Raw genomic sequence first — 57671 nt, forward strand, 5'->3', positions numbered from 1 at the left:
CTATTTTTAGCTGCTTTTGTTTTATTTGTTTTCACCTTTATTTTTAACACGTTTGCTGAGCTGATACGTCAGCGCTTACGTGAAAAATACAGCTCGTTATAGTTAAGGAACTGAGTTTATGAATAGTTGGTTTAAATCTGGTTCTCCGTGGGTGTGGTTGTCTGCTGGCGGAGTAAGTATCAGTTTAATTTCAGTTCTAGGTTTATTGTGGTTAATTGCTTCACGTGGTTTATCTTACTTTTGGCCTGCAGACATTTATCAATTTGAGACGGTTAATGAAAAAGGCCAAGCAGTTACCGTTATTGGTGAGATATACGATCGTGAAAGCCTGCCAAGCAAGCAGTTATCGCATTTAAATTTAGGTTTAGATCCTACTAAAGAAACCATTGAGCGAATTTTAGTGAAAACGGGTAACCGTGAATTAGTTAATCTAGATTTTCGCTGGTTGTTAATGCCGCTTATTAACAAAACCACCATGCCTGAAGATGTTGTGGTGATTGAACGTCGTACCAATGGTAATTTTTATGGCTTCATTGAAGGGATTATCTTAGATGGTCAGCCTGAAGGCCTAGACAAAATGGCTGAGTTGCTGGAACGTGTTGATAATTTTCAAGACGAAATGGACGAATTACAAAAAGTTGATATCGGTGCCATCAATTATCAAATAGAACGCTTACGGCTTAAAAAGCGTAAACATAAACTTGATGAGACCTTAACCGTTGAGCGCGAACAAGAAATTGATGCAGAAGTTGCTCGTTATAACGCTGATTACCAAGTACTAGAAAAACAGTTAATGGCTATCCGTGACAAAGTATCTCGTGATCAACTTGTGGTACGCGCTATGGGCGGTGAGGTTATTGAGATAAATTTTGAAGAAATACTCAAAGTTACTTATAACAATAAACTGTCTGTTTTTGGCCGAGCTGCGGTATTTATTCAGCAAATAGGCAGTTTCTTAATTGATGACCCACGAGAAGCAAATACCGAAGGGGGCGTTTTTCCTGCAATATTTGGTACTGTTTTAATGGTTTTACTGATGACAGTCATTGTTTCTCCTATGGGCGTTATAGCGGCTATTTACTTACATGAATATGCGGGTAAAAATGCCCTGACTAAACTACTTCGTATCGCTGTTATTAACTTAGCAGGTGTACCGTCAATCGTTTATGGGGTGTTCGGCTTAGGTTTCTTTGTTTACATGGTGGGTGGTAGTTTAGATCAACTGTTTTATGCCGAGACACTGCCTAGTCCAACTTTTGGTACGCCAGGTGTTATGTGGTCTGCGATTACTCTCGCGATACTAACATTACCGGTTGTTATTGTTTCAACCGAAGAAGGCCTATCACGCATTCCTTCAGCTATGCGTCACGGCTCTTTAGCGCTAGGTGCAACCAAAGCAGAAACGTTATGGCGTATTATTCTACCGATTGCTAGTCCAGCAATTATGACGGGTATCATTTTAGCGATTGCTCGTGCGGCCGGTGAAGTTGCACCACTGATGCTAGTTGGTGTTGTAAAAATGGCGCCAAATTTACCGCTCGATGGTAACTTCCCATATTTACATTTAGACCGTAAGTTTATGCATTTAGGTTTTCATATTTATGATGTAGGCTTCCAAAGCCCTAATGTTGAAGCGGCAAGACCATTAGTTTTTGCAACCGCATTTTTATTGGTGACAATTATTGTCTCACTGAATATGACAGCAGTTACCATACGTAACCGTTTAAGAGAAAAATATCGCATGTTAGAGCATTAATTTTATTGAAGAATACCATTCTTATTTTAGTTAAATATACTGACATAAGAATGGCTCAAAATATAAAGTAAAAAAGTTTTAACAGTCACGAACAAAATTTAAGCATTGAAAGAGAAAACTATGATTTCAGTCAGCCCAAGAACATTAGATCCAAAAGTTAAACTTGATCTTAACAACTTATCGCCGGAACAAGTGGCGTTAGAAATTAAAAATTTAAACCTATACTATGGTGACAAACAAGCACTACAAAATATCAGCATGTCTATTCCTAAAGGACAAGTTACCGCGTTTATTGGTCCTAGTGGTTGTGGTAAATCTACGTTGTTACGTTGTATTAACCGTATGAACGACTTGGTTGATATATGTAAGATTGAAGGTGAAATTAATCTTCATGGCGAAAATATTTATGGAAAACATGTTGATGTTGCAGCGCTGCGTCGTCAAGTAGGTATGGTTTTTCAACGACCTAATCCATTCCCTAAAAGCATTTATGAAAATGTTGTCTATGGTTTACGTATTATGGGCGAAAATAATCGCCGTGTATTGGATGAAGCCGCAGAAGTTGCGCTGCGAAGTGCGGCATTATGGAATGAAGTAAAAGACCGTTTGCACGATAGTGCACTGGGACTTTCTGGTGGCCAACAGCAACGTTTAGTGATTGCTCGCGCCATTGCGATTAAGCCAGAAGTTTTATTGCTTGATGAACCTACTTCGGCACTTGACCCTATTTCAACATTGACGATTGAAGAATTGATTAATGACTTAAAAAAGCAGTTCACTGTGGTCATTGTTACCCATAATATGCAACAAGCCGCACGTGTTTCAGATCAAACGGCATTTATGTACATGGGTGACTTAATTGAATACAGCGATACTAATACGCTGTTTACCACGCCGGCAAAAAAGAAAACTGAAGATTATATTACTGGCCGTTACGGTTAATAGAGACGATTAATATTCTACTTTTAATATAGAATAACAAGGAAAAACAATGGATAACATCAATCTTGGTCGTCATATATCAGGCCAATTTAACGAAGATTTAGAAAATGTCATCAACCATGTCATGCATATGGGTGGTCTGGTTGAAAAACAATTAAGCGATTCACTCACGGCTGTTTATGATGCGGATGAAGTCTTGGCAAAAAATGTCTTAGCGAACGATTATAAAATTAATGCCTTAGAAGTCAGTATTGACGATGAATGTACACGCATCATAGCTAAGCGTCAGCCAGCTGCTGGCGATTTACGTTTAATTATGGCTATTGTAAAAACAATTGCTGATTTAGAGCGTATCGGCGACGAAGCACAGAAAATTGCTCGGGTAGCACTCGAAAACTTCTCTGGAGAGCAAAAAGCGCTATTACTTAATTTAGATAATTTAGGTCGTAAGGTTTTAGAATTTTTACAAGCAACTCTTGATGCTTTTACACGTATGGATGTCGACTCAGCTGTTTTAACTCATGGCAATGACGAGAAGATTGATCGTGAATACGAGGCGCTAATGCGTCAATTAATGACTTACATGATGGAAGATCCGCGTTCTATCCCACAAATAATGAGTGTTATCTGGTCAGCTCGTGCTTTAGAACGTATTGGTGACCGTTGTCAAAATATTTGCGAATACATTATCTATTTTGTCAAAGGAAAAGATGTTCGCCACACAACAGCTGAAGATATTAAATCTTTGTAAATTTTGAAAAAGCCGCTACGTTTAAATAACTTTCTATATACCTGTTATGTTTCGACAAATCATAGCTATATCTAGTTAAAAGCACAGGAATTGTCAGGTGATCGTGATAAAACGCTTGAAGATCGTGTTAAATGGGTTAATATCCGCGACGAATAATAACAAAGAGCAATTTGGCTCTGGGAATAAATTATGGCTAGAAATTCAATACTAGGTGTCTTTGCAAAATCACCTATTAAACCATTAGAAAAACACATTCGATTGGTCACTAAGTGTTGTAATCAACTAACTCCTTTCTTTGCTGCTTGTGCTGAACAAGATTGGTCAAAAGCAGGGAAACTTCGCAGTAAAATCTCAAAATATGAACGCGACGCAGACAAATTAAAACGCGAAATACGCCTTGAACTTCCAGGTGGCTTATTTATGCCTGTAGATCGTGCTGATTTGTTAGAGTTACTTTCACAACAAGATAAAATTGCTAATAAAGCAAAAGATATTGCCGGACGTATTTTAGGACGCAAACTGGTTATACCAGAAACACTACAAGATTCTTTTGTGGCGTATGTTGCTCGAAATATTGAAGCCGCAGAAAAAGCAGCTGACGCGATTAATGAATTAGACGACTTATTAGAAACAGGTTTTCGTGGTCGAGAAGTAGCATTGGTTGAGAAGATGATTAACCAATTAGATGAAATAGAAGATGATACAGACGGCATGCAAATTAAATTGCGTAGCGACTTATTGGCGATTGAGAATGACTTAAATCCTATTGATGTAATGTTTTTATATCAAATTATTGAATGGATAGGTGATTTAGCCGATTTAGCCGAACGTGTTGGTGCTCGTTTAGAAATTTTACTGGCTAGAAAATAAGGCTTATTCATGGATATATTATTAACACATGGCCCTATGTTGGTCATTATTGCCGGCGTTGTTGGTTTCTTTATGGCGTGGGGCATTGGTGCAAACGATGTGGCTAACGCAATGGGTACATCAGTTGGCTCTAAAGCGCTAACGATTAAACAAGCGATTCTCATCGCGATGGTTTTTGAATTTGCTGGTGCTTATTTAGCGGGTGGTGAAGTTACTTCAACTATTCGTAAGGGTATTATTGACGCTTCTTACTTTGTAGATAGTCCGGAATTACTTGTTTTTGGTATGATTTCAGCATTATTTGCTGCTGCTACTTGGTTACTTATTGCTTCTATTTTAGGTTGGCCAGTATCTACAACACACTCAATTGTTGGCGCCATTGTTGGTTTTGCTGCCGTTGGTGTTAGTGTTGATGCTGTTGAATGGGGTAAGGTTATCGGTATCGTAGGTAGCTGGATAATTACGCCACTTATCTCAGGTATTATTGCGTTTATTATTTTTAACAGTGCACAAAAATTAATTTTTGATACGGATAACCCATTAACTCAAGCTAAACGTTGGGTACCTTTTTACATGTTTTTAGCGGGCTTCGTACTTGCTTTAGTCACTATTAAGAAAGGTTTGAAGCATTTAGGCTTAAACATCGGCTCTGTTGAAGGTTATGTATATGCGATTATTGCCGCAGTTATTGTCGCTGTTATAGGTAAAATATTCATAAACCGTTTAGAATTTGATGAAAGTGCTGCGAAGAAAACACATTATGCCAACGTAGAAAAAGTATTTGCGGTATTAATGATCGTTACTGCCTGTGCAATGGCATTTGCTCATGGTTCAAACGATGTTGCTAATGCGATTGGTCCACTAGCTGCGGTAGTAAGTATTGTTGGTAATGACGGTCAAATTGCAGCTAAGTCAGCTATCGCATGGTGGATTTTACCACTAGGTGGTTTTGGTATTGTTGCTGGTCTTGCATTATTTGGTCACAGAGTTATTGCAACCATAGGTAATGGCATTACACATTTAACGCCAAGCCGTGGTTTTGCAGCTGAATTAGCAGCAGCATGTACAGTTGTTATCGCTTCAGGTACAGGTTTACCTATCTCAACCACACAAACGTTAGTAGGCGCTGTGTTAGGTGTAGGTATGGCTCGTGGTATTGCTGCAATTAACTTAACGGTTGTGCGTAATATTGTTGTTTCTTGGGTTGTTACCTTACCGGTTGGTGCAGGTTTATCTATCATTTTCTTCTGGGGAATGGTGGCAATTTTCACCTAGGCACACTTAGAAAATTTACTTTTAAAAAACCAACATTGATGTTGGTTTTTTTTATTTAAACTCCTGAATTTATAAACTTTCAGTGGTAACCACTATATAATTAAAAAGTGATTAGGTAATGCTTGCCTGAACCACTATTACCCTATATTATAACGCCTCTTTGATGTTCTTTAGAATTTCAAACTGCCTTGATAGCTCAGTCGGTAGAGCAGAGGATTGAAAATCCTCGTGTCCCTGGTTCGATTCCGGGTCAAGGCACCATATTTCTCTTTATTGAGACGAAAAAGCCCACAAGCAATTGTGGGCTTTTTTTTGTTTTAACAGAAAAATTAATTTTCAATTAAATGAGTATCACTTCACTAAATTCCCGTTTTATATCAAACTTTCTTAGTAGACATTATGTTATAAATATTGCCCTTGATATCTCTAGAACTTAATGATGATAAGTACAAAACAAGCGGATGAATCATTAGGCATTTTTTTCGCTTCATGGAGTGAAAAAAGAGCAGGGCGAATACCTGGTAATATTCCTATTTGGGTGGGAATATTATCTGAGTTAACTGAGTTTGGTATTTTTTTTGTCGCCTATTTTATCGCTAAATTATATTATCCTGAAATATTTTCTCGTGGCCCACAAAGCTTAAATACAACTATTGGTGTATTGAACACTATTGTTTTGTTGTCTAGCAGTTACTTTATGGCTAAGGCCATGGCTAGTGTCCGAGTTAATAATTTAGTGAAATGCGAACGGTTTTTATGGCTTGCTCTACTTTGTGGCTGTAGTTATTTATGCTTAAAAACCTGGGAATTTCACTGGAATGACTTACAAGGATATAGCACTAACACCAACGAATTTTTCACTGTCTATTACTACATGACGTTTAATCATTTTTTACATGTTGGCTGGGCCTCATGTGCCATATTATGGGTGATCTTCAGGCTAAGAAAAGGGGCATATTCAGCAAAAAGTCACACAGGTTTAGAGGCACTAGCTGTGTATTGGCATATGATTGACTTAATGTGGATCCTGATTTTTCCATTATTATATGTATTAAGGTAGCGTTGAAATATGAAAGGTATTGGAAAATTAGAATACTACTTAGTGGTATTAATTTTAATTACTTTGTTGAACACTTTTTTAGGTGAAAACTTTCAGTCAACGACAGTTGTTAGTGTTTTAGTTGCAATAACAATAATGTGCAAAGGTATTGTCGTTATTGATCACTTCATGGAACTTAAGGGGGCACATAGGTATTTGAGACTAATGATGAAAACTTACTTTGTAATATTCCCTTCGTTAATCATATTAACTGTTTTTTACTGAGCCAAGCGTCTTATTGACGTTTACTTAGTTATCGGTTTAATCATCCAAATTGAAAACTAATACCACTCACCGTTTTATTCAGGTTATTCATCGCAATAAATTTTTTGAAAGTAAACTTTTGTAAAGTCATTACAGCTTTTGATTAATACTGATTACAATTAAAGCATTAAAAATACTATAAGTGGTTTCATCTTTTATGGAAAACCGTTTTCGAATACAGATCAAACACAGTGTTATGACTGTCCTAGCAACAACCCTGTTGTTGGCTTGCTCGAGTACATCTGAGCTTGATAAAAATATTAGAAATATTAACTTACCTGCGACTTGGCAACAAAGTGAACAGAATTTGCAGGTTGAAAATAACTGGCTAGAACAGCTTGATAGTCCTCAAGTTCAACAATTAGTGAGAACAGCACTAGCATCAAATCACCAATTAAAAATTCAAGCGTATAATGTTGAAATTCAAAAGCAACAACTGATCATTTCTGGCAGTACACTTTGGCCATCGCTTGATTTGTCTTTGCGTTCGGGTCGAAATAAATACAATGACTCTGATACTTACACTAATTCAAGCTCAGTTAATTTGAATTTAACTTACGAACTTGATTTATGGGGGAAACTATCTTCAGCTGACCAACAAGCTAACTTAACGTTTATGGCTGAACAGTCGAATTTTGAGCAAAGTAAACAGCAATTAGTGGTTGATGTTGTCACTACGTGGTTCGCGGTTGTTGAGGCAGAAAAGCTACTGTCACTTTATCAAGGTCGTGTAAAAAACTCCCAACAAAATTTAGACATTATTGAATCAGGCTATAACAGTGGCTTAAGTGAAGCACTTGATGTTTACCTAACACGTAATGAGCTAAACAATGAATTAACTCGTGTTTGGGAACAAAAAACAGTAAAAACTCAATTAATTAGACAGTTGGAACGTTTAGTTGGTGAGTATCCCACAGGAACATTGTTAGTTGATGCTGATTTACCGCTACTAACCTCTGATATTCCCTTAGGATTGCCATCGGAGCTTATTAGCAGAAAACCTCAGTTAAAGTCTAGTTGGTATTTATTACTTGCTAAAGATGCTGGCCTCGCTTATGCACACAAACAACGTTTTCCAAGCCTAAGTTTAACAGCGTCGGTAGGAGACAGCGGCATTGATATAGATGACTTGCTATCAGGATCATCGTTAGCATGGTCATTGTTTGGAAATATTTCTGCACCACTATTTAATGCTGGTCGTTTGGCTGCTAATGAAGAGCAAGCACGGTTAGCGTTGAAACAAAACGAACAGCAATATCTTGAGCACTTATATAATGCATTTACTGAGGTTGAGAATGCGGTGACCCAAGAAAAAAGTTTAAAAAATAGCTATAAAAGTATGTTAGCTGCACAAGAAAATGCCAAAGTTGCCGCGACACTTTCTTTTGAACAATATCAAAGTGGTTTGGTTAATTATACTACGGTGCTTGATGCTCAATCACGATCGTTTGATGCACAAAGTACCTTGATAAAGCTTAAAAATCGCTTGATTGCCAATCGCATACAACTACATTTAGCACTCGGTGGCGACTTTACTGTGCCTGAGAAAACTGCCACAACTATTAATCCAAAGGCTGAATAATAATGTCTTCACAACCAAGTTTACATACAGAAATAACACAAAAACCAAGCACGCTAAAAAAATTGATCATCCTAGCTGTTATTATTGGCGTTACATTATCATTAGTCGCTTTGATTTATAGTAACCCGCCACAATCGAAAAGGGCTAAACCCTCAAAAGCGCCCCAGATGACAGTAGCAACAAAGATATTAGCGCCGCAACGTTATCAAGTTATGGTGGAAAGTTTTGGTACGGTAAAACCTCGTACACAAAGCATACTTTTTGCGCAGGTTGCTGGCCAAATCACTCAAGTTAGTGGTCAATTTCGTGACGGTGGGTTTTTTGAAAAAGGTGATGTTTTAGTACAACTTGATGATCGAGATTACCGGTCAGAAGTCAAAGTATCACAAGCAAATCTTTTATCTGCCAACCAAGTATTACTTGAAGAACAAGCAAGAGTTCAACAAGCAGAAGCTGACTGGCAGCGGTTGGGAAATGGTAAAGTAGCCGGTGTTTTAGTATTACGTCAGCCGCAACTTGAGTCAGCAAAAGCAAAAGTACTTTCTGCACAAGCGCAATTAGATAAAGCTAAGTTATCATTAGAACGCACCCAAATAGTGGCACCTTATGCGGGACGCATTTTGAAAAAACAAGTTGATATTGGTCAAGTTGTTACCAGTAACAGTCAACTTGCCACCATTTTTGCAGTTGATTATGTAGAAATTCGCTTACCGATTAATAATAAAGATCTTTCCTTGATTAACTTACCTGAAGTATATCGAGATATTGGTGAACAGGGTAATAAGGACGATGTAAAAATAAGCTCTGATTTAATTGGCCATCAATCATGGAATGGAAAAATAATTCGCACCGAAAGTGCTATCGATGAACAGTCTCAGCAGCTCTATGTTGTAGCACAAATTAATCGCCCCTATGATGCAACAACCTCTTTGGGATCACCGATAAAAATAGGTCAATATGTTACTGCCCAGATAACAGGGAAAGAACTAAGCAATGTTTTGGTTATTCCCAGCAATGTTATTTATCAGGGAAGCTATGTCTACACAGTCGAAAATGGCTTGTTAATTCGTAAAGAGGTTTTACTAGGGTGGCAAAACGGTAAAGAGTCAATTGTTGAGTCTGGGCTCGTTGCCGGTGATGAACTTGTGCTAACTTCTTTAGGACAAGTGAGCTCTGGAACTCCCGTAGCCATTGAAGGAAATATCCCGAGTAAAGCAAGACAAAATAACCCAGAAGCTCGTCAGAATAAGGCAAAACTAAAAGGCACTAAAAGATCAAAGGGTGAAGCACAATGATCGCCTGGTTTGCTAGAAATCACGTAGCAGCGAATCTGTTATTAATTACTATTTTAATTTTAGGTTTATTTAGTCTATCTGTACGGATACCTGTTGAGGTTTTCCCCTCATTTGCCTCTGATCGTATCAATGTGAATGTCTCGTTACGTGGTGCTACGCCAGAAGATGTTGAAAAAAGTATTTCTATTCGCATAGAAGAGGCGATACAAGACCTAGAAGGTATTAAGCAAATTGCTAGTCGTTCATCTGAAGGCTCTTCAGCGGTTAATATCGAAGTTGAAAGTGGCTACGATGCACGAGAAGTTTTGGCTGATATTAAAAGTCGTGTCGACTCTATCAATACTTTTCCATCAGATGCTGAAAAACCTGTAGTGTCGTTAGCGACTCGAAAAAGAGAAGTTATCTCGGTTAGTGTCGCCAGTATTTATGGTGAAAAAGAAACGCGCGAGTATGCAGAGAAAGTACGCGATGAGTTATTAAAAATATCTGAAATTACTCAGGCAGAGCTTAGTGGTGTTCGTAACTACGAAGTTTCTATTGAAATACCTCAAGATAAATTACAACAATATAACTTAACTATCTCCCAAGTGTCAGCCGCGATAAATAATTCTAGTACCGATGTTTCTGCGGGCAATCTAAGAACCGAAGGAGGGGATGTTTTATTATTGTCAAAGGGGCAAGCTTATCGTAAAAATGAGTTTTCTGACATCGCGATAAAGACTCACACTGATGGTTCTATTTTACGTTTGTCTGATATTGCGTTGATCACCGATGCTTTTGAAGAAACACCGGTAAGAACCCGCTTTAACGGTAAGCAAGCCGCCTTTATCGACATCTATCGTATTGGTCCACAAAGTGCCATTGACGTTGCCGATGCAGTAAAAAACTATATTGATGAACAACAAGGAAATGTGCCGGTAGGTGTTGAGTTAAGTTATTGGGATGACGACTCTCAAATTGTAAAAAATCGTATTGCAACGTTAACAACAAGTGCGTTGCAAGGTGGTATTTTAGTCTTAGCACTACTGAGCTTATTTTTACGCCCGTCGATCGCCTTCTGGGTTTTTATTGGCATTCCTATTTCATTTATGGGAGCTTTTATAGCAATGCCTTTTTTTGGCATAACCCTTAACGTTATGAGCCTATTTGGCTTTATTTTAGTACTCGGTATTGTCGTGGATGACGCCATTGTCACCGGAGAAAATATTTATACCCATTTAAAAACAGCTAAGTCAGGGGAAGAGGCAGCCATAAGAGGTACTGAAGAAGTGGCTACACCAGTTACTTTTGGTGTATTAACCACTATTGCCGCTTTTTTACCTCTGGCATTTATTGAAGGTGCGCGAGGGGCATTGTTCGCACAAATTCCGGTTATTGTTATTCCTGTTTTATTGTTTTCTCTAATCGAGTCAAAGTTTGTTTTACCGTCACATTTAAAGCATTTAAAACTCCGTAGTCAAAAAACAAAAACATCTAAATTTAGCCAATTACAACAACGCTTTGCGGATGGCTTTGAAAACACAATTTTACGTTATTATCAGCCTTTATTAAAAAAAGCCATTAATTTTAAAACAGCGACATTTTTTGGTTTTGTTGGTGTTTTCTTAATTATCATTACCTTGGTCATGAGTGGCTGGACTAAATTTATCTTCTTTCCAAGAATACCCAGTGAGACGGTAAGAGCTTCATTAACCTTACCAGCAGGCTCACCATTTGAGGTAACGAATAAACATATCTTAAAAATGACAGAGAAAGCAGAAGAGTTACGTGAGAAATATATTGATGAGGCGACGAATGAAAGTATCATTATTAATATTTTGGCGACAACGGGTGGCAGAGGTGGCACAACCAATCAAGGCAGTGTTCGTTTTGAAATAACGCCGCCAGAGTCTAGAAGCTTATCAATTGGTTCAACACAGTTAGTTCGCGAATGGCGGGAGCTTATTGGGCCAATTCCTGGCGCTGAAAGTATGACCTTTAGAGCCGAAATAGGTCGGTCATCAGACCCTATTCAAGTACAGCTAAAAGCAAGCTCTTTGGACTCGCTTAAAGAAATTACCGATAAGGTAAAGATACGCTTAGCTACTTACCCAACCGTTTTTGACATAGAAGATAGTTTGTCTGACGGAAAAGAAGAGCTACAAATCGAATTAACTGAGCAAGGCAAAGCGCTAGGGTTAACCAGAGTAAGTATATCTAATGAAGTACGCCGCTCGTTCTTTGGCTCACAAGTTCAGCGTATTCAAAGGGGTAGAGACGATGTTCGGGTAATGGTTCGTTTACCTTTGAGTGAGCGTCGCACGACTGCTGATTTAGAAAATATTATTATTGGAACTCCCAATGGTGGTTCAGTGCCTTTGGCGCATGTTGCTCGCTTAATTCCAGGGAAAAGTCCATCAACCATCTCTAGAATCGATCGTTATAGAACGGCAAATGTCAGCGCTGATGTCGATAAAGAAAACACCAATATGACAATATTACAGGCCGATTTAAAAACTTACTTGGATGAGCTTCTTTTACAATATCCTGGTGTCAGTCATTCGCTCGAAGGTGAAGCTAAAGAGCAACGTGAATCATTTGGATCGTTAGCTTGGGCATTAGTTTTTGTTTTCTTTATTATTTATGCTTTGCTGGCCATTCCATTTAAGTCTTATCTACAACCTATTATTGTAATGAGCGTTATTCCTTTTGGTATGATAGGTGCCGTTATAGGTCACTGGATCATGGGCATGGAATTAACGATTATGAGCTTATTGGGCATGCTGGCATTAATTGGTGTGGTGGTGAATGACTCCTTGGTATTAGTTGATTTTATCAATAAAAAACGAGCCGAAGGTATTAAGCTTATGGAAGCAGTACTTACCGCGGGCGCTTCACGTTTTCGTCCTGTGATGTTAACTAGCTTAACCACCTTTATTGGTTTAATGCCGTTACTTTTTGAGCAATCAACTCAAGCACAATTCCTTATTCCAATGGCTGTTTCTCTTGGTTTTGGTATATTGTTCGCGACATTTATTACCTTGATTTTAGTGCCGGTTAACTACTTGCTTGTTGAACAGATAAAGGCGTTTTTTGGTGTTAAGCCTACGGGGTATGTTCTAGAGCAAGTTTAGCTTTTACATTTATGGTATTTCAAGCAATAAAAAACCCAGTTAAAAACTGGGTTTTTTCATTTGAAATAAAACTAGAAATCTTCCAGCATAAATTCTAACGAGTCTTCATATGCTTTTAGCTCTTTTTCTAATTGGAATCTTTCTTTTATAAGTTCTATTTCACGCCATTTTCTTTTCTTATTAGTGCTTTCTGAGGACTTAGGTCTTTTACCAAACGAGCCCATTACTTGTTCAAGTTTATCCATAGAACACTCCTTTTTATTTAACAGCACCTTTTTAATAACACATTCAAGATGATAAGCAAATAATTAAAGCAATAAACTCCGATAATACTTGGTGATAAAGTAACTCTTTTTAGGCTTTATTTTAAACTAACCGTATGAAAAATAGCTATTAAAGTAACTCAGCAAGCTGTTTTTCTAATTTAATCTGGTCAAGGGTAAAATTTCTGATCCCTTCAGCCAGTTTTTCTGTGGCCATAGCATCTTCATTCATTGCCCAACGATAGCTACTTTCTGATAATTTTTCTTGAGCGGCTAATTTGGGTTGCTCACTAAATAATTTTTGCTCAAGCGGGTCATTACACTTTGATAGTTCGTCTAATAGGTTTGGACTTATCGTTAAACGATCACATCCGGCAAGTTGACGTATCTCATCTATGTTTCTAAAACTTGCTCCCATCACCACCGTTTTATAACCTTTACCTTTGTAATAGTTATAAATGCTAGTTACCGAGATCACACCAGGGTCTTCATCCGCTGCGTATTCACTTTTGCCGCTATCCTTTTTGTACCAATCTAAGATCCGGCCAACAAAAGGCGAGATTAAGTAAACCCCTGACTCGGCACAAGCTTGTGCTTGAGCAAAACTAAACAATAAAGTTAGGTTACAGTTAATACCAACCTTTTCTAGTTGCTCTGCCGCTTTAATACCTTCCCAAGTTGATGCCAGTTTAATAAGGATACGATCGTTATTAATACCTGCTTCTTTATACATCGCCATAAGCTTATGTGCTTTGGCAATTGAAGCTTGAGTATCAAAAGATAAACGTGAATCTACTTCTGTTGAAATACGACCTGGTACAGTTTTTAAAATTTCTAAGCCAATTAATACTGATAGTTTATCAGCGGCATCAATAACTTGTTGTTCTGTATTTGATGACTGTGCTTTTGCCCATGTTACCGCTTCGGTAAGTAAATGTTGATAACCTTCAAGTGATGCTGCTTTTAATAATAGCGATGGGTTTGTGGTTGCATCTTGTGGTTGAAAATTTGCGATTGCTTCAATATCGCCGGTGTCAGCAACTACAGTAGTCATTTTTTTTAATTGAGAAAGCTGGTTAGTCATGTCCTTTACCTTTTTACGAAAAACTTAAAATTGGAGAATTATTACAACATAAATGGCTGAAAAAGTGATAAACCTTTGATGTAATGCCTAATATGACTATATTTGTAACAAATTTTCAATATATAGCAAGTATGTTCGACATTTTTTTAACTATGACGGTAATTGGCTTATCATTTATCTTCATGTTTAGCGGATTTATTGTATTATATGGGTTATATATTTTGATATTGTATTAAACGGGACCGTTATGCTACTTGTTGTTTCTCCAGCTAAAAACTTAGACTTTGAGTCACCATTACCCACTAATAAATTTTCTCAACCTGAGCTTTTAGCGCACAGTAAAGATTTAATTGACCATTGCCAAAAATTAACACCTGCAGAGATATCAACCTTAATGGGCATTAGTGATAAACTTGCTGGGTTAAACGCTGCTCGATTTGGTGAATGGTCAATGCCTTTTACTGTTGATAATGCTCGCCCAGCGGTATTAGCGTTTAATGGTGATGTTTATACCGGATTAGACGCCAAAACATTTAATGAAGATGATTTTGATTTCGCACAAAAACACATGAGAATTTTGTCAGGATTATACGGTTTACTCAAACCTCTTGATTTAATGCAAGCCTACCGCTTAGAAATGGGTTCAAGGTTAGCGAATGATCGTGGCAGCAACTTGTATCAGTTTTGGGGAGACATTATTACTGACCATGTCAATGAAGCATTGGCCCAGCAGGGTGATAAAGTGTTAATTAACCTAGCCTCTAATGAATATTTTAAATCAGTAAATAAAAAAAAGCTTCAAGGTGAAATAATTACTCCAGCATTTAAAGATTGGAAAAATGGTCAATTTAAAATGATCAGTTTCTTTGCCAAAAAAGCACGAGGTTTAATGGCACGTTATATCATTGAACATCGCTTAACAGAGGTTGAACAACTTAAATCCTTTGATGTTGCTGGCTATCAATATAGTGAAGAAATGAGTCAAGGTAATGATTTTGTTTATACCCGTAAAGAAACGCAATAGTAGCGCTAATGCATAAGCCTGCTTTAGTTTATTTACTTAGTTATACTTAACCCACTAAGCTTTAAGTGGTAAATACATAGCAAGAGAACACAAAAAAGGAAAAGGAATGCTTACATTACTCGCTAAACTGTTCAATGCACTGAACTCAGAAAGCTCTACTCGGCAAATATCATTGGCCATAGCGTTAGGTTTTATCGTTGGACTATCGCCACTGCTTACCTTGCATAATATTGCTTTTATATTCGTGGTTTTATTTTTAAGAGTCAATATCGGCGGTTTTATAGTCGCTTGGGGATTCTTTAAAGGGTTAAGTTATTTGTTGTCATCATTGATCGTTACTGTTGGTGAGTCATTACTAACAGCAAAGTCATTACACCCTTTATTTGATGCTTTATATCAGTCTTCGTTATTTAAACTAGGCCATCTTCACCATACTTATACGTTGGGTGCTTTGGTGCTTGGCTGTTTATTAGCGGTGCCGTTATATTATCTAAGTAATTTTTTAATTGAAAAGTATCGACTACATATTAAAGCCTTCTTTGAGAAGTTCCGTATTGTTAAGGCATTAAAAGCATCAAAGTTCTACCGTATTTATAGCCACGTTTCTGGCCAAGGAGAGTTGTAATGAGTCGTTTTATTCGTTGGAAAGGGCTAGTTGGTTTTTTTGTGGTCATGGGATTAATGATCGCTTTTATTTATTTATTTGCAGACGCTTTAGTTAAGAAAGGTATAGAAAAATCAGGCGAATGGTATCTAGGTGCAGAGGTTAATGTTAGTGAAGTTGAAATTAACTATTTACCCTTAACACTGAGTATTGAAGGTTTTCAAGCAACCAATCCTGAAAAACCTAGCCATAATTTGGTGAGTTTTTCACAAGCCTCAGCCGGTGTCGATGTTTGGCAATATTTATTTGGTAAGTTATATATTAGCGAGTTAAACGTTGCTGAGTTAAGAATCGATCAGCCTAGGCAGTCTGTAGGTGAAGTCTATAGGCTTGGTGATGATACTGAAAATGGCAGTGACGGTGTAGGTGATTCAATGTTACCTAAACTTGATGTTAGCCTACCTAAAGCTGAAGATTTACTCAATAATAGTGATTTGCTAACGGTCAAACGTGGCAAAGCTTTAGAGCAAAGTTATCAAATCGAAAAGAAAAAGCTGCAAGCTGCTTATGAAACACTCCCGACTAAAGACGCGTTAGCAGACTATAAAAAGCAAGTAGAGCAACTCGCTAATATTAAGATAGAAAGTTTAGCCGATCTTGAAAAGCTTAATAAAGATTTTACTGCGCTAAAAACGAAGTTCAAAGCTGATCAAGTGGTCATGAACAAAGCAAAGCAGCAAGTTAGCGCTTCAAAAACATTATTAAGCGAACAGACTAAAGCTTTAAAAGATGCGCCAAGCGCCGATTGGAAAAACATTGAGAGCAAGTACCAACTTGACAGTGTCGATGGTGCTGATTTTGCTCACTTGTTGTTTGGTGAGCAAGCAAGAGAATACTTTGGTTATGCTGATACTGTTTATCGAAATATAGCACCGCTAATTAAATCTTCAAAAGTCGACAAAGAAGCACCAGTAGCAAGTGATCAAGGTCGTTATGTGCAGTTTAATGATGAAACACCTTTGCCCGACGTACTTATCGAACAAGCAAACTTTTCTTTAATATTGCCACAAGGTGAATTTGCAATTAGCGGCAAAGAATTGACACATCAGCACTGGGTACGAGGTAATAACAGTGTTATTAACGTTAAAAGTGACAATGTACAGGGCTCGGGGAAATTAACCTTAGGGTTAGCTTTCTCACTAGATAAGCAAGATGTTTTAACAGGTAAGGGGCAGTGGCAACTTGCCGATGTCACCTTAAAAGATGTTTCACTACAAAAATCAAGTGCTTTTACTTTAGATCTTAACAGTGGTTTATTATCAGGTAAGGGGGCTTTTTCATTCATTGATGACCAAATTGACAGTGAAAATAAACTTAACCTAGCTAATACTCAATATAGTGGTGCTGGCACTTCGAAGTTAAGTACACTCTTTATTGACACAGTTCAGTCTCTTAAGTCGTTGGCGTTAACCATAGCTGCAAAAGGTAAAATAACGGCACCAACGTTATCTATCTCATCACCACTTGATAACCAATTAAAAGATTCAATGGTGCAGCAGGTATCAACTAAATTAACAAGCTTCAAATCTGACATTAAAGCAGGGTTAAACACTAAGCTTACTCAAGCTTTAGGGGGAAGTAATAAGGAAGCCGAGTCTCTAATGGATGTTGAAGCACTCATTGGAGATAGCGATAAAGCATTAGATGAGCTGATTAACTCAGATATCGTCGCAGCGAAAAAGAAAGAGTTTGAAGATAAACAAAAAGATAAGCTCAAAGACAAAGCAAAAGAAAAGCTAGGGAAACTATTTGGTTAGGCTTGCTTAGCTTACTCATCATTAAATGACAAATTTACGCTCAGCTATCGTAGTTGCCAAGGGGAGCTGAGCGGCCAAGCTAAACTCGTTTAATAAAGTCGTTTTAGTTTTTTCTGTAAAAAAAGCCTCAGCTTATTGTTAAGTTGAGGCTTTTTGTTGTTAATTAGCATGTTGTTTTTACTAAGCTTTAATACCTAAACTGCTAAGGCCACCACTTTTCTTGCCCTTACTATTGTAGGTCATTGATGAGCGGTTATGATTCTCAAGCAAGGAGTTTTTCATGCGTTCAGCGGCAAGTGAAGATTGCTGTATGATTTGACCGTTAACCTGATTTTTGTCTTTACAACGCAGTAAAATAGCTTCAATTTCAGCAATCTCTTGCTGATGAATACCTGATTTAACTTCGTTTTTCAAAATAATATTTTGAGCGTTTTGTTCATCAAGTTGCTGTATGGCTTTTAGCAAAGCCTCTTTTTGCTCGGTCACGGCAGTTAATGCTTGTGGGCTTTGTTTTTGTAAGACTTCTTTTTCAACGCTGAGCAGCTCTTCAAGCTGCTGTAGGTTATGTAACTGTTGAGCAATTAATTGCTCTGCTGCTAACGCTGTCATCAGGTGTAACTCCTGTGATTAGGTTAACAGTAAACTGTTAGCCTAGTTTAAATTCGAAATTTGCTATACTGGCAGCAAGCTTTTCAGGATCAACTTTATACTCACCATTTGCAATGGCTTTTTTGAGTTGATCGATTTTTTTCTGATCAACGGCTGGTGCGTCATTCGCTTTCTTTTGTAACTCATTTAACTGTTGAGCTTGTGGTGTTAAAGAGACTGAATCTTTACCTACAGATCTTCCTTGTTCACTACTTGCTGCATTTTGTGTGGCTTGCTGTTTGACTTGTACTTGTTGATCAAGCTTTTGCTTTACCTGACTGTTGTTTGACAAGTTATTGATATTTATAGCCATAATACTATCCTATAGATAACGGGTTGATATTCACTATCTTGTTATCGGCAAGCAGCCTAATAACTTAACCATTATTATAAATTAATTATCACTTCGTTGATAGCCGATACTCGCCCTGTTACCGTTCTACCACTGCCTTCATTTTCAACCGCTATTTGCTCGCCAAGCCCCCCGTCTTCAAGGGCTATGCCGGAGGTTTTTATTGTCAAGGTATTCGATTGCGCAATAAGCGTGACATGGCTGCCTTTGCAAACAAAACAAATATTTTTTTTAGTTAGAATCACACCCGCCCTCAACTTTCTTTTAGCTCGGGTACCAATAACGATTCTGGTATCATCTAAGCTCTCACCACGAATTCTATATTTATCGCGATATTCAATGGTGACATTTGAACTATCAACTCTACTGCCCTTACTAATGATACTTTTTGCAACAACTACCGGTATGACCACTTGAATTTTTGCAGGAATATAAAGATACCAAGACGATGGGTCGTCGCAATTTATTTTAACATTTACGTTTCTACCATTATGATTTTCAGGTATATTTGCGATTAAAGGTGTTAAACAAGGTTGAATAATAATTCTGGGATCTAAAGTAGAGACTGAAACGTTTATCTTTCCTTGCTTTGGCAATGGCGTGTTATTTTTTATAAATTGGGTAACAAAATCTTGAAGTTGCTGTCTGTCCATCGTTTGGGCAAAGGCTAGATTTGAAAAAAGCGCTGAGATTAGCGAAAGAATGATAAATATCTTGAATATGCTCATAAATTTGTCAACTATTTGCTAGGGAAATTAAAATACTCGTCTATGCTTAATTTATGTATAGTTTAACAATAATTAAAAACAGACGAATACGCACTAAACGTCAAAAAATTGAACGTTCAATATGTATCTGTAAGCACAATCAAGAAGTGTGCCTTTTTGTGAATTAAGTAAAATGAGGTTTGTATGGCAGGAATTTTAGACTCAGTAAATCAACGCACTCAGTTGGTTGGGCAGAATAGGCTTGAATTATTACTTTTTCGTTTAATCGGACCACAACGTTTTGGTATTAATGTTTTTAAAGTACGTGAAGTTATGCCTTGTCCGCGCTTAACCTTACTGCCAGGACAAGACCCTTTTATTAAAGGTGTTGCCCATATTCGTGGCCAAACCATTTCAGTGATCGATTTGAGCAAATCGACAGGTGGCCCAGAAATAGTGCCAGATGAAAATTCCTTTGTCATTATTGCAGAATATAATCGCAGTGTGCAGGGCTTTTTAGTTGGCGGTGTTGAGAGAATCGTCACGTTAAGCTGGAAAGATATCATGCCCCCTCCAGAAGGTGCTGGCAAATCAAGCTATTTAACGGCGGTTACAGAAATAGACAAAAAAATGGTCTCTATTTTAGATGTAGAGAAAATTTTAAATGAAATTAGTCCTATTTCAACAGAACTAAGTGAAGGTGTTGTTGATGCGAGTGTCGGAGTTAGTCTTGGCGAACGGGTAATTATGATCGCGGATGATTCAACCGTAGCTCGAAATCAGGTGAGAAGAGCTCTAGAGCCATTAGGCTTAACAATGTTGTTAGCTAAAAATGGCCAAGACGCTTTAGATCAATTACTTGCTATAGAAGCCGAGTGTCATACATCAATTACCGAAAAAGTGGCTTTACTTATCTCAGATATAGAAATGCCTGAAATGGACGGTTACACCTTAACCGCTGAGATTAAAAATAATGATCGATTGAAAGCCATGCCGGTTATTTTACATACTTCGCTAAGTGGTGTTTTTAATAATGCCATGGTTGCTAAAGTTGGTGCAGAAGATTTTATTCCAAAGTTTCATCCTGATGAGTTAGCCACAGCAGTAAAAAAATGGTTAAAGAAAGATGAACTAGCAAATAATGCTAATTAACCCATTATTTTTAGCGTATTCTATCGTTAATAAATGATAATAATAATTTAAGGCGGAATATCGAAGTGTCAATCCGACAGCTTGATGATAGCAGTTATCATCAGTTTAGAGTCTTCCTAGAGAAACAATGTGGCATCGTCTTAGGTGAAAATAAACAATACCTAGTAAAAAGCCGTTTAGCCCCTTTAATGGCTAAATTTGATGTTACCACATTAGGTGATTTAGTCACTCGTACTCTCAGTCCAATTGAAAGGCAATTACGCGCCGCAGTTATCGACGCCATGACGACCAACGAAACCTTGTGGTTTCGCGATGAGTACCCCTTTGAACTATTGAAAAAACGCTTACTTCCTGAGTTTAAAAATCAAAGAACGCCTTTGAAAATTTGGTCAGCGGCAAGTTCTTCAGGTCAAGAACCTTATTCTATTGCGATGGCAGTTCAAGAATTTAAGCAAAGTAATCCTGCTGCGTTTTCGGGGGGTGTTCAAATTATTGGCACTGATATCTCCAATACTATGCTTGAGCATTGTAAGTATGGCCATTATGACAATTTAGCTTTGTCACGAGGTTTATCAGCCGAACGCAAAAGAATGTTTTTTGAAAATGGCGATAAAGGTATGTCAAAAGTCAAAGACTCGGTTAAGAAAATGGTTAGCTTTAGACAACTAAATCTCCTAAATAGTTATAGTTTAATGGGTAAGTTTGATATTGTATTTTGCCGTAACGTATTGATTTACTTCGCACCAGAAATTAAAAAGCAAATAATATCTCAAATTGAAGGCGTGCTAAATCCTAACGGCTATCTCTTTCTTGGCGCCTCGGAATCCTTAACGGGTTTAAACCAAAACTTTGATATGGTTCGCTGTAATCCTGGTATCATTTACCAGAAAAAGACTTAATATCCCCCCACTAAACTCCCCGTTGGCATAGAAATTGTATAGTTATCTTCATTGATTTGGAGGTAACACTATGGCTATCACTTTTGAAAAAGCACTTGGCATTCACCCACAAACACTTGCTGTTCGTTCTAAACGTGCAGAAGTTATTGCTAGTAATATTGCTAATGCAGATACACCTGGCTATAAAGCCAAGGGCATGGACTTTAAGTCTGCCTTAGCGCAAGCCTCTCAAAAGCAACAATCAGGTATGTCACGAACCCACGAAAAGCATTTTGATGTTCGCATTGCAACCAATAATGGTGTGCAATTTAGAACACCAGATCAACCAGATACTGGCGATGGTAATACCGTAGATGCACAAGTGGAACGAAACTTGTATCTAGAAAACTCAATGCAGTATCAAGCCAGCATTCAATTTCTTACTGGCAGGATTAAAGGCTTGAAAAAAGCCATCACCGGAGCAGGGCAATAATTATGAGCCTATTTAACGTATTTACTATATCTGGCACGGGTATGAGCGCTCAATCTGTTCGCTTAAATACCACCGCAAGTAACATTGCTAATGCTGATAGTGTTAGCAGTAGTGTTGATGCAACCTATCGAGCACGGCATCCGGTTTTTGCCGCAGAGATGCAAAAAGCTGCCGCAGGACAAGATGACTCAGGCGTAGGTGTCAAAGTTTTAGGCATTGTGGAAAGCGATCAGCCTTTAAACATTCAGCACTCTCCGGGACACCCAATGGCAGATAAAGATGGTTTCATTTATAAACCCAATGTAAACGTGATTGAAGAAATGACCAATATGATTTCAGCATCACGCTCATATCAAACAAATGTTCAATTGGCTGAATCAGCAAAAAATATGCTGAATAAAACCTTACAGCTTGGCAAGTAACAATTAAAGGTGGGATAAAATATGGAAACAGTAAGCGGAAGTAAACCTTTAGATGGCATGCGCTGGCAAAAGGAAGATGTTACAACGACGGATAATGGCAATGGTATGTTAACGCAAGAAGATTTCTTTGCGTTACTGACCAAAGAGCTTTCTCATCAAGATCCGACTAAGCCCGTTGAAAATAATGAAATGATTTCGCAAATGACTGCGTTTTCAACGACTGACGGTGTGGCAACGCTAAATGAACAATTTACATCATTTGCTGCATCCATGTCATCGAGTCAAGCATTGCAAGCCTCCTCGTTAGTGGGTCGTAGCGTTCTAGTTGATGATAATGTTTTTGGTATGGCTGAAGGTGAAGCCGTTAAAGGCAAAATGATCACTGATAAAGCGGCAAGTAATGTGAATATTTATGTTGAAAACACCGCTGGAGAACTTATTCAAACAGTTCCTGTTGGCAGTGTGGCTGCAGGTGAGTTTACCTTTAATTGGGACGGCAAGATGACAAATGGCGAGCCCGCTCCACAAGGTGCTTATCGTTTTAGAATTGCAGGATTAGTGGAAGGTGAAGCATCAGAATTACAAGCGATGACCTATCGTAAAGTAGATAGTGTGACGTTAGCCGGTGCAGGTGGAAATATTTTATTAAATCTTAATGGTGGCAGTTCCATGGCACTAGCAGATGTGGTGGAAGTATCAGAAGGTTAAATTAATAGTTCTTCGAACTAAATAAATTTAAGCCACTGTTATTTCAATGAAGAGTGAATACTCGAAAATTAGAAATAATTAAGATAAACAGTTTTTTATATGAGGTGCAATTATGTCATTTAATATAGCGTTGAGCGGATTAAACGCTGCTCAAAAAGATTTGGATGTTACATCAAATAACATCGCTAACGTTAATACCACCGGCTTTAAAGAGTCGCGTGCGGAATTTGTTGATGTGTATGCAGCATCATTACTTGCTTCTGGTAAAACAAAAGTGGGTGACGGTGTTTTGACGGCAGATGTCGCTCAGCAGTTTCAGCAAGGTAGTATTCAGTTTACTAATAACGCGTTAGATTTAGCCGTTACGGGTAATGGTTTTTATGCAACAGTACCTGAACTTGACTCCTTAGAAACGTCATATACCCGAGCAGGTCAGTTTAAATTAAACGATAGTAACTTTGTTGTTAACTCTGCGGGTGAGCATTTATTAGGTTTCCCCGTTAACCCTGACGGCACCTCTGCGTCGGTAAGTTTAAGTACGGCAGAGCCTATTCGTATTCCTACGGCCTCTGGTGCTCCTCAAAAAACCAGTGAAGTAGATGTACGAATGAACTTACCTGCGGGTGATTCTTTCATTAGTAGTGCGCCAGGTAACTTTGATCCCGATGATCCTTTGACTTTTAACCATTCAACTTCAGTGACTATTTTTGATTCATTAGGTGATAGTCATATAATGACTTATTACTTTATTAAAGATAATCCTTCGTCTGATGCTAACGAGTGGATGATGTTTGCTGGCGTTGATGGCATACCGGTAGATTTAGCTGATCCAGGTGGACAGACAGATCCAGATCCAACGGCAGCTCCAGGAACGCCAATAACAAATCCACAAGGTGGCGGTAGTTCAGGTCCGTTATCAGCAAGTGGCGGTGTTACTGGCATGCGTATGTACTTTGATTCTTCAGGTGATTTTGTTGCACAATTACCTATGCCAGGTGACGGTGGTGCTATTACCGTGGCACTTGGAGCGACAATATTAGCCAATGGTGCTGATCCAACTCAAACCGTGAAAATTAATTTTAATCTAGACCCTCTTGGCCCTAATCCAAATGAACCTACGCAGTTTGCTTCAAACTTTGAAGTGACTTCGCTTGAGCAAGATGGCTTAGCGGTTGGTCGATTAACCGGTATAGATATTGGTAGTGATGGTTTAATTCGAGCGACTTACAGTAATGGTACCTCAGAACCATTATCACGCATTGCTTTAGTAAACTTTGCCAATGAACAGGGCTTAACGCAAATTGGTAATACTTCATGGAAAGAAAGTATTAGTTCCGGTGAAGCATTGGCTGGTGAGGCGGGTTCAGGTACTTTTGGTACTATTAATTCATCGGCATTAGAGCAATCAAACGTTAACTTAACCACAGAATTAATCGACTTAATTTCAGCACAACGAAATTTTCAGGCTAACTCTCGTGCACTAGAAGTTGATAACCAGCTAAACCAAACTATTCTACAGATTCGATAAATAAATCTTTAAAATAATCTAGTCTATGATAAATAAAAGAGATAAAACGTAAAATGTTTTATCTCTTTTTATGTTCAGGATGAACGGTATAGATGTAGAGCGAAACATAGCTATTCTTAGGCATCCATGTCTTCATCGCATTAATACTTCTTTATGTGTCAATGCCCGAGCAGCGGATGGTCTTTATCAAACCACCTTTCTTTCAAAACCTCAGTCGGTTCCTTTTCGTTGACGATAAAACGATTATTTTTCCATCTTCCTTTTCCTGTTCTATTTCTTCTGGCACTGTTATTGCATTTCTCATTGTAAGATACAATTTTAGAGATCTGTTATGGACAAAATGCTTTATATCGCAATGAGCGGTGCGAAACAAAATATGCATTCGCTTGCCGTTAATGCTAACAACCTTGCTAACGCTAAGACTACGGGTTTTAAAGCCGATTTAGCACAGGCGCGTTCAATGCAAGCTTTTGGCGAAGGCTTGCCTTCTCGTGTGTTTGCCATGACAGAAAATGCCAGCCAAAACTTTGACAGTGGTTCTTTGATGCAAACTTCTAGAGATTTAGATCTTGCCATTCAAGGGCCGGGTTGGTTTGCTGTTCAAGCTGAAAATGGTACTGAAGGTTATACACGTGATGGCCAATTTAGACTCAACGAAGAAGGTGCTTTAGAAACCTCTAAAGGTGAGCTTGTCTTAGGAGATACTGGCCCGATATTTATACCTCTACCAGTCAATAATATTCATATCAGTAAAGATGGCACCATCATGGTTCAGCCTGAAGGAGCACCGAGTTCTCTTCAAGAAGAAGTGGGTCGTCTAAAAATGGTTAACCCGAGGGTGCAAGAGTTAGCAAAAGGTGCTGATGGCTTGTTTCGTCGAAAAGATGGACTAAATGAGAATGCTGACGTCAATGTCAAAGTCGAAAATGGCATGCTTGAAGCAAGTAACGTAAACCCTATTGGGGAGATGACCGCGATGATTTCTTTGCAACGTCAGTTTGAAATGCAATTAAAACTCATGAAAACAGCGGAAGAAGTTGATGCAAGTTCAGCATCTTTATTACGTGCTTTCTAATTTAAATAAATAATTTTTGAGGTGATTTATGAACCCAGCATTATGGATAAGTAAAACAGGGTTAGATGCGCAAACAAAAGATATTGCGGTAATTTCTAATAATTTAGCTAACGCCAGTACCATAGGTTTTAAGAAAAGTCGTGCCGTATTTGAAGATTTACTCTATCAAACGATTAATCAGCCAGGTGGTCGCTCTGCACAAGATACAGAGATGCCTTCAGGCTTAATGCTTGGCGCGGGTACAAAAGTGGTGGCTACGCAAAAAATTCATACCCAAGGTGATATGCAAACTACCGATAACGCTTTAGATCTAATGATCCAAGGTGAAGGTTTTTTTGAAGTGCAACTCCCTGACGGTACATCGTCATATTCAAGAAATGGTCAATTTACCATGGATGAAGAGGGCAATATGGTTACACCGGGCGCGGGTTATTTAATTCAACCACAAATAACTATTCCGCCTGATGCGTTAAGTATTATTGTTTCTCAAGATGGTGAAGTCTCTGTAACTCTTCAGGGGCAACCTGATCCTGCTGTTATCGGTCAAATTAATACAGTTAACTTTGTTAACCCGACTGGTTTGCAGCCAATAGGACAAAATTTATACATTCAAACAGCGGTTAGTGGTGCTCCACAAGAAGGGGTTCCAGGTTTAGAAGGTTTTGGCATGATAGTGCAAGGCGCGCTAGAAACCTCGAATGTAAATACCACCGAAGAACTTGTTAACTTGATTGAAAGTCAACGGGTATATGAAATGAACTCAAAAGTAATTTCAGCAGTTGATGAAATGCTTAGTTATATTAATCAGCAGTTATAGCGTTAAGGAATCTCTTATGAAAATTCACTTAGTCTTAGTTATCTTTTTTTTATCAATAACGGGTTGTGCCAGTGTTGAACAGGCAAAAACGTTACCTGACGATCCTGACTTTGCGCCGATTTTACCCGAAATGGAAGAAGCCTCTATTATCCCGACGGGTTCACTGTTTAGAGCTAACTACGTTAATAATATTTATTCTGACTCAAAAGCTCATCGTGTTGGTGACATTATTTCAGTGACGTTAAGTGAAAGTACACAAGCACAGAAAAATGCTAAAACAGAGTTGAGTAAAGAAAATAGTGCCAGTTTAGATCCTATTATTGGTTTAGGCGGCGCTGCAGTAAACTTTAAAAATAATGCCATTCAATTTGGCTATAACCAAGGCTCTGACTTTAGTGGTGATTCAAAGTCTAACCAAGGTAATAGCTTAAACGGTCATATTTCTGTACATGTTTTGCGTGTTTTGCCCAATGGCAATTTGATGATCCGTGGTGAAAAATGGATGACTTTAAATAATGGTGACGAATTTATTCGCTTAACCGGTGTTATTCGCGCACAAGATATTAGCTCTAGTAATACCATTGTTTCTGGAAAAATCGCTAATGCGCGCATTGAATATGCAGGTACTGGGACTTTTGCTGACGTACAAGAACAAGGTTGGTTATCGAGTTTCTTTACTAGCTCTTGGTGGCCCCTGTAGGGTTAATTGAACATAAACTTTCAATAGGTATTATTATGAACACTTTTTTCACAAGTATGAAAGTTACTGTCTTGGTGCTAACATTTTTGTTTAGTTCGATGAGCTCTGCACAGCGAATTAAAGATTTAGCCGATGTTGCTGGTGTCCGAAGTAATCAATTGATAGGTTATGGTTTAGTGGTGGGTTTACCTGGCACAGGCGAACAAAGTCCATTTACCGAACAAAGTTTCAAAACCATGCTAAGTAATTTTGGTATTACTATGCCGGCTAATTTAAAACCAAAAATTAAAAATGTTGCTGCGGTTGCTGTTCATGCTGAGTTACCCGCATTTACTAAACCCGGACAAAGAATTGATATTACAGTTTCTTCAATGGGCAGTGCGCAAAGCTTACGTGGTGGAACATTAATACAAACTATTCTCATGGGTATTGATGGTAATGCTTATGCCGTTGCTCAAGGCAGTTTAGTCGTTAGCGGTTTAGGTGCTGAAGGTTTAGATGGCTCAAAAGTTATTGTTAATACACCAACCGTAGGCCGTATTGCTAATGGTGCTATGGTTGAACGTGAAGTTATTTCACCATTTACTTCTGGCGATTATATTACCTTTAATCTTAGAGATTCTGATTTCAGTAGTGCGAGAAGTCTAGAGCGAGTCATTAATAGCGAGTTTGCTAACATTAACGACCCCGCCACTTTTATTGCTCGCGCTATTGATGCAACCTCTATTCAAGTCAATGCACCAAGAGATGCGAGCCAACGAGTCAGTTTTTTGGCTGCCTTAGAAAATTTAGAATTCGAACCTTCACGTCCGGCGGCGAAAGTTATTGTTAACTCCCGTACTGGTACCATCGTGATCGGCTCTGATGTGCGCTTATTGCCTGCCGCTATTACTCATGGTGGTATTACGGTAACGATTAATGAAACACGAGATGTCTCTCAGCCTAATGCTTTTGCTGATGGTAATACGGCGGTGACGAATCAATCTATTGTTAACGTTAATAAAGATGATAACCGGATGTTTGTTTTTGATCCGGGGGTAAGCTTAGACACACTCGTTCGAGCGATTAATGAAATTGGTGCGGGCCCTGGTGATGTTATGGCAATTCTTGAAGCACTATCACAAGCGGGTGCATTACGAGGAGAATTGATCATTATTTAATGATCAATAAAGCTTATGATTACACCGAATCAATCATCACTAACTTCATTGGCACCGCAGGCATCTGTGACCGCTAATTCTCAGAATTTTTTAGACATCAATGGCTTGAATTCTATTCGCCAACAGTCTAAAGAAACTGATAAAGGCTCAAAAGATGCGGCTTTACAAACAGCGGCCAAGCAGTTTGAAGCGATTTTTATGCAAATGCTGATGAAAAGTATGCGTAAAGCACAAGACGTTTTAGAGTCAGATAGTCCCTTTAATTCAGAAAGTACAAAATTTTATCGTGATATGCATGACCAACAAATGTCATTAGAATTATCAAATAACGGCTCTTTAGGTTTATCGGACTTAATCGTTCGCCAGCTAGGTGGTGACACTGAAAGTTTTACCCCACAGTCATTTTTACAAAGTGATAATCGCTTCAGTAAAAGTAACGGCTTACTCAGTGAAGATAATAATAAAGGCAAGTCAATTGTCGACACAGGGATCCTTATTTCGGCCGATGATCGTCAAACTAATGACTCGGGTGATCGTTCAACTAATAATCGACAAGCATTATTTGATATGCCACAACGAGCGCCTTCTTCGACTAACACGGTAAATTCGTTAGATAACAAACCGTCTGTTTATGAAATGCTTGCCATGCAAGAGCCTCAGTATCAGCAACCAAAAGACTTTGTTATGGCATTAACCGAAGATGCTAAACGTGTTGAAGAAAAGTTAAATATTCCCTTTGAAGTTGTTATAGCTCAAGCCGCATTAGAAACTGGCTGGGGACAAAAAATCATCAAAACAGAAAGTGGTCAAAGCTCTAATAACTTGTTTAACATTAAAGCCGATAAACGCTGGGATGGCGAGAAAATTAATAAGGAAACCCTTGAATTTGAGCAAGGTGCTATGGTTAAAAAACGTGAACCCTTTCGCGTTTATGAAACCATTAGTGACAGCGTTAATGATTACATGCAGTTTCTCTCAAACAGCGAACGCTATAAAAATGCATTAGACAAAGCTGGCGATGTGGAACACTTCCTGCATAATCTACAGAGTGCTGGTTATGCGACGGATCCCAAATACGCAGAAAAAATTAAGGGAACACTACGAACCGTAACCAGTTTACTAAATAAGTAAATAAGCGCTCAGCATATAAATGCATTGAGTTTTGGTTAGGTTAGGAGTGAAGTCATGTCGGTTAACTTATATAACACAGGTGTTAGTGGTTTACTTGCCGCACAGCAGCAGCTGGCGACAACGGGTCATAATATTGCCAATGTTAATACAGAAGGTTATAGCCGACAACGCGCAGAACAAAATTCATCGGTGGGTTTATTCAGTGGTGGCAACTATGTTGGCTCTGGTACCTATGTTAACGATATCACTCGCCTATACGAACAATTCTCCCATAAAGAACAATTACTCAATCAAAGTAAACTCGGTAATGCTGACTTATTACAAGGGCGTTTAACACAACTAGACCAAGTAATGAGTACCTCAGGTAACGCCGTAGTAGGTTCACTTGACAGTTTTTACCAATCACTCAATGGCGTTGCTGACAATCCTAATGATTTAGGTTTACGCAGTATTGTGCTTAATCAAGCGAATATTTTAAGCAAAGACTTTAATGAGCTGACTAATAATTTTGACAATATGACCAAAGCGGTTAACGGTGAAATTGAACAAATTGCTACTAAGATTTCTGAAATATCCAATGAATTAGCAAAAATTAATGAAACCATTATGCAAACTCAAGGATTAAATCAAACAGGGCAACCTAATGATTTACTTGATAAACGAGATCAACTAATTGGTGAGCTAAGTAAGTTTACCAAAGTGACTACCGTAGAAGATGCTAACGGTGTACTCACTGTAATGATAGGACAAGGTACGACATTGGTTGCCGGTATTACGCCAATGACAGTACAAGTTAAGGCTGGCGATCCCGATCCAAATAAAACCCAGCTAAGTTTAGTCAGTGGCAATAGTCGTGTGGCATTAAATGGCTCTACGTTAGGTGGCTCTTTAGCGGCAAATTTTGAATTTAGAGACCAGCATTTAAATCAAACGCGTAAAGAAATTGATCGCTTAGCTATGTCTATATCGTCAATATTAAACGACAGTCAAGCCAGTGGTTTAGATCTAAATGGTGTTCAAGGGGCAAATTTTTTCACCGATATTAATGCGACACAATTACAACAAGGTCGTGTGCTAGCTCCTTCATCAAACACCGGAACCACACAACCTCAAGTGGTTATCAACGACGTTTCTTTATTATCTACTGATGACTTTGAAGTGCGTTTCGATGGTACTGATTTTACGTTATATAATTTGACTACCGGTGGAAGCGAAAACCTAGGGATGCCTGGTACAGGTACTCCTGCAGGAACGCATACTGCCACTACACCCGATTACGGTTTCTCATTTATTGAAACAGCGGGTGGCACGCTTCAGGCAGGTGACAAGTTTACTATTGTACCGACTAAAAATAGTGCAGCATTAATGCAAGCAACATTAACTGACGCTAATGCCATCGCAGCAAGTACAGCGATTGCGGTGACACCGTCGAGTAACAATATTAGCAATGGTAAAATAGAAATTACTAATGTGACTAACCCTGTTGCGGCGAGTGCATATGATATTACTGTTGATGTATATGAAACACCACCACCACCACTGCCAGCACCCCAAATACCTACCGGAATATTTGAGTATCGAGTCTATAACACATCAACGCCACCACCTGGAACGCCGGCCATAGCATCAGGCAGTTATGCAACAGGGGCGAGTGCTATTATTGATATTCCTGCTGGCTCACCTGATTTTCAAATTGAAATTAAAGGTGATCTTGCTGGTTCAGGCGCTAATGCGCGTGAAACGTTTACCTTAGGCAATGCTTTTGGCGTTGGTAATGGTAACCATGCAGTTGCTATGGCAAAGACCCAAGAAATAGGTGTGGTCAATGCGGGAAAACAAACCTTTAGCGAAAGCTTAGCCGTTTCAACCTCAATAGTAGGTTCAAAAGCGAGTAATGCTGATTTATCAGCAGATACCGCACAGGCCTTATTTACTCAAGCTTATAACCGCAATCAAGCGACATCAGGTGTAAATCTTGATGAAGAAGCTGCCAACCTTTTGAGATATCAACAAGCTTATCAAGCGGCATCACAAATAATCTCTACAGCAAATACTATTTTTGACACCATTTTATCGGCAGTCAGGTAAGGAATTTTTATGCGCGTTTCTACAGCTCAGTTTTACTTACAAAGTTCACAGCAAATGAGCCAAAAAAGCTCTGATGTTAATGATCAAATGGCTTACTTATCAAGTGGTAAACGAGTATTAACCGCAAAAGACGATGCTATTTCTTATAGTACCTTAGCTGGCTATAACAATGACTTAGCCAACATAGAAAAATATAAACGCAATATTACTATGGCTGAAAGTCATAATAATATGCAAGAAATTGTTTTTGCTGATGCAGATCTTATTCTAGATAAAATAAAGTCTGATATGTTGCTTGCCAATAATGGTCGCATGTCAAGTGAAGACCTACAATCGCTCGCTGAACAAGTAAAAAGTAACTTCAGTCAGTTACTTGATCTTGCTAATAGTCAAAATGAAAATGGTGACTATATTTTTTCTGGCTATCAAACCGAACAAAAACCCTTCAGCCAAAATGTTGACGGTAGCGTTACTTACAATGGCGACTCGGGTGTTCGAGAGTTGCAAGTCGCTAAGAATATTAATATAGCCACTAATCAAGCGGGCGACGCAGCTTTTTTAAAGGTTGAAAACGCCATCGGTGATTTTACTGCTAATTACACCGCTAACACCTCAGGTGTTGCAGTTGAAAGTGCCAAAATAGCTAACCGTGATAGCTACAACTCTAGTGCGCTGCCACACGACTACACCTTTACTTTTGACGCGGTCACGAATGATTTAACCGTAACAGGCAGTGCCGGCATAGTTTTTCCTGCTGCGCCCTATACCGCAGGTCAAACCATTTCCTTTGACGGCATTGACGTTACCCTAAACGGCAATCCTTTGCCGGGTGATAGCTTTACCATCAGTGAACAAGATGAAGTGAGTGTTTTTGACACCATTAATGAGACAATATCTTGGATGGAACGAGGAAGTTCTACGATTGATCAAGAACAGCATCAAGTAGATTACAACACCTTACTTAACCAACTCAATTCAGCGATGAACCATATGACGTCAAGGCGTGTTGACTCAGGTATTCGCTTACAAACACTTGAAAGCCAAGAGAGCCGTCATCTTGATTCAGCCCTAAACCTAGCTAAAGGAAAATCTAATATCGAAGATTTAGATTTTGCCAAAGCTATTTCTGAGTTTGAACAATCAAAGTTAGCCTTACAAGCATCACAGCAAGCGTTTAGCAAGGTACAAGGGTTAAGCCTGTTTAATTATATCTAAATATTAAATACTGTCATTTATTAAGTGGCACAGTTCATGCTTTATTATTAGTACGAATAAAAGACAAATAAACAACAAAAGTCGATATTAAATAACGCAGTTGTTTTTCAATAAGAGTAAAGAGGCTTTTTAAAAAAGCTTCTAATAAATAACATTAATACATTAGGAGTTTTATCATGGCTTTATCAGTAATGACTAACGTTTCATCATTAAATGCACAACGTAATTTAACCAAATCAGGTGAAAGCCTTGCTACCTCAATGCAACGTTTGTCATCAGGTATGCGTATTAACAGCGCAAAAGATGATGCTGCCGGTTTACAAATAGCTAATCGCATGACTTCGCAAATAAATGGTTTAGCGGTAGCACAACGAAATGCTAACGATGGTATTTCAATGGCGCAAACAGCAGAGGGTGCAATGCAAGCCTCTACCGATATTTTACAACGTATGCGTGAATTAGCCTTGCAATCAGCTAACGGATCAAACTCTGACGATGACCGCGCGGCACTACAAAAAGAAGTGTCAGCACTGCAAAGCGAATTAACAAGAATTTCCGAAACTACGTCATTTGGTGGTCAAAAATTGCTTGATGGGACTTTTGGAAGTAAATCTTTTCAAGTTGGCTCTGAGGCTAATGAGACCATTGGTATGTCATTATCATCTATTGGTAGCCGAGATATTGGTTTGCTGGGTAAACAATTATCAGGCGATGCAGCTGCTGAATTAGTTGGTTTAGCTGGGGCAAGGGGATTAGAAGCTAAAACATATGGCTCTGATACTCTAGATGTGACTATTGATGGCGGTGTTAGTACTGTTCGCCTCTCTGACAATATGTCTGCGAAAGATGTGGCAAATGAAATCAATAAGGTTGATGGTATTCAAGGTGTTGGTGCTAACTCACAAGCTGAAGTAACACTTACCGCTTTCGACACAACTGATACCGTGCAATTAACGCTTGGTGGCGTTCAATTATCTGCCCAAGGATTGGCTACAGATATTACTGGTACAACAACTGCAATGGTTACCGCTATAAATGCTAATACTGAGTTGCAGGCACTGGGTATTACGGCAACAGATGAAACAGGCTCATTAATTATTACACGAGCTGATGGTGAAGATTTAGCTATTGGTACTGGTTTAACATCGGATGCAGGATCTGCCGCAACCTTAACTATCGAAGGGTTAGAGAGTGATGGCGCTACAGCGGTTGGCGGTACAATAACGCATACAGGGGTAGCTGGAGATTCGAATTCTCTTAATACATACGTTACCGGAAATCTCGATTACACTAAAGCGGTTCTTGACGAAAAACATACTAGCTTGACTATAGGTCAGAGTACCGGTAATTTGAATATTACTGGTACTGAGGGCACAATAGGTATTGGTGCTAGTACGCTTTTTTCAATGGACTCTGTTGATATTAGCACTGAATCAGGTTCGCAAAGTGCACTTGCTGTTATTGATGCTGCATTAGGAACTATAGATGAAAGTCGAGCTGATTTAGGTGCAATTCAAAATCGCTTTAGTCACACTATTAGTAATCTTGCGAATATTCAAGAGAACGTTTCAGCCTCGCGTAGCCGTATTCAAGATACAGACTTTGCGGTAGAAACAGCGGTAATGACGAAGAACCAAATATTACAACAAGCAGGTACGTCAATTTTAGCGCAAGCCAACCAGATACCACAGGCAGCGATTAGCTTAATCGGTGGTTAATACATTTTAGCCAGACAGCCATAGTAAAATTTAAACCATCACTTTTAAGTGATGGTTTTTTTGTATAACTAAATCGTCATAGCTTTGACACCTTAGTTATACATCCCAGTTTATCATTATATATACTCCAGTCGTCATTTCGGTTGTCACTTAAGTCGGAATCCAGTGACTCATGGATTACACCCCATATAAAATACTTCGAGGATGAACGATGAAAAGGGCTGCTATTCATAATTCAATCACTTAGCTTCACTTACCGTACATTGTTCATTCACGCTATCAACTATGTATAATTACTTTCTCCTCCTCCCCTTGTTTTAATCATTTACCTTTTTTTAATAAAAACATTAAAGTAATTTTAACGGCTGCCGTTACTGTTAGTAGAACGGGTACTTAATGGCATTTTCTTTTTACGAAAAGCATCATGTTAAGTTCCTGACTTATTAAATTGTTTAACTAACGTATTACATATTGTAATCAGGAGCTTTAAAAATGGCTATTTCAGTAATCACTAACACTTCATCATTAAATGCACAACGTAACTTGTCAAAATCAGGTGGAGACTTGGCAACATCAATGCAACGTTTGTCATCAGGTATGCGTATTAACAGTGCGAAAGACGATGCTGCGGGTATGCAAATTTCTAATCGCTTAACATCACAAGTTAATGGTTTAGGAGTAGCGCAACGTAATGCTAACGATGGTATTTCAATGGCGCAAACAGCAGAAGGTGCTATGTCAGCCTCTACCGATATCTTGCAACGTATGCGTGAATTAGCGTTACAATCAGCTAACGGTTCAAACTCTGGTGATGACCGCGCGGCACTACAAAAAGAAGTGTCAGCACTGCAAAGCGAATTAACAAGAATTTCCGAAACTACGTCATTTGGTGGTCAGAAACTGCTTGATGGGACTTTTGGAAGTAAATCTTTTCAAGTCGGCTCTGAGGCTAATGAGACCATTGGTATGTCATTATCATCTATTGCTAGCCGAGATATTGGTTTGCTGGGTAAACAATTATCAGGCGATGCAGCTGCTGAATTAGTTGGTTTAGCTGGGGCAAGGGGATTAGAAGCTAAAACATATGGCTCTGATACTCTAGATGTGACTATTGATGGCGGTGTTAGTACTGTTCGCCTCTCTGACAATATGTCTGCGAAAGATGTGGCAAATGAAATCAATAAGGTTGATGGTATTCAAGGTGTTGGTGCTAACTCACAAGCTGAAGTAACACTTACCGCTTTCGACACAACTGATACCGTGCAATTAACGCTTGGTGGCGTTCAATTATCTGCCCAAGGATTGGCTACAGATATTACTGGTACAACAACTGCAATGGTTACCGCTATAAATGCTAATACTGAGTTGCAGGCACTGGGTATTACGGCAACAGATGAAACAGGCTCATTAATTATTACACGAGCTGATGGTGAAGATTTAGCTATTGGTACTGGTTTAACATCGGATGCAGGATCTGCCGCAACCTTAACTATCGAAGGGTTAGAGAGTGATGGCGCTACAGCGGTTGGCGGTACAATAACGCATACAGGGGTAGCTGGAGATTCGAATTCTCTTAATACATACGTTACCGGAAATCTCGATTACACTAAAGCGGTTCTTGACGAAAAACATACTAGCTTGACTATAGGTCAGAGTACCGGTAATTTGAATATTACGGGTACTGAGGGCACAATAGGTATTGGTGCTAGTACGCTTTTTTCAATGGACTCTGTTGATATTAGCACTGAATCAGGTTCGCAAAGTGCACTTGCTGTTATTGATGCTGCATTAGAGTCAATTGATGGCCAAAGAGCTGACTTAGGTGCGCTTCAAAACCGCTTTGGTCATACCATTAGTAATCTCGCGAATATCTCTGAAAATGTATCAGCGTCTCGAAGCCGTATTCAAGATACTGACTTTGCACTAGAGACAGCACAAATGACTAAAAACCAAATATTACAACAAGCAGGCACGTCAATCTTAGCCCAGGCTAACCAATTGCCACAAGCTGCACTTAGCTTAATTGGTTAATAGTATATTAAACTTAGCTTATAATGGCTAAGTTTGGCCTAAAATGTTAGAAAGGAAGGGGCCATAATACCTCTTCCTTTTTGTGTTTTCGTTAAGCTCAAGTTCTAAGGCTACACTGAAACCAATGTTGTTATAAAATAAGGAGTCTATAATGAGTGTAATACAAGTTGGTCTTGACCTAAATTCTAGTAACTTAACTTCTGAATATGCAAAGTCACAAAATACAGGTAACTCAGAAAGTAAAGTTTCATTAGAAAAAGGTAATGATAACAATATAAAGCAAGCTAACAATGTTATTCAGCATGAGGAAGTTGATAAGAATGCAAATAAAACAGATGAAAAACAAGCTTTAACGCCAGAGCAACTTGAGAAGGTGGCGCAACAATTGCAGGTTTTTGTTGGCGAGATGAACAGAGGTTTAGAGTTTTCTGTTGATAAAGATTCAGGTCGTGATGTGATTAAGGTTGTTGATAAAGCAAGTGGCGATTTGGTTAAGCAATATCCATCAGAAGAAGTACTTACCTTAGTGGCTAAGTTGTCTGACATGGTTGGTGGTTTTGTTGACGCTAAAGTGTAATTAGCGCTTTAATCGATAAATATAGAATAATTGTTGTTTTAATAAATAAAAGGGGGACTTATGCCTGACTTAACGTTTACTGGGATTGGATCAGGTTTAAAGATTAGCGAAATAGTTGAAGCTATTGTCGGTGCTGAAACGGCTCCATATGTCTCTCGTTATAACAAACAACAAGCAAAAATCACTACTGACATCTCAGCCATTGGTTCATTGAAGTCAGCACTTGAAAGTGTTGCGAATTCTATAGATAGCTTAGCCGATTCTGATAATTACCAACAACGAAGAGCCAGTGGCGCAGATGATTTTGTTGGTTTAAGTGCCAGTAAAGATGCACAAGTGGGTAACTATTCAGTAAAAGTAGATGCCTTAGCGCAATCTCATAAAGTAATGTCTGCAGGTATTGATGGTGAAGAGGCTATCGGTGAGGGTACGTTAAATATTGCCGTCGCTGACAGTGATTTTGATATTAATGTCTCAGCTACAGATACCTTAAGTGATATTCGTGATGCAATTAATGACAGTGTTGATAATGACTCAGTGATTGCCACTATAGTGACGGATGATGCAGGTCAGCATCTTATTATGACCAGCAAGGAAACAGGAAAAGATAACGCTATAACAACAACGGTCACAGATGTGAGTGATGGTAATAATATTGACAATCTAGGCTTATCACGCCTTGCTTATGATGTTTCAGACCCACTGGCGGCCAATCACATTAAAAATTTATCACAAGTTTCTGCTGCGCTTGATGCACAAATTACCATCGACGGTACGCTTACGGTAACAAATAGTACTAATGTGTTTAAGGAGGTTATTGACGGAGTTGATATAACGGCAAAAAAACTTCATGAAGTTGATGATGATATTAGCAAAGTTAGTTTTAGTGAAAATAATACAAATATTCAGTCCGGTTTAGTGGGGTTTGTAGAAAGTTACAATCAATTACAGGAATTAAGTAAGCAGTTAGGAGCTTCTAGTGAAAATGGTGCTGGTGCTCTCGCTGGAGATTCTTTATTGCGTGGTGTTATGTCTAAAATTCGTCAAGAATTCACAGAAAATTTTGATATTGGTAATGGTAATACTTTATCTTTATCTCAACTAGGTGTTACTAGTGACCAGTATGGTGTTTTAAGCTTAGATACTGAAATGCTTAATGAGTTTATTAGCGATGATGTTAATGGTGTAGAACAGTTCTTTGTGGGCACAAGTTCAGTAGATGGCTTTGCTGCTTCTTTTGAAAAGCTGACTAGTTTCTATACTGATTCAGATGGTGTTATTCAAAGCCGTATTGACAGTGGTACGAGTCAATTAGATAGATTAGAAGATGACAATATAGCTTTTGCTCGTAGAATGGATTCACTAGAAGCACGGTTGTATTCGCAGTACAATGCCATGGATTTGCTCGTTTCTCAGTTAAACTCTACCAGTAGCTACATAATGGCACAGTTGGACAACATGCCAGGTGTGGTAAGAAAGAGTAAATAGTAAATGCTTTTGAAATAAAAAACAGTTTTTAAAACTATTGATAGACTCGCTTATAGTAAAGTGGCTATTTTATTATAAAGGTTAGTTGCTTGACTATTTGTTAAATTACCAACAGAAAGCGCTCTACCTATGGTTGAGCTGATCCTTATGACTTCACTGGCGATGCCTTCAATCTCTCTTGATGCTTCAATTTGTATCTCTTTTTGCTGTTTCTCAATACCCAACTTTGAAATTTCAACAACATCAGTAGAAAATACTCCTAAATCAGGTTTTAGTGGTTTGTCTTTCGTTATAGAGGCTTTGTTAAAAAAGAGGCTACGGGCTATATCACTACTTGCGGTCAATTGATTTGCAACAGACATAACAGCACCCCAACATCGTTCTAATTAACTTACCAATATTCTCAGTATAGCTGGTAAAACATAGCTTTGTACAAAAAACAAACTAATTGATTGCCTTACTAATTAATAATAAGGACTTGAACAGCCCTTAATAAGTCATAAGTTGAGAAAAGTGGGAGAGTATGGAGTTAATACTTTTGATAGGATTTAGTGATTTTTTTACTTTTTTTTATTTTAATCATTTGTTTTGTTATTGTTTGTTTAGATAACTTAGCGTTAGCGGTTAAGTCGGAATCAAGAGTAATCATCTCCTGGAAAAGCTCTGATTCAGCGCTCATGTTTTCCGCTGTATTCTGTTCAAATAACTTAGTTATCAATATTTGTCGCTTTTCTGTTAACTGAGTTAACCCAGTTAACTCTTTATTCTCGTCATCAAGAGATTGAGTTTTGGTGTTTTTTAAACCCTGCTCTTGAGAAAACACTTGGGAGTCGGTTTGCATAACGAGTATGCGCGACAACATTTGTCGCGACACATCATTTATTCTCTCGATAGATTTTTTTGTGTTGTTACCCACTAAAAACTAACCTGTGCTTGGTTTTCTTGAGGGATAGAGTCCCAACCCGCTTTTATTGGTAATAAAATTTGAATGATTTCTTCTAGCTTGTCAGGATCATTGTTAGTACTAGCAACTAATAGCTGCTCGGAACAAAACCTATAAAGAGCAGCTAAGTTTTCTGAAACTTCACCACCTTGTTTAAAATCAAGAGAGCCCTCTAGAACACCAATAATAGCGATAGCGTTTGATAGTTCAGTGCCTTTTTTTTCAAAGTTTTTTTGTGAAATTGCACCTTTAGCGGTAGCGATATTACCTAATAATTTTTGAAATAGCATAGCAACTAATTGATAAGGTGATGCCTGCTGAGCAGTACTTTTATTGGTTTGTTGATACTTTTTAAGTGATGCGTGTGTCATAGACACCTCCTCGTTAGCTATACCTTCAGTATAGAAAACTTGTAGAATTGAAACAATAGCTGTAGTTGAGAACGTTAAAAATTCGCTAATTTAAACTAATGGCTGGTTATTTACGGTGACCGCAAAGCCTTCATTTTGTGCTTTTTGATAAGCCTTTAATAACACATCATGAGTTATATCTTCTTTGTTATTTAAAACACCGTTGCTTATTACTTCAATATTATCCCAACCGCGAGTGACTAAATACTCTTCTATTTGAGTGATTTGTTGTTCAAAAGGCATTTCTTTTGAAAACATATTAAACTCGTGACGGGTTCCTTTAGTAAACTCTTTATTATCATGCATTAATTCAGCAGTGCCATTTATGATCAACATCTGATTTCCTATTTTTAAGATATGGTTATTGATAAATATAACTATGCTTTTATTATGCCAAACTTGTTAATTCATTGGTTTGTTACTGGTTTTAAGTTTAAGTTATTGAAGTTAATGTAAAAATAAAAAATATTTTTCACGCTTCTTTCCACATTAAAATTGAAAAATGGTGATTTATATTAATTACAACTTTTTGACACTAGTATTAGCTTAACAATTTTAAATATTGATTCTGTTGTAATATTTATTTTTTATCTGTAATTGTTCTTACACAATAATCTTGCCATATTTGTATTTATACGAACCATAGATCTCTGCTATAAACAAATTATCATGAAATATTTATCGGCAAATTTTTACTTATCTTTAGACATTTTATATTTATATGAAGATAGCGATATTTATCATTGAGATAGAGACTCGGTACCTGACTTGATTTATCGAGTAAAAAATTCCTATACTATTTAAGTCAATTTTATGACGTTACAGTGTCAATTTATTGTTGCTTATTTACTATATCTCGCTAGAATAAAATTATAGATAACAAAAATATGGTTTTTTTAGATATATGCAGGGTCAAAAACATGTACTTGTCGTTGATAACGACATTGCCAGACGCGATCAAATAGCGACCGTATTATCATTTGTCGGTGAACATTTTTATGTGTGTCCTGAAGATGATATTGAGCAGTATTTTAAAGAAACTGATAATATTCTTACGGTGGTTTTGTGTGGCAAGGTCAGTGATTTACTGGTCGATTTTGTTAAAAAACACCCTGAAACACCTTTTATCCTCCATGATGTACTCGACGCGACTTTATTAAGTGGTGCTGTTAATGTTTTAGGCAGTTTAGCTGTGCCTTTAAATTATGCTCAGCTTACCGAGCAAGTACACCACTGTCATCAATACCATAACCAATTACCCTCAAAGCGAAATCACAACGGTCCTAATTTGTTATTCCGCTCTTTGGTGGGCGCCAGTGAACCTATGTTACAAGTGCGCTTTTTAATTGAACAAGTTGCTTGTACGCAAGCGAGTGTCTTGGTTTTAGGTGAATCAGGTACGGGTAAAGAAGTTGTGGCACGTAATATTCATAATTTATCTGACCGCGCTAAGGGGCCTTTTGTTCCGGTTAACTGTGGCGCTATACCCGGTGAATTATTGGAAAGTGAATTATTTGGTCATGAAAAAGGTGCCTTTACGGGCGCTATTTCTACCCGTAAAGGGCGTTTTGAAATGGCTGAGGGTGGCACGTTATTTCTTGATGAAATAGGTGATATGCCTCAACCCATGCAAGTGAAGCTACTTCGTGTTCTGCAAGAACGTACTTTTGAGCGTGTCGGTGGCGCCAAGAGTATTAAAACCAATGTGCGTATTATTGCTGCAACCCATCAGCACTTAGAAGATATGATCACCGCGGGCACATTCCGCGAAGATTTATTCTATCGTCTTAATGTTTTTCCTATTGAAACACCGGCATTACGTGATAGAAAAGAAGATATTCCATTACTGATTAAAGAACTTATTTCTCGTTTTGAAGCAGAGCAAGGACAAAGTGTTCGCTTTACTGAGCAAGCGATTGAATCTTTAAAATTACATGCTTGGGCAGGTAATGTTCGAGAATTATCTAACTTAATTGAACGTATGATCATTATGTTTGCTGAGCAAGTGGTTAATGTCAGTGAATTACCAGCAAAGTATCGTCATATTGATGTTGAAGAGTATCAACCTGAATACCCTGATGAGTTGCAAGAACGTGATGCGATAAATGAGCTATTTTCTGGCTTTGATTATGATGACGAAGAAGATACCAGTAGTTTTGCTGACCAACCAGAAGAAGCATCTGTGGTTGATGTTTTGCCAAACGATGGCTTGAATTTAAAAGAATACTTAGCGGACCTTGAAGTGTCGATGATAAACCAAGCACTTGAGAAAAATGACTGGGTTGTTGCACGCTCGGCAGAATTATTAGGGATGCGTCGAACCACATTAGTTGAAAAAATGCGTAAGTATAACTTACAAAAAAACACTAACTAATATCCTACGTTAACCAAATGTATTGATTGTTATATCCGTTATTACACCAGCCGTTGTACTGGAAAGTATCGCGAGGGTTAGCGTCTTTATCTTTGGTTGAACTGAATATTCTTGGACAGTAAAGCCAAATATTTGACGGCAAGAATTGCTCTAAAAATCGCTTCTAACATCATGTAAATTAATATAAAACCTCTTTGGCATAATTAATGCTTTATTCAGTTGGTATTTTTAAATTGAGTAAAGTATATGGCCGTTGCAGTTTCACATTCATCAGCATCTTCTAAATTGTCTACACCCATTCATTGTGTGGAAGATAATCTGTTTCATAAAGCTAAATTTGCTTTTACTCCGCAGTCATTTGCCCATAGCGATACGTTAGAAAGTGAAGCATACCGTGGCGAGCTATCGTTACTTCGTCAAAAGTCTAATCAACTTGAGCAAATTATTGATGTTATGCCGACCGGGATGATAATGCTTGATGGTAACGGTATTGTTATTAAAACCAATAAAATTGCTAGTTTGTTACTCGATGAACCGATTCTTGGTCAAGCTTGGTTTGATGTTATTAAACGCTCGTTTAAACCTCGTGCCGACGATTGGCATGAAGTGTCATTGAAAGACGGCCGCCGGGTTAAATTAGAAATTACTGCTTTAGGTGATCAACCTGGCCAGTTAATTATGATCACTGATTTGACCGAAACGCGTTTATTACAAGATAAGCTTAGCCATATGCAGCGTTTATCGTCATTAGGTCATTTGGTTTCAAAGCTTGCTCATCAAATTCGCACACCACTTTCTGCCGCTATGTTATATGGCGCAAATTTAAAAAATAAAAAGCTTTCTTCAGACGATCGAAGTAGCTTTCAAGACAAATTAATGGCGCGCTTGCACGACTTAGAACAGCAAGTAAACGATATGTTGTTGTTTTCAAAAAGTGGCAAGCAAAAAGTTGTTGAACCACTTTCAATTAATAAATTGATTACCCATTCAGTTAACGCCGTAGAAGCATTAATTGTTCAGGCCAAAGCGAAAGTAAACATTAAGCTTTGTGATGATGATTGCCAAATCTTAGGTAATAAACGTGCGTTAAGCGGTGCTATTGAAAACTTAATTCACAACAGTTTACAAGTTATTAAGCAGGGTGCGGAGATATCCATTACCACCTACTGCCAAAATGAATACGCTTACATTAGTGTACAAGATAATGGTCAAGGTATTAGTGAAGAGCTTGCCAATAAAATTTTTGAACCTTTTTATACATCAAGGGCACAGGGAACCGGCTTAGGTTTAGCGGTGGTAAAGTCAGTTGCTAAGGCTCATCAAGGCGATGTTCGCTTAGTGAGTAAGCCAGGAGAGGGCGCGCACTTTTGTATTCACTTACCTATTTTAGACACAAACAATGTTAACGGGGAGAACACTAATGAATCAAAGTAAAATATTAGTTGTTGAAGATGATGCAGGATTACGTGAAGCCCTGATGGATACTTTAAAGTTATCAGGTTATCAATGTATTGAAGCTCAATCAGGTGAAGATGCTTTACTCACGCTTAAAGAACAAAGTGTTGATCTCGTCGTTAGTGACGTGCAAATGGATGGTATGTCGGGCTTAACACTACTCAATAGTATTAAAAGAAATTGGCCAAATTTACCTGTGCTGATAATGACGGCATACGGTACGATTCATGATGCTGTTCAAGCGATGCGTGATGGCGCCTGTAATTATATGGCAAAACCTTTCGCGCCAGAAGTGCTACTTAATATGGTTAACCAATATGTGCCATTGAATGTGACTAGTCGGCATGAACCTGTGGTTGCTGACGCACAAAGTATTGAACTATTAGCGTTAGCAAAGAAAGTCGCGACCACAGATGCTTCTGTTATGGTGCTCGGCCCCAGTGGCTCTGGTAAGGAAGTATTAGCACAATACGTTCATTATCATTCGAACCGAAGTGATAAGCCCTTTGTTGCCATAAACTGTGCTGCAATTCCAGAGAATATGCTGGAAGCGACTTTATTTGGTTATGAAAAAGGTGCCTTTACCGGAGCCATTCAAGCGTGCCCAGGTAAATTTGAACAAGCACAGGGCGGTACTATTTTATTAGACGAGATCACTGAAATGGATCTTGGCTTACAAGCAAAAATTTTACGGGTCTTACAAGAGCGAGAAGTTGAACGCTTAGGAGGTCGAAAAACCATTAAGCTTGATGTTCGTGTTATCGCAACCAGCAATCGTGATTTAAGAGTGGCTGTAAAAGATGGCATCTTCCGTGAAGATCTCTACTATCGTTTAAATGTCTTTCCATTAACTTGGTTAGCATTAAATAAACGCAGAGATGATATTGTGCCATTAGCCAAACATTTAATTACTCAAGCATCGTTAGCGAATAACATGGCTATTCCAGAACTAACAGCTTCGGCGAGAAATAAACTGACGAGTTACGATTGGCCAGGCAATGTTCGTGAATTAGATAATGTTATTCAACGAGCCATTATTTTGCATAGCGACCAGATTATTAATGCCGGTGACTTGTTAATTGAAAATTTCGACAGTGAAATTATTACTGACGTGGCGTTAGAAAATAATAGCGAAGACATGCTTGGTAATGAATTAAAAATACAAGAGCATCAAATTATTCTTGATACCCTCACCGCTTGCCAAGGTAGCCGTAAAGATGTTGCTGAACGATTAGGCATTAGCCCAAGAACGCTTCGCTATAAAATAGCAAGAATGCGTGATTCGGGCATTCAAATACCAGCCTAACAATCGCTAAAAGGGGTAATATTCCTATAAAGCCAATATTTTCATTTAAAATATTGGCTTTACTGCTATCTACAGTTTTCACTCATTAAACCTTCCATAACCTCGATAATTCTTTAATTCTCATACTGGCACCATGCTTGCAATATCATCGTTATATCGTTACTTAAACCGTTATTTATAGGCTTAGTAGCAAAAAATTGACACAAGTGAGTAGCTCATGAATATCGATACCAATTCTTTATACGCACAAATGCAAAGTATGTCGCTTGGAAACTCTTCGTTGCAGGGGGCTTCATTTGAAAAAATGGGCAATAACCTTGGCATGGGAGACAGCGCTATTCCAGCGCTGAATAAGTCGACCAGTAATTTTGGCGATATGCTTAAAGATGCGGTGAATAATGTTAACGATATTCAAAAAGAGTCTGGAGCAAAGAAAATAGCTTTTGAAATGGGCGACCGAAGCGTTACGCTCGCTGATACTATGGTTGCTTCCGCTAAAGCTGGTATTGCTTTTGATGCCACCGTACAAGTACGTAATAAGTTTGTTGAAGCATATAAAGAAATAATGAATATGCCAGTTTAACAATACCTTAGTATAAAATAGATAGTATTTCGTAATAAAATCAAGTGGTAGTGGAGAAATTAAGTGGCTGATACTGATAATAATTCAATGGTTGCTGCCGATGGCGGCACCGGGTTAATGGCAAGTGATGGTGCTGATAATATGGCTGATGAGCAAAAATCAGGCTTTGCTTCTGCTATGGGTAATGTCGATTTATTACGCCAAGTCACCTTAATTATGGCATTAGCAATTTGTTTAGCTATTGCTGTTTTTGTTATTATGTGGGCAAATCAAGCCGAATATAGATTTCTTGCCAAACAACCTACCGAACAATTAATCAAAACAATGGACTTTCTAGACGCTAACCAAGTGGATTACCGTCAAGCAAACAACACTATTTCAGTACAAAGTGATCAATATCAAGAAATTAAAATTTTACTTGCTCGTGAAGGTTTATCTGATGAACCAACAGAAGGTAGTGAAATTATTATGCAAGATATGGGTTTTGGTGTCAGCCAGCGCCTTGAAACAGAACGTCTTAAGTTTTCTCGTGAGCAGCAATTGGCTCGCACCATTGAAGAACTGCAAGCTATCTCTAGAGCAAAAGTCTTACTGGCGATACCCCGCGAAAATATTTTTGCTAAACGTACCCGCAGCGCATCTGGCACTGTGGTACTAACTATGCGTAAAGGGCGGATGTTATCTGAAGAAGAAGTTGACTCTGTTGTTGATATTATTGCTTCTGCCGTTCAGGGGATGGAACCTAACCGAGTTACAGTGACAGATCAAAATGGTCGTTTACTTAATTCCGGCTCACAAACCTCTGTTTCTTCTCGCTCACGCAAAGAGTTTGAAATGGAGAAAAAAAGAGAAAATGAATATTTAAACAAAATAGACAGCATACTCATCCCTGTCGTTGGTTTAGGGAACTACACCGCACAAGTTAATGTGACCATGGATTTCACCTCAAGTGAAGAAATGCAGCGTCGTTATAATTCAGATTTACCGGCACTGCGCAGTGAAATGAAAGTTGAAGACAACACGATTGGCGGTTTACTTGGGGGTATTCCTGGAGCGTTAAGCAATCAGCCACCACTTGATTCAAATATTCCAGAAAATGCGAATGGTGGTGCACAACAAAGATCAATGCCTGGTCGTAAACACCTTGAATCAACAAAAAATTATGAATTAGACGAAGCTATCAGCCATACCAAACAACAAGCAGGTGTCGTTCGTCGAGTAAGCGTTTCTGTTGCACTTGATTACTTGGCAACTGCTGATGCTGAAGGCGCGATTACCGATTCACCGAGATCTGTTGAAGAAATGTCAAATATTCGTCGCTTATTACAAGGAAGTATTGGTTTTAATTTACAACGTGGTGATGTATTAGAAGTCGTTACTTTGCCATTCTCTCGTCAAATTATTGAGGATGCTCCTAAAGTTCCTTTCTATGAGAATGCCGACATATTAAAGTTTTTCAAATTAGGCATGGGCGCATTAGTCATTATTGTATTGATACTTGCCGTTGTTAAACCTATGCTTAAACGTCTTATTAACCCTGATCAAACACCTGATGACTACGGTGATAAATCACTCGATAGCCACATTGATTTGGGTGATGAAACCATGGATATGCTAACATCAGACTTTGATGCGGCGGCAGTAGGTTTTGCACCTGATGGTAGTTTACAATTACCTGATTTACATCGCGATGAAGATATACTAAAAGCTGTTCGAGCGCTTGTTGCTAATGAGCCTGAACTTTCCTCTCAAGTGGTTAAAAGTTGGTTGAACGAAGATGAGTGATGAAATGCAAGAGTTAGCCCCTGCACCTAAGGGTTTTGACGTTGACAAACTTGATGGTGCAGAGAAAGCTGCGATATTATTGCTAAGCTTATCTGAAGAAGATGCCGCGCAAATATTAAAACACTTAGAGCCTAAGCAGGTTCAACAAGTGGGCATGGTTATGGCTGCCATGGAAGATTTCACCCAAGAAAAAATTACCGCTGTTCATAAGCTCTTTATCCATGAAATACAAAACTTCAGTACCATTGGCTTCCAAAGTGAAGAATTCGTTCGCAAGGCATTAACTGCAGCATTAGGTGAAGACAAAGCCGGCAATTTAATTGATCAAATTGTCATGGGAGGCGGTGCAAAAGGTTTAGATTCATTAAAATGGATGGACTCAAAACAAGTAGCCAATATTATTCGTAACGAGCATCCTCAAATTCAAACCATTGTACTTTCCTATTTAGACCCTGATCAATCGGCTGAAATTATGAGCCAGTTTGCCGAAAAAGTGCGTTTAGATTTAATGATGCGTATTGCCAACCTTGAAGAAGTTCAACCGGCAGCATTACAAGAACTTAATGAAATTATGGAAAAACAGTTTGCCGGTCAAGCAGGTGCACAAGCCGCTAAAATGGGTGGTTTAAAAGCAGCAGCTGACATTATGAACTATTTGGATACCAATGTTGAAGGTATGCTAATGGATTCAATTCGTGAACATGACGAAGAGATGAGTCAACAAATTCAAGACTTGATGTTTGTTTTCGAAAACCTTGCCGATGTAGACGACCGTGGTATTCAAGCGATATTACGTGAAGTACAACAAGATGCGTTGATGAAAGCAATTAAAGGCGCAGATGATGTACTGAAAGAAAAAATTATGGCGAATATGTCCAAACGTGCCGCTGAAATGCTGGCAGATGACCTTGAAGCTATGGGACCGGTGCGTATTAGTGAAGTTGAAGCCGCACAAAAAGAAATATTATCTGTTGCTCGACGATTATCTGACGCTGGAGAAATTATGCTTGGTGGCGCTGGTGGTGGTGATGAGTTCTTATAAACCTTATATTTTTAGGTCAGTCAAAACTTACTGTTATAAAATATTATGAAATTATTAAATAAATCGAATGCTGAAGTTATTAAACATAATCCCGAACAAGAAACCGATGTTTGGTCATTGCCGACGGTTGAATCTGAAAATAAAATTAAAGATGAAACAACCAATGCTATGGGAAAGAAAGCCGCTTGGCGTTTCGAGCCCCCTGAAGATTTTGTTGAAGAAGAAATCGCGCCATTAACGGCAGAAGATATTGAAAACATTCGTCAAGCTGCATTTGATGAAGGCCTTAATCAGGGCAAGGAAGAAGGTTTTGCTAAAGGTTATGAAGAAGGTAAAGTCTCTGGCCATGAAGAAGGTGTGGTACTCGGCCACCAAGAAGGGCTTGAAACCGGCTTAGCCGAAGCAAAAGAAAGTATCGATGAACAATCAGCTGCATGGGCGTCACTTACTGAACAGCTTCATAAGCCATTACTCGATGTCGAAAAAAATGTTGAACAACAATTACTTCATCTTGTGGTAGAGCTCACCGAAGCGATTACCTTAGAAGAAGCTAAAACTAACCCTGATATTATTATTGCTGCGATTTCTGCGGGTATAAAAGCGTTACCCAGCCAAGAAGCGCAAACGCAAATTTTATTACACCCCAACGATATTAAACGTGTTGAAAAGCAATTTGGCGCTAAACATGTGCAAGAACAAGGTTGGCGTTTACTCGCTGCCCCGCAATTAGTTCCGGGTAGCTGTCAAATTGAAAATAGCACTTCTAATATCGACCTGAGTGTTAAATCTCGAATAAAAGAAGTATTGGACTCGTTTTTGCAAGATGCACTACATCAGTAATTTCTTGTACAAAAGAGTCAAAATACCGCTATGGTTGATATTTCTCGCCTTAATGAAAGACTAAAAAACTGCCAAGAGTTTGTGCACCCGCATAAAGTCTCTGTTGCTGGGCGTTTAGTCCGAGTAGTCGGATTAACGCTTGAAGCTGTTGGCGTAAAAGCGGCAGTTGGTAGCCAATGTTTAGTCGAAACGGCACAAGGCGATTTAATCGCTGAAATTGTTGGTTTTTCTAAAGACATAACTTTTCTAATGCCAGAGCAAAGCTTACAAGGTGTTTTACCGGGTGCGCGCGTTGTGCCACTGACAACTAAAGCTCGCTTACCCTTTTCAATGGATTTACTTGGCCGAGTCGTTGACGGTGTTGGTAAACCACTCGACGGCAAAGGGCCAATCAAGAACTCAGGCAACTATCAAATAAACAATAAGCCGATTAATCCGTTATCAAGGCGTGGTATCACTGAACCACTTGATGTTGGTGTGCGCGCTATTAATAGTTTTTTAACGGTTGGTATTGGTCAGCGTATGGGCTTATTTGCCGGTTCAGGTGTCGGTAAAAGTGTCTTGTTAGGCATGATGACACGCGGCACAACTGCTGATGTTATCGTTGTGGGGCTAATTGGCGAACGTGGTCGAGAAGTTAAAGAGTTTATCGAAGAAATTTTAGGCGAAGAAGGGCGAGCACGTTCAGTTGTTGTTGCGGCGCCTGCCGATAATTCGCCATTAATGCGTTTAAAAGGCTGTGAAACTGCCGTACAAATTGCTGAGTACTTTCGTGATCAAGGTCTGAATGTCTTGCTACTGGTTGACTCGCTAACGCGTTATGCCCAAGCGCAACGAGAAATAGCACTGGCTGTCGGCGAACCACCGGCAACCAAAGGTTATCCGCCTTCGGTCTTTTCAAAGTTACCCCAACTTGTTGAACGAGCCGGTAACGGTGGCGATGGTCAGGGATCAATTACCGCATTTTTCACCGTGTTAACCGAAGGTGATGATTTACAAGATCCGATTGCTGATGCGGCGCGTGCTATTTTAGATGGACATATTGTTTTATCTCGTGCCTTAGCCGATTCAGGGCATTACCCCGCTGTTGATATTGAAGGCTCGATTAGCCGTGTTATGCCGATGGTGACCAGTGATGAGCATCAACAACTTGCTCGGCAACTAAAGCAAGTCTACTCACTCTATCAGCAAAATAAAGATTTGATTGCTATTGGCGCTTATAGCCGTGGTAATGATCCTCGCATTGATCAATCCATTGATTTAATGCCGGTGATCAAGTTCTTCCTACAACAAAAAATGTTGGAAATTATTCCTTATGATCAAAGCTTAACGCAACTTCAAGAAATACTTTCTGCAGCGCAAGCACACGCGCAAGCAAAACAAGGCCAGCAAAATGCCTAAACATAATAACGTTAACGCTATTTTCGAAAAATTGATTAGCTGTTTAGTATTATCTAGGAGGACGTTATGCCATTAAAGCAACTAAATACCTTACATCGCTATGAACAGGATAAAGAAAAAAAAGCAGCGCAAGCACTGCAAACTGCTGAATTTGAATACCAACAAAATCTTGAACGTTTACAAAGTGTCAGTGACTATCGTCTTGAATATATGAAACGTTTGAATGCTCGCTCTATGGTGGGTATTGATAGCGCGACGTTTAGTCATTTTCATGCCTTTATTGCCAAGCTCGATTATGCTGCTGGGCAAGTTGATATTGCGATTATGCAGAGTAAGGCGATGGTGGAAAAGAGCAAACAGCTCTGGCTAGCGCAGCGACAAAAAATTCAAGCGGTAGAATTACTGCTTGATAAAAAAACACAAGCGCTCACTCTTATCGCTAACAAGCAAGAACAAAAAATGTTTGATGAAATTGCTACTCAACAATTTGTCCGTCGTAAAATGCGGGGGTAAAGTGAATTAAATAGTAATTTCTAAGTGGAACAATACTTGCTTATTTAACTAATATAAAAAGTATTCGCAATAAACGACGTTGTCATCATTGTAAATATAGCTCAAATTTACCATTGAAATAAAAAGGTTTACTATGCCGCAAGTTACTCCATTAGCCATAGATATCTCGCCAAGTAAGGACTTTAGCCCTGTTCAGTCAGGAGCGATTAGCACATCCAAAAATTCAACTAAAGATTTTGCACAAATGGTTGACCAGCATTATCAAAGTCAACAAAGCGGCAAAAAGCAACAGGCAAGTGGCAATAACATGAAACTTGCTAGCGAAATTAATGCTGAAAAGAAAGTACCCCAAGAAAAATCTTCCACAACGGATGTGCAACCAAAAGAAAAGGAAATGGGTGGAGTTTCTGATGAGAAGGTTAATACAGAAATTAACCAAAGCGAAGCTTCAGAAAGATTGCCTTACGATGATACAGCGACTAGTGAAAAAAATGTTCGAGTAGAAAATAGCCAAGAAGAAACACCGGAACACAAAGCTAGCGGATTAATTAATCTTGATACAAATTCCACCGCACCTGAAAATACAGATAAAAGTACCGAGCAATTAATGTCGTTGTTATCTGCGTCACAACAACTATTAAATGATACGGTGAAAAATGACGGTACGATACCATCACAACTTAATGAAAAACCATCAATAGTTGTGGCTGGTAGTCATCAACAAGAAAAAACACAGTTAGCAGCAATGTTAAGGCAAGTGCTTGGTGGCAATAGCCAAGAAAATGTAGCGACCAGTGATAATACCCTAGCAAAAGATAGCCTTGCGCCAGAGTTAGCTAAATCATTAACCGTTCCAGTAACGGTTAACAGTGAAATGCCAGCAAAGAAAGTTGACCTAGCTAGCGAACCCAAAGTCGTTGCTGATAAAGTTGTGCAAGGGGAGGCTGAATTAGCTTTATCTGCATTATTGGAGAAAAAAACAAACAGTGAAGGACAAGCTCCCTCGCTAAAAACAACGAATGTTAATGGCCAACTTTCCACGCAATCCGTTCCTCCTGCTCAAAGCGAAACGTCGTTAAAAGCAGAGCCGATTGTAGATAAAACCAATAATGTACCGAAACAGGCGATGCCTTTAAGTGATCTTGAAGCGCTATTAGCGGATATGGAAAAAGCGCCCACGGATACTGAACTTGAACAAATTAAAGCTGCACTTATCGCCAATCAAGACAAAGCTATAATTCCTGATAAAAGTAATCAAAGTATCAGCAATAGTAAAACGTCGGTCGATAAAGAGTTGGCTGGAGCGGTATTGCCTGTAACCCTTAAAAATGAAAGCTTGGTTAACGAAATAGCAATTGATGCTGATAAGGTCAATACGGATAATGTTGTTTTTTCAAGTGTAGCTGTTCCAGGTGAAAAACAAGCTCAGGAAAATAACGCAAATAATAGTCGAGGGGTTAATCAGATAAACCAGAAAACCCTTGAAACACAAAATTTAAATGCCGGTGAACAATTTAAAGAGCCAGCTAAAGATCAGTCGGCAGAGCAACAAAACCAAAAGCAGGCACAAAGCTTAACTCAGCTTGATAAAGTGGCTAACAATGATGCTCAAGTCAAAGAAAAAACTATTAATGAAATATTTGATAAGAAACAAGTCAGTACAAGTATTGAGAATACTCTTAATAGAGATATGCATCGAGCCAATAATGAAGTAACCAAATCTACGGCTTCTGCGGAGGAAATGATCACTAAATTAACCAGTGACCATGTGCAATCAACGGCCCAATCAGCAACAAATGCCAAGCAAGTGACAGCGTTACAAAATGAAGCCTTATCGGTATACCGTAAAGACTTTACTGGCGCATTGAATGATAAAGTCATGGTAATGATGAACCAAAAGCTTCAGCAGGTTGAAATTCGTCTTGACCCACAAGAATTAGGTAATGTGAACGTAAAAATAAATCTGCAAAATGAGCAGGCGGTTGTTAATTTTACTGTTCAAAATCAGCAGGCTAAAGAAGCGTTCGATCAAAATTTAGGGCGATTAAAAGAGATGCTTGCTGAAAGTGGCGTCAATGTCGGTGATGCGAATGTCGAACAGCAAAGTAAACAAAATAATAATGAAGAAGAACTCGGTGAAGGTCGCCAAGGTGGTGGTGACGGTAACGAGAATGAATTTTCAGATTTAAGTGATACTCAAACACTACATTTGGTTAAAGGTTCGTCAACTGGTATAGATTACTACGCATAAATGACAAAACTCATTGGCTCGCTGACCATTCAACGATATAGTTGACTGAAAGTAATTTTAACATTTAAATAGATAATAAAGGCTTGATGATGGCTGATGATAAAGGCGAAGGTAAAGAATTAGAATTAGACGGTAAAGGCAAAAGCAAAAAGATGATCATTATCATTGCTGCTGTTGTGATATTGGCTGTTGGCGGTGGAGCGGCTTATTTTTTTCTGGCTGGAGATGATGCTGTTTCTCAAGAGCAACTTGATGCTGAGCTAGACGGTGATAGTGCCAGTGAAGGCGAAGCCGTTGAAAGTGTTAGTGCCAGTACAGGCTCTGCGCTTTATGTACCTATGCCAAGACCTTTTCGCTTTAATGTTCCTGGCGCTGCCCGCGACAGATTTGTAGAAATCAGAGTGCAATTATTAGTACGTGGCTCTGATAATGAAGAAGTGGCAAAGAAGCATGTACCATTAATTGAAAGTACTTTACTAGCGACTTTTTCTCAATCAAATGCCGATGATTTAGCAACCAGTGCCGGAAAAACCTCATTGAAACAGAAATCTTTAATAGAAGTTCATAAAATTATGAAAGAAGTTGAAGGTAGCAATGTGGTTGAAAAAGTATTATTTACCGGTTTTGTAATGCAATAAGGCTATGCGATAAAACAATGCATTTAATTAAAGAGACTATTCAGTGAGTGATTTATTATCTCAAGACGAAATTGATGCGCTATTACACGGTGTTGATGACGTTGAAGAAGAGGAGCTAGTTGAAGACTTTGCCCGTGAAGCTGGCAGCACGTCTGACTATGACTTTTCATCACAAGATCGCATTGTTCGTGGCCGGATGCCAACACTGGAAATGGTTAACGAACGTTTTGCACGCCATATGCGTATCAGTTTATTTAATATGATGCGCCGCACTGCTGAAGTATCAATTAATGGTATTCAGATGATCAAGTTTGGCGAATATGTTCATACCTTATTCGTGCCAACAAGCTTAAATATGGTACGTTTTCGCCCATTAAAAGGCACCGCATTAATTACCATGGAAGCACGGCTGGTCTTTATTTTAGTCGATAATTTTTTTGGTGGCGATGGTCGCTATCATGCAAAAATTGAAGGTCGTGAATTTACGCCAACAGAGCGTCGTATTATTCAAATGCTGTTAAAGTTAATTTTTGAAGATTACAAAGAAGCTTGGTCACCCGTGATGGATGTCTCTTTTGAGTATTTAGATTCTGAAGTTAACCCGTCGATGGCCAATATTGTTAGTCCTACCGAAGTGGTAGTGATCAGCTCTTTTCATATTGAACTTGATGGTGGTGGTGGTGATTTTCACATTGCTTTGCCTTACTCAATGCTCGAACCTATCCGTGAGCTACTTGATGCCGGTGTACAGAGTGATAAAGAAGATACCGACATGCGATGGTCGAAAGCCCTACGCGATGAAATAATGGATGTTCCCGTTGAATTAACCACTAAATTTATCTCTGTAGACCTACCTTTACAAAAGATTATGGACTTAGAGAAGGGCGATATTATTCCTATTGAGATGCCAGAACATATTACGGTATTAATTGAAGGTTTACCGTCGTTTAGAGCAAAACTAGGCCGTAGTCGCGATAATGTTGCGATTAAAATATCTGAAAAAATTAAACGTCCTGAATCAGTGAAAAACGAATTAACGATATTAACTAAAGGAGGTAAGCGCCTAGATAGCGACGCTGAATTACATCTTTTAGAAGACGATTTCGATTATTAATAATTTTATTAAAGCAGCAGTAAACAAAAAAATAAATTTGAGGCCAATGGCATGAGTGATAAAGACGATGATTTAGGCATGTGGGATGAAGCGATGGATGAACAAGCCGAAGCTGCAGCCAAAGCCGAAACTGTTGAGTTAGAAGAGCTTGAAGAAGATGCACCAATAACGGGTGATGAAAAACGTAAACTGGATGCGATTTTAGATATTCCGGTGACTATTTCAATGGAAGTTGGACGTAGTCATATTAGCATTCGTAATTTATTACAGTTAAACCAAGGCTCTGTTGTTGAGCTTGACCGAGTTGCGGGTGAATCCCTCGATGTATTGGTCAATGGTACGTTAATCGCGCATGGTGAAGTTGTTGTGGTAAACGATAAGTTTGGTATTCGATTAACCGATGTTATTAGCCAAATTGAACGTATTAAAAAGTTGAAGTAATACTGATGCGTTTTTTACTTTTTAGCTTGTTAAGCTTACTTACTTTTTTGGGCCATGCTCAAGAAAGTATCGTCGCAACAACCGTCGTTGAAACAGACGACGCTCCCGTGATAGCGCAAACAGCACCGGCGACCGTTGAAGTAGGACGACATGTTATGGGTAATATTGATGCCGGTAGCATGATCGTTTCATTATTGGCGGTACTCGTTGCTATCGTTATTGTTGCTTGGCTATTAAAAAAGCTTCAAGTAGGGGGCACCTCAGTAAATGGTTTGAAAGTGGTGACTAGTTTAAATTTAGGCTCCAAAGAACGATTAGTGGTGGTGCAAGTGGGTAAAAAACAACTGTTACTCGGTGTTACCGGTCAACAAATTAATATACTTGATACGCTAGCCGAACCTATTGAAGTTAAAAGTGGTGTGCCGATAGAACTTAGCCAAACATTAGCACGCTTTAGCCGTAATTCTGCGAATAAAGCCAATAGTGAAAAATACTCATGAAAGACTCGATATTAAACGATGGTGCTAAAACGGCGCAATGTTCTGCTAACGCAATGGCAAAAAGAAATCCACTCGAAAATTTACTGATCCGTTTATTTTCTGTAAAAGGTTTTATTTTTTTATTTTTCCTCCTTGTTGCTTTTTTTGCCAGTCAAACGGTATTAGCCGCTGATGATTTGGGTATGTCGGCATTGAAGCTGACCACTAACCCTGACGGTTCACAAGAATATACGGTAACCCTGCAAATATTAATGTTTATGACCGCATTAGGCTTTATTCCTGCTGCGATTATTATGATGACCTCTTTTACCCGTATTGTCGTGATCATGGCCATTTTAAGACAAGCGATAGGATTACAACAAACACCGTCTAATCAGGTGGTTATAGGTTTAACGCTTTTTATGACCATGTTCATTATGACGCCTGTCTATAATGAAATAAATCAACGAGCGATTGAACCTTATTTAGCCGACCAAATGACATCAGTACAAGCCATAGATAGTGCAAAAATTCCTTTAAGAGCGTTTATGCTTGAACAAACCAGAATTAAAGATCTACAAACCTTAGCCAATATGGCGGGTATTGTTGAAGTTGATCAACCCACTGATTTACCGATGACCGTGATTATTCCTGCCTTTATTATTAGCGAGTTAAAAACGGCTTTTCAAATAGGTTTTATGCTCTTTATTCCTTTTTTGATTATTGATTTAGTCGTTGCTAGTATTTTAATGGCAATGGGTATGATGATGCTATCGCCGATGATCGTTTCTTTGCCCTTTAAGCTAATGTTATTTGTGCTGGTAGATGGTTGGAACTTGGTGATAGGCACTATCGCAACGAGTTATGGCATGGGGAGTATTTAATGAATCCAGAAGTTTTTGTCGACATACTCAGTGATGCACTATTTTTAGTGATTGTTTTGGTGTCTGCGATTATTATTCCGGGTTTGTGTGTCGGCTTAATCGTTGCTGTATTTCAAGCGGCAACATCGATTAATGAACAAACATTAAGCTTTTTACCTCGATTAATCGTGACACTTTTAGCCCTTATCTTTGGAGGGCATTGGTTAGTACAAAAACTCATGGATTTTACTATCCGACTGATTGCAAGTATACCCAGTGTGGTGAGCTAGTGGAATTCACCGAGTCAGTTGTGATGCAATATATTGCTGACTTTATTTTACCTTTCGCGCGCATTTCTGCGCTTATTATGGCAATGATTGGCTTTGGTTCTAAAATCATTCCAGGTAAAGTTAAAATTTTTCTGTGCCTAACATTAACGGTCGCCGTTATGCCGGCAATCCCGCCAACACAAGTTGGCAGCCTGATTTCTTTTGAAACAGCGCTGCTTATGTTTGAACAAATGGTTATTGGTGTTGCGCTTGGCCTAGTTACCGTTATGGTACTTAATACTTTTACCTTAGCGGGTCAAATTATTGCTATGCAAAC

General features: G+C 38.6%; 57 protein-coding genes and 1 tRNA gene (2 of these 58 only partly in view). 49 read left to right on the plus strand and 9 right to left on the minus strand.

What is annotated here, in order from left to right:
* From H4J56_RS02805 to H4J56_RS02860, 12 genes are all read left to right on the plus strand, one after another.
* On the plus strand, positions 1-102 hold the 3' end of the coding sequence (locus tag H4J56_RS02805; RefSeq protein WP_310733584.1) for an ABC transporter permease subunit. The gene continues 2142 nt to the left of window position 1, outside the view; the window shows 102 of its 2244 coding nt (coding positions 2143-2244); the start codon falls outside the window, past its left edge; the stop codon is at positions 100-102.
* 16 nt (positions 103-118) lie between these two features.
* Positions 119-1756, plus strand: a complete 1638-nt coding sequence (pstA, locus tag H4J56_RS02810) for a phosphate ABC transporter permease PstA (protein WP_182213470.1) — start codon at positions 119-121, stop codon at positions 1754-1756.
* Between the two features lie 120 nt (positions 1757-1876).
* Entirely contained in the window at positions 1877-2698 is an 822-nt protein-coding gene (gene pstB / locus H4J56_RS02815) for a phosphate ABC transporter ATP-binding protein PstB (protein ID WP_070374673.1), read from the plus strand.
* 49 nt (positions 2699-2747) lie between these two features.
* On the plus strand, positions 2748-3449 hold the full coding sequence (phoU, locus tag H4J56_RS02820) for a phosphate signaling complex protein PhoU (RefSeq protein ID WP_182176185.1): 702 nt from the start codon (positions 2748-2750) through the stop codon (positions 3447-3449).
* Between the two features lie 189 nt (positions 3450-3638).
* A complete protein-coding gene (locus H4J56_RS02825) occupies positions 3639-4319 on the plus strand; it encodes a TIGR00153 family protein (protein ID WP_182221086.1) in 681 nt (226 codons plus the stop codon).
* A gap of 9 nt (positions 4320-4328) precedes the next feature.
* Complete coding sequence (locus H4J56_RS02830) at positions 4329-5594, plus strand: inorganic phosphate transporter (protein WP_182244603.1); 1266 nt, start codon at positions 4329-4331, stop codon at positions 5592-5594.
* Positions 5595-5779: 185 nt separating this feature from the next.
* A tRNA-Phe gene (locus tag H4J56_RS02835) sits at positions 5780-5855 on the plus strand.
* Between the two features lie 175 nt (positions 5856-6030).
* Entirely contained in the window at positions 6031-6654 is a 624-nt protein-coding gene (locus H4J56_RS02840; RefSeq protein WP_259368146.1) for a cytochrome c oxidase subunit 3 family protein, read from the plus strand.
* Positions 6655-6663: 9 nt separating this feature from the next.
* Positions 6664-6918: a cytochrome C oxidase subunit IV family protein gene (locus H4J56_RS02845; protein WP_182213473.1), complete on the plus strand. Its 255-nt coding sequence runs from the start codon at positions 6664-6666 to the stop codon at positions 6916-6918.
* 196 nt (positions 6919-7114) lie between these two features.
* Positions 7115-8539 carry a TolC family protein gene (locus H4J56_RS02850; RefSeq protein ID WP_182258818.1) on the plus strand — a complete coding sequence of 475 codons (1425 nt, stop codon included), beginning with the start codon at positions 7115-7117 and terminating at the stop codon, positions 8537-8539.
* A gap of 2 nt (positions 8540-8541) precedes the next feature.
* The gene (locus H4J56_RS02855) at positions 8542-9834 is read left to right on the plus strand and encodes an efflux RND transporter periplasmic adaptor subunit (RefSeq protein WP_182258819.1); all 1293 of its coding nucleotides are present in this window, start codon (positions 8542-8544) and stop codon (positions 9832-9834) included.
* Positions 9831-12947 carry an efflux RND transporter permease subunit gene (locus H4J56_RS02860; RefSeq protein WP_182258820.1) on the plus strand — a complete coding sequence of 1039 codons (3117 nt, stop codon included), beginning with the start codon at positions 9831-9833 and terminating at the stop codon, positions 12945-12947. The genes H4J56_RS02855 and H4J56_RS02860 overlap by 4 nt, the downstream gene beginning before the upstream one ends.
* 71 nt (positions 12948-13018) lie before the next feature.
* Here H4J56_RS02860 and H4J56_RS02865 read toward each other — a convergent pair whose 3' ends face one another.
* Positions 13019-13192 (minus strand): DUF3545 family protein, encoded by a 174-nt coding sequence (locus H4J56_RS02865; RefSeq protein WP_083277925.1) that lies wholly within the window; start codon positions 13190-13192, stop codon positions 13019-13021.
* Positions 13193-13340: 148 nt separating this feature from the next.
* Positions 13341-14294 (minus strand): transaldolase, encoded by a 954-nt coding sequence (gene tal / locus H4J56_RS02870; protein WP_182221083.1) that lies wholly within the window; start codon positions 14292-14294, stop codon positions 13341-13343.
* A 247-nt stretch (positions 14295-14541) separates the two neighbouring features.
* Between tal and yaaA the strand changes: the two genes are divergently transcribed.
* The 3 genes from yaaA to H4J56_RS02885 all read left to right on the plus strand — a co-directional run bounded on the left by yaaA (position 14542) and on the right by H4J56_RS02885 (position 17739).
* On the plus strand, positions 14542-15318 hold the full coding sequence (gene yaaA, locus H4J56_RS02875; protein WP_182176181.1) for a peroxide stress protein YaaA: 777 nt from the start codon (positions 14542-14544) through the stop codon (positions 15316-15318).
* A gap of 106 nt (positions 15319-15424) precedes the next feature.
* Positions 15425-15943, plus strand: a complete 519-nt coding sequence (locus tag H4J56_RS02880; RefSeq protein ID WP_070374661.1) for a TIGR03546 family protein — start codon at positions 15425-15427, stop codon at positions 15941-15943.
* Positions 15943-17739 carry a TIGR03545 family protein gene (locus H4J56_RS02885; protein WP_182258821.1) on the plus strand — a complete coding sequence of 599 codons (1797 nt, stop codon included), beginning with the start codon at positions 15943-15945 and terminating at the stop codon, positions 17737-17739. The genes H4J56_RS02880 and H4J56_RS02885 overlap by 1 nt, the downstream gene beginning before the upstream one ends.
* 180 nt (positions 17740-17919) lie before the next feature.
* On the opposite strand, the gene flgN is transcribed toward H4J56_RS02885, so the two are convergent.
* The 3 genes from flgN to flgA all read right to left on the minus strand — a co-directional run bounded on the left by flgN (position 17920) and on the right by flgA (position 19467).
* Complete coding sequence (flgN, locus tag H4J56_RS02890; RefSeq protein WP_182213485.1) at positions 17920-18348, minus strand: flagellar export chaperone FlgN; 429 nt, start codon at positions 18346-18348, stop codon at positions 17920-17922.
* Between the two features lie 37 nt (positions 18349-18385).
* Complete coding sequence (gene flgM, locus H4J56_RS02895) at positions 18386-18700, minus strand: flagellar biosynthesis anti-sigma factor FlgM (RefSeq protein WP_070374658.1); 315 nt, start codon at positions 18698-18700, stop codon at positions 18386-18388.
* Positions 18701-18774: 74 nt separating this feature from the next.
* Positions 18775-19467, minus strand: a complete 693-nt coding sequence (gene flgA / locus H4J56_RS02900) for a flagellar basal body P-ring formation chaperone FlgA (protein WP_182213486.1) — start codon at positions 19465-19467, stop codon at positions 18775-18777.
* A 183-nt stretch (positions 19468-19650) separates the two neighbouring features.
* On the opposite strand from flgA, the gene H4J56_RS02905 reads away from it, so the two are divergent.
* From H4J56_RS02905 to fliD, 17 genes are all read left to right on the plus strand, one after another.
* Positions 19651-20598, plus strand: coding sequence for a chemotaxis protein (locus tag H4J56_RS02905; RefSeq protein ID WP_182213488.1), 948 nt, complete (start codon positions 19651-19653; stop codon positions 20596-20598).
* 65 nt (positions 20599-20663) lie between these two features.
* On the plus strand, positions 20664-21497 hold the full coding sequence (locus tag H4J56_RS02910) for a protein-glutamate O-methyltransferase CheR (protein WP_182213490.1): 834 nt from the start codon (positions 20664-20666) through the stop codon (positions 21495-21497).
* A gap of 70 nt (positions 21498-21567) precedes the next feature.
* Complete coding sequence (gene flgB / locus H4J56_RS02915; protein ID WP_070374654.1) at positions 21568-21969, plus strand: flagellar basal body rod protein FlgB; 402 nt, start codon at positions 21568-21570, stop codon at positions 21967-21969.
* A 2-nt stretch (positions 21970-21971) separates the two neighbouring features.
* Positions 21972-22391: a flagellar basal body rod protein FlgC gene (gene flgC, locus H4J56_RS02920; RefSeq protein WP_070374653.1), complete on the plus strand. Its 420-nt coding sequence runs from the start codon at positions 21972-21974 to the stop codon at positions 22389-22391.
* Positions 22392-22412: 21 nt separating this feature from the next.
* Positions 22413-23099, plus strand: coding sequence for a flagellar hook assembly protein FlgD (locus H4J56_RS02925; RefSeq protein WP_182213492.1), 687 nt, complete (start codon positions 22413-22415; stop codon positions 23097-23099).
* A gap of 112 nt (positions 23100-23211) precedes the next feature.
* Positions 23212-24627: a flagellar hook protein FlgE gene (gene flgE / locus H4J56_RS02930; RefSeq protein ID WP_182221081.1), complete on the plus strand. Its 1416-nt coding sequence runs from the start codon at positions 23212-23214 to the stop codon at positions 24625-24627.
* Between the two features lie 331 nt (positions 24628-24958).
* On the plus strand, positions 24959-25702 hold the full coding sequence (flgF, locus tag H4J56_RS02935) for a flagellar basal-body rod protein FlgF (RefSeq protein ID WP_146799142.1): 744 nt from the start codon (positions 24959-24961) through the stop codon (positions 25700-25702).
* Between the two features lie 28 nt (positions 25703-25730).
* Entirely contained in the window at positions 25731-26519 is a 789-nt protein-coding gene (gene flgG / locus H4J56_RS02940; RefSeq protein ID WP_070374649.1) for a flagellar basal-body rod protein FlgG, read from the plus strand.
* A gap of 16 nt (positions 26520-26535) precedes the next feature.
* A complete protein-coding gene (gene flgH / locus H4J56_RS02945) occupies positions 26536-27219 on the plus strand; it encodes a flagellar basal body L-ring protein FlgH (RefSeq protein ID WP_070374648.1) in 684 nt (227 codons plus the stop codon).
* A gap of 35 nt (positions 27220-27254) precedes the next feature.
* Positions 27255-28379 carry a flagellar basal body P-ring protein FlgI gene (locus tag H4J56_RS02950; RefSeq protein WP_404842388.1) on the plus strand — a complete coding sequence of 375 codons (1125 nt, stop codon included), beginning with the start codon at positions 27255-27257 and terminating at the stop codon, positions 28377-28379.
* 15 nt (positions 28380-28394) lie between these two features.
* Complete coding sequence (gene flgJ / locus H4J56_RS02955) at positions 28395-29510, plus strand: flagellar assembly peptidoglycan hydrolase FlgJ (protein WP_182258822.1); 1116 nt, start codon at positions 28395-28397, stop codon at positions 29508-29510.
* Between the two features lie 54 nt (positions 29511-29564).
* Positions 29565-31598, plus strand: coding sequence for a flagellar hook-associated protein FlgK (flgK, locus tag H4J56_RS02960; RefSeq protein ID WP_182258823.1), 2034 nt, complete (start codon positions 29565-29567; stop codon positions 31596-31598).
* Between the two features lie 9 nt (positions 31599-31607).
* A complete protein-coding gene (gene flgL, locus H4J56_RS02965) occupies positions 31608-32813 on the plus strand; it encodes a flagellar hook-associated protein FlgL (protein ID WP_182258824.1) in 1206 nt (401 codons plus the stop codon).
* Between the two features lie 176 nt (positions 32814-32989).
* Positions 32990-34531 (plus strand): flagellin, encoded by a 1542-nt coding sequence (locus H4J56_RS02970; protein ID WP_182258825.1) that lies wholly within the window; start codon positions 32990-32992, stop codon positions 34529-34531.
* A gap of 492 nt (positions 34532-35023) precedes the next feature.
* Entirely contained in the window at positions 35024-36562 is a 1539-nt protein-coding gene (locus tag H4J56_RS02975; protein ID WP_182258826.1) for a flagellin, read from the plus strand.
* A 151-nt stretch (positions 36563-36713) separates the two neighbouring features.
* Positions 36714-37139 (plus strand): flagellar protein FlaG, encoded by a 426-nt coding sequence (locus H4J56_RS02980; RefSeq protein WP_182258827.1) that lies wholly within the window; start codon positions 36714-36716, stop codon positions 37137-37139.
* A 60-nt stretch (positions 37140-37199) separates the two neighbouring features.
* The gene (gene fliD, locus H4J56_RS02985; protein WP_182258828.1) at positions 37200-38627 is read left to right on the plus strand and encodes a flagellar filament capping protein FliD; all 1428 of its coding nucleotides are present in this window, start codon (positions 37200-37202) and stop codon (positions 38625-38627) included.
* Positions 38628-38677: 50 nt separating this feature from the next.
* Here fliD and H4J56_RS02990 read toward each other — a convergent pair whose 3' ends face one another.
* The 4 genes from H4J56_RS02990 to H4J56_RS03005 form a co-directional block, all read right to left on the minus strand.
* Positions 38678-38989, minus strand: a complete 312-nt coding sequence (locus H4J56_RS02990) for a hypothetical protein (RefSeq protein ID WP_182258829.1) — start codon at positions 38987-38989, stop codon at positions 38678-38680.
* Between the two features lie 167 nt (positions 38990-39156).
* A complete protein-coding gene (locus H4J56_RS02995; protein ID WP_182258830.1) occupies positions 39157-39501 on the minus strand; it encodes a hypothetical protein in 345 nt (114 codons plus the stop codon).
* A gap of 41 nt (positions 39502-39542) precedes the next feature.
* Positions 39543-39941 carry a flagellar export chaperone FliS gene (gene fliS / locus H4J56_RS03000; protein ID WP_182258831.1) on the minus strand — a complete coding sequence of 133 codons (399 nt, stop codon included), beginning with the start codon at positions 39939-39941 and terminating at the stop codon, positions 39543-39545.
* A 90-nt stretch (positions 39942-40031) separates the two neighbouring features.
* Positions 40032-40316, minus strand: coding sequence for a hypothetical protein (locus H4J56_RS03005; RefSeq protein WP_182221071.1), 285 nt, complete (start codon positions 40314-40316; stop codon positions 40032-40034).
* A 568-nt stretch (positions 40317-40884) separates the two neighbouring features.
* On the opposite strand from H4J56_RS03005, the gene H4J56_RS03010 reads away from it, so the two are divergent.
* From H4J56_RS03010 to fliR, 17 genes are all read left to right on the plus strand, one after another.
* The gene (locus H4J56_RS03010; protein WP_182258832.1) at positions 40885-42354 is read left to right on the plus strand and encodes a sigma-54 dependent transcriptional regulator; all 1470 of its coding nucleotides are present in this window, start codon (positions 40885-40887) and stop codon (positions 42352-42354) included.
* A 246-nt stretch (positions 42355-42600) separates the two neighbouring features.
* Positions 42601-43788, plus strand: a complete 1188-nt coding sequence (locus tag H4J56_RS03015; RefSeq protein WP_182221070.1) for a PAS domain-containing sensor histidine kinase — start codon at positions 42601-42603, stop codon at positions 43786-43788.
* Positions 43775-45115, plus strand: coding sequence for a sigma-54 dependent transcriptional regulator (locus H4J56_RS03020; protein ID WP_182221069.1), 1341 nt, complete (start codon positions 43775-43777; stop codon positions 45113-45115). The genes H4J56_RS03015 and H4J56_RS03020 overlap by 14 nt, the downstream gene beginning before the upstream one ends.
* A 217-nt stretch (positions 45116-45332) precedes the next feature.
* Positions 45333-45698, plus strand: a complete 366-nt coding sequence (gene fliE / locus H4J56_RS03025) for a flagellar hook-basal body complex protein FliE (RefSeq protein WP_070374634.1) — start codon at positions 45333-45335, stop codon at positions 45696-45698.
* A gap of 63 nt (positions 45699-45761) precedes the next feature.
* Complete coding sequence (fliF, locus tag H4J56_RS03030) at positions 45762-47483, plus strand: flagellar basal-body MS-ring/collar protein FliF (RefSeq protein WP_070374633.1); 1722 nt, start codon at positions 45762-45764, stop codon at positions 47481-47483.
* A complete protein-coding gene (gene fliG, locus H4J56_RS03035) occupies positions 47476-48525 on the plus strand; it encodes a flagellar motor switch protein FliG (protein ID WP_070374632.1) in 1050 nt (349 codons plus the stop codon). Before fliF ends, fliG begins: the two co-directional genes overlap by 8 nt.
* A gap of 45 nt (positions 48526-48570) precedes the next feature.
* Positions 48571-49365, plus strand: coding sequence for a flagellar assembly protein FliH (gene fliH, locus H4J56_RS03040; protein ID WP_182241676.1), 795 nt, complete (start codon positions 48571-48573; stop codon positions 49363-49365).
* 30 nt (positions 49366-49395) lie between these two features.
* The gene (fliI, locus tag H4J56_RS03045; protein WP_070374630.1) at positions 49396-50766 is read left to right on the plus strand and encodes a flagellar protein export ATPase FliI; all 1371 of its coding nucleotides are present in this window, start codon (positions 49396-49398) and stop codon (positions 50764-50766) included.
* Positions 50767-50832: 66 nt separating this feature from the next.
* Positions 50833-51279 (plus strand): flagellar export protein FliJ, encoded by a 447-nt coding sequence (gene fliJ, locus H4J56_RS03050; RefSeq protein ID WP_070374629.1) that lies wholly within the window; start codon positions 50833-50835, stop codon positions 51277-51279.
* Between the two features lie 133 nt (positions 51280-51412).
* Entirely contained in the window at positions 51413-53530 is a 2118-nt protein-coding gene (locus H4J56_RS03055) for a flagellar hook-length control protein FliK (RefSeq protein ID WP_182221066.1), read from the plus strand.
* Between the two features lie 89 nt (positions 53531-53619).
* Positions 53620-54168 carry a flagellar basal body-associated protein FliL gene (gene fliL / locus H4J56_RS03060; protein WP_182258833.1) on the plus strand — a complete coding sequence of 183 codons (549 nt, stop codon included), beginning with the start codon at positions 53620-53622 and terminating at the stop codon, positions 54166-54168.
* Between the two features lie 43 nt (positions 54169-54211).
* The gene (fliM, locus tag H4J56_RS03065) at positions 54212-55282 is read left to right on the plus strand and encodes a flagellar motor switch protein FliM (protein WP_146799119.1); all 1071 of its coding nucleotides are present in this window, start codon (positions 54212-54214) and stop codon (positions 55280-55282) included.
* Positions 55283-55333: 51 nt separating this feature from the next.
* Complete coding sequence (gene fliN / locus H4J56_RS03070) at positions 55334-55723, plus strand: flagellar motor switch protein FliN (RefSeq protein WP_070374625.1); 390 nt, start codon at positions 55334-55336, stop codon at positions 55721-55723.
* 5 nt (positions 55724-55728) lie between these two features.
* Positions 55729-56223, plus strand: coding sequence for a flagellar biosynthetic protein FliO (gene fliO, locus H4J56_RS03075; protein WP_070374624.1), 495 nt, complete (start codon positions 55729-55731; stop codon positions 56221-56223).
* Positions 56224-56276: 53 nt separating this feature from the next.
* Positions 56277-57086 (plus strand): flagellar type III secretion system pore protein FliP, encoded by an 810-nt coding sequence (fliP, locus tag H4J56_RS03080; RefSeq protein ID WP_182221239.1) that lies wholly within the window; start codon positions 56277-56279, stop codon positions 57084-57086.
* A complete protein-coding gene (fliQ, locus tag H4J56_RS03085; protein ID WP_070374623.1) occupies positions 57086-57355 on the plus strand; it encodes a flagellar biosynthesis protein FliQ in 270 nt (89 codons plus the stop codon). Before fliP ends, fliQ begins: the two co-directional genes overlap by 1 nt.
* On the plus strand, positions 57355-57671 hold the beginning of the coding sequence (fliR, locus tag H4J56_RS03090) for a flagellar biosynthetic protein FliR (protein ID WP_182213520.1). It continues 466 nt past the right edge of the window; 317 of the gene's 783 nt are visible here — the first part of the coding sequence; it begins with the start codon at positions 57355-57357; the stop codon falls past the right edge of the window. The genes fliQ and fliR overlap by 1 nt, the downstream gene beginning before the upstream one ends.

Source organism: Colwellia sp. BRX8-4 (assembly GCF_014077345.1).
GTDB lineage: Bacteria > Pseudomonadota > Gammaproteobacteria > Enterobacterales > Alteromonadaceae > Colwellia_A.

What these genes read in the sequence shown, in the direction of transcription:
- H4J56_RS02845 (WP_182213473.1), top strand. Translation starts at nt 6,664, where the DNA reads ATGAAAGGTATTGGAAAATTAGAATACTACTTAGTGGTATTAATTTTA.
- flgA (WP_182213486.1), bottom strand. Translation starts at nt 19,467, where the DNA reads ATGAGCATATTCAAGATATTTATCATTCTTTCGCTAATCTCAGCGCTT.
- fliI (WP_070374630.1), top strand. Translation starts at nt 49,396, where the DNA reads ATGGTTGATATTTCTCGCCTTAATGAAAGACTAAAAAACTGCCAAGAG.
- fliN (WP_070374625.1), top strand. Translation starts at nt 55,334, where the DNA reads ATGAGTGATAAAGACGATGATTTAGGCATGTGGGATGAAGCGATGGAT.
- H4J56_RS03010 (WP_182258832.1), top strand. Translation starts at nt 40,885, where the DNA reads ATGCAGGGTCAAAAACATGTACTTGTCGTTGATAACGACATTGCCAGA.
- flgJ (WP_182258822.1), top strand. Translation starts at nt 28,395, where the DNA reads ATGATTACACCGAATCAATCATCACTAACTTCATTGGCACCGCAGGCA.
- fliE (WP_070374634.1), top strand. Translation starts at nt 45,333, where the DNA reads ATGAATATCGATACCAATTCTTTATACGCACAAATGCAAAGTATGTCG.
- flgN (WP_182213485.1), bottom strand. Translation starts at nt 18,348, where the DNA reads ATGACAGCGTTAGCAGCAGAGCAATTAATTGCTCAACAGTTACATAAC.
- flgH (WP_070374648.1), top strand. Translation starts at nt 26,536, where the DNA reads ATGAAAATTCACTTAGTCTTAGTTATCTTTTTTTTATCAATAACGGGT.
- phoU (WP_182176185.1), top strand. Translation starts at nt 2,748, where the DNA reads ATGGATAACATCAATCTTGGTCGTCATATATCAGGCCAATTTAACGAA.
- H4J56_RS02885 (WP_182258821.1), top strand. Translation starts at nt 15,943, where the DNA reads ATGAGTCGTTTTATTCGTTGGAAAGGGCTAGTTGGTTTTTTTGTGGTC.
- fliQ (WP_070374623.1), top strand. Translation starts at nt 57,086, where the DNA reads ATGAATCCAGAAGTTTTTGTCGACATACTCAGTGATGCACTATTTTTA.
- fliP (WP_182221239.1), top strand. Translation starts at nt 56,277, where the DNA reads ATGGCAAAAAGAAATCCACTCGAAAATTTACTGATCCGTTTATTTTCT.
- fliH (WP_182241676.1), top strand. Translation starts at nt 48,571, where the DNA reads ATGAAATTATTAAATAAATCGAATGCTGAAGTTATTAAACATAATCCC.
- H4J56_RS02970 (WP_182258825.1), top strand. Translation starts at nt 32,990, where the DNA reads ATGGCTTTATCAGTAATGACTAACGTTTCATCATTAAATGCACAACGT.
- fliO (WP_070374624.1), top strand. Translation starts at nt 55,729, where the DNA reads ATGCGTTTTTTACTTTTTAGCTTGTTAAGCTTACTTACTTTTTTGGGC.
- H4J56_RS02860 (WP_182258820.1), top strand. Translation starts at nt 9,831, where the DNA reads ATGATCGCCTGGTTTGCTAGAAATCACGTAGCAGCGAATCTGTTATTA.
- H4J56_RS02925 (WP_182213492.1), top strand. Translation starts at nt 22,413, where the DNA reads ATGGAAACAGTAAGCGGAAGTAAACCTTTAGATGGCATGCGCTGGCAA.
- flgL (WP_182258824.1), top strand. Translation starts at nt 31,608, where the DNA reads ATGCGCGTTTCTACAGCTCAGTTTTACTTACAAAGTTCACAGCAAATG.
- H4J56_RS03005 (WP_182221071.1), bottom strand. Translation starts at nt 40,316, where the DNA reads ATGTTGATCATAAATGGCACTGCTGAATTAATGCATGATAATAAAGAG.
- pstB (WP_070374673.1), top strand. Translation starts at nt 1,877, where the DNA reads ATGATTTCAGTCAGCCCAAGAACATTAGATCCAAAAGTTAAACTTGAT.
- H4J56_RS02880 (WP_070374661.1), top strand. Translation starts at nt 15,425, where the DNA reads ATGCTTACATTACTCGCTAAACTGTTCAATGCACTGAACTCAGAAAGC.
- yaaA (WP_182176181.1), top strand. Translation starts at nt 14,542, where the DNA reads ATGCTACTTGTTGTTTCTCCAGCTAAAAACTTAGACTTTGAGTCACCA.
- fliD (WP_182258828.1), top strand. Translation starts at nt 37,200, where the DNA reads ATGCCTGACTTAACGTTTACTGGGATTGGATCAGGTTTAAAGATTAGC.
- H4J56_RS02905 (WP_182213488.1), top strand. Translation starts at nt 19,651, where the DNA reads ATGGCAGGAATTTTAGACTCAGTAAATCAACGCACTCAGTTGGTTGGG.
- fliL (WP_182258833.1), top strand. Translation starts at nt 53,620, where the DNA reads ATGGCTGATGATAAAGGCGAAGGTAAAGAATTAGAATTAGACGGTAAA.
- fliJ (WP_070374629.1), top strand. Translation starts at nt 50,833, where the DNA reads ATGCCATTAAAGCAACTAAATACCTTACATCGCTATGAACAGGATAAA.
- flgK (WP_182258823.1), top strand. Translation starts at nt 29,565, where the DNA reads ATGTCGGTTAACTTATATAACACAGGTGTTAGTGGTTTACTTGCCGCA.
- flgF (WP_146799142.1), top strand. Translation starts at nt 24,959, where the DNA reads ATGGACAAAATGCTTTATATCGCAATGAGCGGTGCGAAACAAAATATG.
- flgB (WP_070374654.1), top strand. Translation starts at nt 21,568, where the DNA reads ATGGCTATCACTTTTGAAAAAGCACTTGGCATTCACCCACAAACACTT.
- fliG (WP_070374632.1), top strand. Translation starts at nt 47,476, where the DNA reads ATGAGTGATGAAATGCAAGAGTTAGCCCCTGCACCTAAGGGTTTTGAC.
- flgE (WP_182221081.1), top strand. Translation starts at nt 23,212, where the DNA reads ATGTCATTTAATATAGCGTTGAGCGGATTAAACGCTGCTCAAAAAGAT.
- H4J56_RS02975 (WP_182258826.1), top strand. Translation starts at nt 35,024, where the DNA reads ATGGCTATTTCAGTAATCACTAACACTTCATCATTAAATGCACAACGT.
- H4J56_RS02950 (WP_404842388.1), top strand. Translation starts at nt 27,255, where the DNA reads ATGAACACTTTTTTCACAAGTATGAAAGTTACTGTCTTGGTGCTAACA.
- pstA (WP_182213470.1), top strand. Translation starts at nt 119, where the DNA reads ATGAATAGTTGGTTTAAATCTGGTTCTCCGTGGGTGTGGTTGTCTGCT.
- H4J56_RS02980 (WP_182258827.1), top strand. Translation starts at nt 36,714, where the DNA reads ATGAGTGTAATACAAGTTGGTCTTGACCTAAATTCTAGTAACTTAACT.
- tal (WP_182221083.1), bottom strand. Translation starts at nt 14,294, where the DNA reads ATGACTAACCAGCTTTCTCAATTAAAAAAAATGACTACTGTAGTTGCT.
- flgC (WP_070374653.1), top strand. Translation starts at nt 21,972, where the DNA reads ATGAGCCTATTTAACGTATTTACTATATCTGGCACGGGTATGAGCGCT.
- H4J56_RS02855 (WP_182258819.1), top strand. Translation starts at nt 8,542, where the DNA reads ATGTCTTCACAACCAAGTTTACATACAGAAATAACACAAAAACCAAGC.
- H4J56_RS02825 (WP_182221086.1), top strand. Translation starts at nt 3,639, where the DNA reads ATGGCTAGAAATTCAATACTAGGTGTCTTTGCAAAATCACCTATTAAA.
- H4J56_RS02840 (WP_259368146.1), top strand. Translation starts at nt 6,031, where the DNA reads ATGATGATAAGTACAAAACAAGCGGATGAATCATTAGGCATTTTTTTC.
- flgM (WP_070374658.1), bottom strand. Translation starts at nt 18,700, where the DNA reads ATGGCTATAAATATCAATAACTTGTCAAACAACAGTCAGGTAAAGCAA.
- flgG (WP_070374649.1), top strand. Translation starts at nt 25,731, where the DNA reads ATGAACCCAGCATTATGGATAAGTAAAACAGGGTTAGATGCGCAAACA.
- H4J56_RS03015 (WP_182221070.1), top strand. Translation starts at nt 42,601, where the DNA reads ATGGCCGTTGCAGTTTCACATTCATCAGCATCTTCTAAATTGTCTACA.
- H4J56_RS02850 (WP_182258818.1), top strand. Translation starts at nt 7,115, where the DNA reads ATGGAAAACCGTTTTCGAATACAGATCAAACACAGTGTTATGACTGTC.
- H4J56_RS03020 (WP_182221069.1), top strand. Translation starts at nt 43,775, where the DNA reads ATGAATCAAAGTAAAATATTAGTTGTTGAAGATGATGCAGGATTACGT.
- H4J56_RS02990 (WP_182258829.1), bottom strand. Translation starts at nt 38,989, where the DNA reads ATGTCTGTTGCAAATCAATTGACCGCAAGTAGTGATATAGCCCGTAGC.
- fliS (WP_182258831.1), bottom strand. Translation starts at nt 39,941, where the DNA reads ATGACACACGCATCACTTAAAAAGTATCAACAAACCAATAAAAGTACT.
- H4J56_RS02865 (WP_083277925.1), bottom strand. Translation starts at nt 13,192, where the DNA reads ATGGATAAACTTGAACAAGTAATGGGCTCGTTTGGTAAAAGACCTAAG.
- H4J56_RS02830 (WP_182244603.1), top strand. Translation starts at nt 4,329, where the DNA reads ATGGATATATTATTAACACATGGCCCTATGTTGGTCATTATTGCCGGC.
- H4J56_RS03055 (WP_182221066.1), top strand. Translation starts at nt 51,413, where the DNA reads ATGCCGCAAGTTACTCCATTAGCCATAGATATCTCGCCAAGTAAGGAC.